Annotated in this window: 67 protein-coding genes; 42 read left to right on the top strand and 25 right to left on the bottom strand. The window is 71.1% G+C overall.

What is annotated here, in order from left to right; genetic code table 11:
- Positions 1-489: 489 nt before the first annotated feature.
- Both ACZ4Z1_RS38610 and ACZ4Z1_RS38605 read left to right on the top strand, forming a co-directional pair.
- Positions 490-1710: a DUF2637 domain-containing protein gene (locus ACZ4Z1_RS38610; RefSeq protein ID WP_468491365.1), complete on the top strand. Its 1221-nt coding sequence runs from the start codon at positions 490-492 to the stop codon at positions 1708-1710.
- Positions 1711-2185: 475 nt separating this feature from the next.
- Positions 2186-2539 (top strand): hypothetical protein, encoded by a 354-nt coding sequence (locus tag ACZ4Z1_RS38605; RefSeq protein WP_468491364.1) that lies wholly within the window; start codon positions 2186-2188, stop codon positions 2537-2539.
- Positions 2540-2778: 239 nt separating this feature from the next.
- Here the strand turns inward: ACZ4Z1_RS38605 and ACZ4Z1_RS38600 are convergent, their stop codons facing one another.
- On the bottom strand, positions 2779-2958 hold the full coding sequence (locus ACZ4Z1_RS38600) for a hypothetical protein (RefSeq protein WP_468491363.1): 180 nt from the start codon (positions 2956-2958) through the stop codon (positions 2779-2781).
- A 267-nt stretch (positions 2959-3225) separates the two neighbouring features.
- Here ACZ4Z1_RS38600 and ACZ4Z1_RS38595 point away from each other — a divergent pair, with 267 nt between their 5' ends.
- Entirely contained in the window at positions 3226-3654 is a 429-nt protein-coding gene (locus ACZ4Z1_RS38595; protein ID WP_468491362.1) for a hypothetical protein, read from the top strand.
- Positions 3651-4370, top strand: a complete 720-nt coding sequence (locus ACZ4Z1_RS38590; protein ID WP_468491361.1) for a hypothetical protein — start codon at positions 3651-3653, stop codon at positions 4368-4370. Before ACZ4Z1_RS38595 ends, ACZ4Z1_RS38590 begins: the two co-directional genes overlap by 4 nt.
- 59 nt (positions 4371-4429) lie before the next feature.
- Here the strand turns inward: ACZ4Z1_RS38590 and ACZ4Z1_RS38585 are convergent, their stop codons facing one another.
- Positions 4430-4792 carry a hypothetical protein gene (locus tag ACZ4Z1_RS38585; protein ID WP_468491360.1) on the bottom strand — a complete coding sequence of 121 codons (363 nt, stop codon included), beginning with the start codon at positions 4790-4792 and terminating at the stop codon, positions 4430-4432.
- A 546-nt stretch (positions 4793-5338) separates the two neighbouring features.
- On the opposite strand from ACZ4Z1_RS38585, the gene ACZ4Z1_RS38580 reads away from it, so the two are divergent.
- Entirely contained in the window at positions 5339-5923 is a 585-nt protein-coding gene (locus ACZ4Z1_RS38580; RefSeq protein WP_468491359.1) for a hypothetical protein, read from the top strand.
- Between the two features lie 166 nt (positions 5924-6089).
- On the opposite strand, the gene ACZ4Z1_RS38575 is transcribed toward ACZ4Z1_RS38580, so the two are convergent.
- Positions 6090-6275, bottom strand: coding sequence for a hypothetical protein (locus ACZ4Z1_RS38575; protein WP_468491358.1), 186 nt, complete (start codon positions 6273-6275; stop codon positions 6090-6092).
- Between the two features lie 292 nt (positions 6276-6567).
- Here ACZ4Z1_RS38575 and ACZ4Z1_RS38570 point away from each other — a divergent pair, with 292 nt between their 5' ends.
- The gene (locus ACZ4Z1_RS38570) at positions 6568-7299 is read left to right on the top strand and encodes a hypothetical protein (protein WP_468491357.1); all 732 of its coding nucleotides are present in this window, start codon (positions 6568-6570) and stop codon (positions 7297-7299) included.
- Positions 7300-7400: 101 nt separating this feature from the next.
- Here ACZ4Z1_RS38570 and ACZ4Z1_RS38565 read toward each other — a convergent pair whose 3' ends face one another.
- From ACZ4Z1_RS38565 to ACZ4Z1_RS38535, 7 genes are all read right to left on the bottom strand, one after another.
- Positions 7401-7565 (bottom strand): hypothetical protein, encoded by a 165-nt coding sequence (locus tag ACZ4Z1_RS38565; protein WP_468491356.1) that lies wholly within the window; start codon positions 7563-7565, stop codon positions 7401-7403.
- Between the two features lie 57 nt (positions 7566-7622).
- Positions 7623-7892 (bottom strand): hypothetical protein, encoded by a 270-nt coding sequence (locus ACZ4Z1_RS38560; protein ID WP_468491355.1) that lies wholly within the window; start codon positions 7890-7892, stop codon positions 7623-7625.
- The gene (locus tag ACZ4Z1_RS38555) at positions 7889-8032 is read right to left on the bottom strand and encodes a hypothetical protein (protein ID WP_468491354.1); all 144 of its coding nucleotides are present in this window, start codon (positions 8030-8032) and stop codon (positions 7889-7891) included. Before ACZ4Z1_RS38555 ends, ACZ4Z1_RS38560 begins: the two co-directional genes overlap by 4 nt.
- Complete coding sequence (locus ACZ4Z1_RS38550) at positions 8029-8217, bottom strand: hypothetical protein (RefSeq protein WP_468491353.1); 189 nt, start codon at positions 8215-8217, stop codon at positions 8029-8031. Before ACZ4Z1_RS38550 ends, ACZ4Z1_RS38555 begins: the two co-directional genes overlap by 4 nt.
- 198 nt (positions 8218-8415) lie before the next feature.
- On the bottom strand, positions 8416-8613 hold the full coding sequence (locus ACZ4Z1_RS38545) for a hypothetical protein (protein ID WP_468491352.1): 198 nt from the start codon (positions 8611-8613) through the stop codon (positions 8416-8418).
- On the bottom strand, positions 8610-9071 hold the full coding sequence (locus tag ACZ4Z1_RS38540) for an ATP-binding protein (protein WP_468491351.1): 462 nt from the start codon (positions 9069-9071) through the stop codon (positions 8610-8612). Before ACZ4Z1_RS38540 ends, ACZ4Z1_RS38545 begins: the two co-directional genes overlap by 4 nt.
- Positions 9068-9463: a hypothetical protein gene (locus ACZ4Z1_RS38535; protein ID WP_468491350.1), complete on the bottom strand. Its 396-nt coding sequence runs from the start codon at positions 9461-9463 to the stop codon at positions 9068-9070. Before ACZ4Z1_RS38535 ends, ACZ4Z1_RS38540 begins: the two co-directional genes overlap by 4 nt.
- A gap of 549 nt (positions 9464-10012) precedes the next feature.
- Between ACZ4Z1_RS38535 and ACZ4Z1_RS38530 the strand changes: the two genes are divergently transcribed.
- The 5 genes from ACZ4Z1_RS38530 (at position 10013) to ACZ4Z1_RS38510 (ending at position 13359) form a co-directional block, all read left to right on the top strand.
- Positions 10013-10846, top strand: coding sequence for a helix-turn-helix domain-containing protein (locus ACZ4Z1_RS38530; RefSeq protein ID WP_468491349.1), 834 nt, complete (start codon positions 10013-10015; stop codon positions 10844-10846).
- Positions 10843-11091 (top strand): DUF397 domain-containing protein, encoded by a 249-nt coding sequence (locus tag ACZ4Z1_RS38525; protein ID WP_468491348.1) that lies wholly within the window; start codon positions 10843-10845, stop codon positions 11089-11091. Before ACZ4Z1_RS38530 ends, ACZ4Z1_RS38525 begins: the two co-directional genes overlap by 4 nt.
- Before the next feature lie 249 nt (positions 11092-11340).
- Positions 11341-11565 carry a DUF397 domain-containing protein gene (locus ACZ4Z1_RS38520; protein WP_468491347.1) on the top strand — a complete coding sequence of 75 codons (225 nt, stop codon included), beginning with the start codon at positions 11341-11343 and terminating at the stop codon, positions 11563-11565.
- A gap of 186 nt (positions 11566-11751) precedes the next feature.
- Entirely contained in the window at positions 11752-12606 is an 855-nt protein-coding gene (locus ACZ4Z1_RS38515) for a hypothetical protein (protein WP_468491346.1), read from the top strand.
- A gap of 27 nt (positions 12607-12633) precedes the next feature.
- Positions 12634-13359 carry a hypothetical protein gene (locus ACZ4Z1_RS38510; protein ID WP_468491345.1) on the top strand — a complete coding sequence of 242 codons (726 nt, stop codon included), beginning with the start codon at positions 12634-12636 and terminating at the stop codon, positions 13357-13359.
- 285 nt (positions 13360-13644) lie between these two features.
- On the opposite strand, the gene ACZ4Z1_RS38505 is transcribed toward ACZ4Z1_RS38510, so the two are convergent.
- From ACZ4Z1_RS38505 to ACZ4Z1_RS38475, 7 genes are all read right to left on the bottom strand, one after another.
- A complete protein-coding gene (locus ACZ4Z1_RS38505; protein WP_468491344.1) occupies positions 13645-14574 on the bottom strand; it encodes a hypothetical protein in 930 nt (309 codons plus the stop codon).
- Entirely contained in the window at positions 14571-15152 is a 582-nt protein-coding gene (locus ACZ4Z1_RS38500; RefSeq protein WP_468491343.1) for a hypothetical protein, read from the bottom strand. The genes ACZ4Z1_RS38505 and ACZ4Z1_RS38500 overlap by 4 nt, the downstream gene beginning before the upstream one ends.
- Before the next feature lie 217 nt (positions 15153-15369).
- Positions 15370-15615, bottom strand: coding sequence for a hypothetical protein (locus ACZ4Z1_RS38495; RefSeq protein ID WP_468491342.1), 246 nt, complete (start codon positions 15613-15615; stop codon positions 15370-15372).
- Positions 15616-15647: 32 nt separating this feature from the next.
- Entirely contained in the window at positions 15648-16124 is a 477-nt protein-coding gene (locus ACZ4Z1_RS38490; protein WP_468491341.1) for a hypothetical protein, read from the bottom strand.
- A gap of 75 nt (positions 16125-16199) precedes the next feature.
- Positions 16200-18215 carry an FtsK/SpoIIIE domain-containing protein gene (locus tag ACZ4Z1_RS38485; RefSeq protein WP_468491340.1) on the bottom strand — a complete coding sequence of 672 codons (2016 nt, stop codon included), beginning with the start codon at positions 18213-18215 and terminating at the stop codon, positions 16200-16202.
- Between the two features lie 162 nt (positions 18216-18377).
- Positions 18378-19148: a hypothetical protein gene (locus tag ACZ4Z1_RS38480; protein ID WP_468491339.1), complete on the bottom strand. Its 771-nt coding sequence runs from the start codon at positions 19146-19148 to the stop codon at positions 18378-18380.
- Positions 19145-19945, bottom strand: a complete 801-nt coding sequence (locus ACZ4Z1_RS38475) for a ParA family protein (protein ID WP_468491338.1) — start codon at positions 19943-19945, stop codon at positions 19145-19147. The genes ACZ4Z1_RS38480 and ACZ4Z1_RS38475 overlap by 4 nt, the downstream gene beginning before the upstream one ends.
- A gap of 200 nt (positions 19946-20145) precedes the next feature.
- Between ACZ4Z1_RS38475 and ACZ4Z1_RS38470 the strand changes: the two genes are divergently transcribed.
- The 7 genes from ACZ4Z1_RS38470 to ACZ4Z1_RS38440 all read left to right on the top strand — a co-directional run bounded on the left by ACZ4Z1_RS38470 (position 20146) and on the right by ACZ4Z1_RS38440 (position 28316).
- Entirely contained in the window at positions 20146-20520 is a 375-nt protein-coding gene (locus ACZ4Z1_RS38470) for a hypothetical protein (protein WP_468491337.1), read from the top strand.
- 11 nt (positions 20521-20531) lie between these two features.
- Positions 20532-20897, top strand: coding sequence for a hypothetical protein (locus ACZ4Z1_RS38465; RefSeq protein WP_468491336.1), 366 nt, complete (start codon positions 20532-20534; stop codon positions 20895-20897).
- 64 nt (positions 20898-20961) lie between these two features.
- Entirely contained in the window at positions 20962-23643 is a 2682-nt protein-coding gene (locus ACZ4Z1_RS38460) for an ATP-binding protein (protein WP_468491335.1), read from the top strand.
- Positions 23640-26171 carry a hypothetical protein gene (locus ACZ4Z1_RS38455; RefSeq protein ID WP_468491334.1) on the top strand — a complete coding sequence of 844 codons (2532 nt, stop codon included), beginning with the start codon at positions 23640-23642 and terminating at the stop codon, positions 26169-26171. Before ACZ4Z1_RS38460 ends, ACZ4Z1_RS38455 begins: the two co-directional genes overlap by 4 nt.
- A complete protein-coding gene (locus ACZ4Z1_RS38450; RefSeq protein WP_468491333.1) occupies positions 26171-26698 on the top strand; it encodes a hypothetical protein in 528 nt (175 codons plus the stop codon). Before ACZ4Z1_RS38455 ends, ACZ4Z1_RS38450 begins: the two co-directional genes overlap by 1 nt.
- On the top strand, positions 26699-27736 hold the full coding sequence (locus ACZ4Z1_RS38445; RefSeq protein ID WP_468491332.1) for a C40 family peptidase: 1038 nt from the start codon (positions 26699-26701) through the stop codon (positions 27734-27736). It abuts the gene before it with no gap.
- Positions 27737-27758: 22 nt separating this feature from the next.
- Complete coding sequence (locus ACZ4Z1_RS38440; RefSeq protein WP_468491331.1) at positions 27759-28316, top strand: bifunctional DNA primase/polymerase; 558 nt, start codon at positions 27759-27761, stop codon at positions 28314-28316.
- Positions 28317-28417: 101 nt separating this feature from the next.
- Here ACZ4Z1_RS38440 and ACZ4Z1_RS38435 read toward each other — a convergent pair whose 3' ends face one another.
- From ACZ4Z1_RS38435 to ACZ4Z1_RS38425, 3 genes are all read right to left on the bottom strand, one after another.
- Positions 28418-28582 carry a hypothetical protein gene (locus ACZ4Z1_RS38435; protein WP_468491330.1) on the bottom strand — a complete coding sequence of 55 codons (165 nt, stop codon included), beginning with the start codon at positions 28580-28582 and terminating at the stop codon, positions 28418-28420.
- Entirely contained in the window at positions 28582-28764 is a 183-nt protein-coding gene (locus tag ACZ4Z1_RS38430; RefSeq protein ID WP_468491329.1) for a hypothetical protein, read from the bottom strand. Before ACZ4Z1_RS38430 ends, ACZ4Z1_RS38435 begins: the two co-directional genes overlap by 1 nt.
- Positions 28765-29020: 256 nt before the next feature.
- Positions 29021-29926 (bottom strand): hypothetical protein, encoded by a 906-nt coding sequence (locus ACZ4Z1_RS38425; protein WP_468491328.1) that lies wholly within the window; start codon positions 29924-29926, stop codon positions 29021-29023.
- A 291-nt stretch (positions 29927-30217) separates the two neighbouring features.
- Here ACZ4Z1_RS38425 and ACZ4Z1_RS38420 point away from each other — a divergent pair, with 291 nt between their 5' ends.
- The 13 genes from ACZ4Z1_RS38420 to ACZ4Z1_RS38360 all read left to right on the top strand — a co-directional run bounded on the left by ACZ4Z1_RS38420 (position 30218) and on the right by ACZ4Z1_RS38360 (position 38194).
- The gene (locus ACZ4Z1_RS38420) at positions 30218-30460 is read left to right on the top strand and encodes a hypothetical protein (RefSeq protein ID WP_468491327.1); all 243 of its coding nucleotides are present in this window, start codon (positions 30218-30220) and stop codon (positions 30458-30460) included.
- Between the two features lie 4 nt (positions 30461-30464).
- A complete protein-coding gene (locus ACZ4Z1_RS38415; RefSeq protein ID WP_468491326.1) occupies positions 30465-30890 on the top strand; it encodes a hypothetical protein in 426 nt (141 codons plus the stop codon).
- A 98-nt stretch (positions 30891-30988) separates the two neighbouring features.
- Entirely contained in the window at positions 30989-31600 is a 612-nt protein-coding gene (locus ACZ4Z1_RS38410) for a hypothetical protein (protein WP_468491325.1), read from the top strand.
- A 5-nt stretch (positions 31601-31605) separates the two neighbouring features.
- On the top strand, positions 31606-32004 hold the full coding sequence (locus tag ACZ4Z1_RS38405) for a hypothetical protein (RefSeq protein ID WP_468491324.1): 399 nt from the start codon (positions 31606-31608) through the stop codon (positions 32002-32004).
- Positions 32005-32063: 59 nt separating this feature from the next.
- On the top strand, positions 32064-32411 hold the full coding sequence (locus tag ACZ4Z1_RS38400) for a hypothetical protein (protein WP_468491323.1): 348 nt from the start codon (positions 32064-32066) through the stop codon (positions 32409-32411).
- Between the two features lie 94 nt (positions 32412-32505).
- Positions 32506-33309 carry a hypothetical protein gene (locus tag ACZ4Z1_RS38395; RefSeq protein ID WP_468491322.1) on the top strand — a complete coding sequence of 268 codons (804 nt, stop codon included), beginning with the start codon at positions 32506-32508 and terminating at the stop codon, positions 33307-33309.
- A gap of 14 nt (positions 33310-33323) precedes the next feature.
- The gene (locus ACZ4Z1_RS38390) at positions 33324-33704 is read left to right on the top strand and encodes a hypothetical protein (protein ID WP_468491321.1); all 381 of its coding nucleotides are present in this window, start codon (positions 33324-33326) and stop codon (positions 33702-33704) included.
- A gap of 98 nt (positions 33705-33802) precedes the next feature.
- Positions 33803-34174, top strand: coding sequence for a hypothetical protein (locus ACZ4Z1_RS38385; RefSeq protein WP_468491320.1), 372 nt, complete (start codon positions 33803-33805; stop codon positions 34172-34174).
- A gap of 40 nt (positions 34175-34214) precedes the next feature.
- Positions 34215-34550 carry a DUF7739 domain-containing protein gene (locus tag ACZ4Z1_RS38380; RefSeq protein ID WP_468491319.1) on the top strand — a complete coding sequence of 112 codons (336 nt, stop codon included), beginning with the start codon at positions 34215-34217 and terminating at the stop codon, positions 34548-34550.
- A gap of 155 nt (positions 34551-34705) precedes the next feature.
- Positions 34706-35098 (top strand): hypothetical protein, encoded by a 393-nt coding sequence (locus tag ACZ4Z1_RS38375; protein WP_468491318.1) that lies wholly within the window; start codon positions 34706-34708, stop codon positions 35096-35098.
- 64 nt (positions 35099-35162) lie between these two features.
- Entirely contained in the window at positions 35163-35771 is a 609-nt protein-coding gene (locus ACZ4Z1_RS38370) for a hypothetical protein (protein WP_468491317.1), read from the top strand.
- A gap of 111 nt (positions 35772-35882) precedes the next feature.
- Positions 35883-37268, top strand: a complete 1386-nt coding sequence (locus ACZ4Z1_RS38365) for a ParB/RepB/Spo0J family partition protein (RefSeq protein WP_468491316.1) — start codon at positions 35883-35885, stop codon at positions 37266-37268.
- A complete protein-coding gene (locus tag ACZ4Z1_RS38360) occupies positions 37265-38194 on the top strand; it encodes a ParA family protein (protein WP_468491315.1) in 930 nt (309 codons plus the stop codon). Before ACZ4Z1_RS38365 ends, ACZ4Z1_RS38360 begins: the two co-directional genes overlap by 4 nt.
- An 18-nt stretch (positions 38195-38212) precedes the next feature.
- Here the strand turns inward: ACZ4Z1_RS38360 and ACZ4Z1_RS38355 are convergent, their stop codons facing one another.
- The 4 genes from ACZ4Z1_RS38355 to ACZ4Z1_RS38340 form a co-directional block, all read right to left on the bottom strand.
- On the bottom strand, positions 38213-38590 hold the full coding sequence (locus tag ACZ4Z1_RS38355; protein ID WP_468491314.1) for a fic family toxin-antitoxin system, toxin component: 378 nt from the start codon (positions 38588-38590) through the stop codon (positions 38213-38215).
- Positions 38590-38808: a hypothetical protein gene (locus ACZ4Z1_RS38350; protein ID WP_468491313.1), complete on the bottom strand. Its 219-nt coding sequence runs from the start codon at positions 38806-38808 to the stop codon at positions 38590-38592. Before ACZ4Z1_RS38350 ends, ACZ4Z1_RS38355 begins: the two co-directional genes overlap by 1 nt.
- 95 nt (positions 38809-38903) lie before the next feature.
- Positions 38904-39848, bottom strand: a complete 945-nt coding sequence (locus ACZ4Z1_RS38345) for an SUMF1/EgtB/PvdO family nonheme iron enzyme (protein WP_468491312.1) — start codon at positions 39846-39848, stop codon at positions 38904-38906.
- A gap of 61 nt (positions 39849-39909) precedes the next feature.
- Entirely contained in the window at positions 39910-40695 is a 786-nt protein-coding gene (locus ACZ4Z1_RS38340) for an aminotransferase class IV family protein (RefSeq protein ID WP_468491311.1), read from the bottom strand.
- Positions 40696-40844: 149 nt separating this feature from the next.
- Between ACZ4Z1_RS38340 and ACZ4Z1_RS38335 the strand changes: the two genes are divergently transcribed.
- Both ACZ4Z1_RS38335 and ACZ4Z1_RS38330 read left to right on the top strand, forming a co-directional pair.
- The gene (locus ACZ4Z1_RS38335) at positions 40845-41147 is read left to right on the top strand and encodes a hypothetical protein (RefSeq protein WP_468491310.1); all 303 of its coding nucleotides are present in this window, start codon (positions 40845-40847) and stop codon (positions 41145-41147) included.
- Positions 41144-41464: a hypothetical protein gene (locus ACZ4Z1_RS38330; RefSeq protein ID WP_468491309.1), complete on the top strand. Its 321-nt coding sequence runs from the start codon at positions 41144-41146 to the stop codon at positions 41462-41464. Before ACZ4Z1_RS38335 ends, ACZ4Z1_RS38330 begins: the two co-directional genes overlap by 4 nt.
- A gap of 218 nt (positions 41465-41682) precedes the next feature.
- On the opposite strand, the gene ACZ4Z1_RS38325 is transcribed toward ACZ4Z1_RS38330, so the two are convergent.
- A complete protein-coding gene (locus ACZ4Z1_RS38325) occupies positions 41683-42393 on the bottom strand; it encodes a hypothetical protein (protein WP_468491308.1) in 711 nt (236 codons plus the stop codon).
- A 231-nt stretch (positions 42394-42624) separates the two neighbouring features.
- Here ACZ4Z1_RS38325 and ACZ4Z1_RS38320 point away from each other — a divergent pair, with 231 nt between their 5' ends.
- From ACZ4Z1_RS38320 to ACZ4Z1_RS38280, 9 genes are all read left to right on the top strand, one after another.
- Positions 42625-42885 (top strand): hypothetical protein, encoded by a 261-nt coding sequence (locus ACZ4Z1_RS38320; RefSeq protein WP_468491307.1) that lies wholly within the window; start codon positions 42625-42627, stop codon positions 42883-42885.
- 161 nt (positions 42886-43046) lie between these two features.
- Entirely contained in the window at positions 43047-47963 is a 4917-nt protein-coding gene (locus tag ACZ4Z1_RS38315; RefSeq protein WP_468491306.1) for a hypothetical protein, read from the top strand.
- A complete protein-coding gene (locus ACZ4Z1_RS38310) occupies positions 47963-48709 on the top strand; it encodes a hypothetical protein (RefSeq protein ID WP_468491305.1) in 747 nt (248 codons plus the stop codon). The genes ACZ4Z1_RS38315 and ACZ4Z1_RS38310 overlap by 1 nt, the downstream gene beginning before the upstream one ends.
- A gap of 183 nt (positions 48710-48892) precedes the next feature.
- Positions 48893-49501 (top strand): hypothetical protein, encoded by a 609-nt coding sequence (locus ACZ4Z1_RS38305; RefSeq protein WP_468491304.1) that lies wholly within the window; start codon positions 48893-48895, stop codon positions 49499-49501.
- Between the two features lie 425 nt (positions 49502-49926).
- Positions 49927-50997, top strand: coding sequence for a DUF6292 family protein (locus tag ACZ4Z1_RS38300; protein WP_468491303.1), 1071 nt, complete (start codon positions 49927-49929; stop codon positions 50995-50997).
- Positions 50994-51266 carry a hypothetical protein gene (locus ACZ4Z1_RS38295; protein WP_468491302.1) on the top strand — a complete coding sequence of 91 codons (273 nt, stop codon included), beginning with the start codon at positions 50994-50996 and terminating at the stop codon, positions 51264-51266. Before ACZ4Z1_RS38300 ends, ACZ4Z1_RS38295 begins: the two co-directional genes overlap by 4 nt.
- 173 nt (positions 51267-51439) lie before the next feature.
- Positions 51440-51649, top strand: coding sequence for a hypothetical protein (locus ACZ4Z1_RS38290; RefSeq protein WP_468491301.1), 210 nt, complete (start codon positions 51440-51442; stop codon positions 51647-51649).
- Positions 51646-52377 (top strand): restriction endonuclease, encoded by a 732-nt coding sequence (locus tag ACZ4Z1_RS38285; protein WP_468491300.1) that lies wholly within the window; start codon positions 51646-51648, stop codon positions 52375-52377. Before ACZ4Z1_RS38290 ends, ACZ4Z1_RS38285 begins: the two co-directional genes overlap by 4 nt.
- 51 nt (positions 52378-52428) lie before the next feature.
- Positions 52429-52872, top strand: a complete 444-nt coding sequence (locus tag ACZ4Z1_RS38280) for a hypothetical protein (protein ID WP_468491299.1) — start codon at positions 52429-52431, stop codon at positions 52870-52872.
- Positions 52873-53036 lie beyond the last annotated feature (164 nt).

The following is a 53036-nucleotide window of genomic DNA, read 5'->3' as shown; positions in this document are numbered from 1 at the left end:
CCGCTAGCGCTCAATTCCTCGCGTTGCGAGGAATACAAAACCCAGGAGCGGAGCGCTAAAGCGCCCCGCTATTCAAACCCCTTTCATTTCGCTTCGCGAAATGCCTTCAAGGATTCCCCTCGCTTCGCGAGGGGAATGGGAAATACAGGGCAAAGGTGTGGCTCAAATCGCTTTTCAAGTCCGGGAATTGATCCGCGTTCAAGTGACGGGCCTTCGGTAGTATTCCTAGGGCTTATTGCGTAGCCGCACTCTCACCTTCCGGAGCGATTTGACTCGTGGGGGGTATTTCTTTTAATGATAGGGCATCGTGAGGCTAGTGCGTGGGAATTCTGAGACTTTTTTCGCCTATCTCGGGTGCGCCCGCTTGCCTTTATGGTGTGAGTTCGATACAGTTTTCTCATCAAGTCCCATGTATCCCATGGGTCATGACGACTACCATGAACACTTAGCCGGTCACGGGATCATGACGGGCTGACAGGAGGAGGCAGGATGGAGAGCATTGAAGCGCCGGCCGCCGACGGTGCTGCGGACGTCCAGGAGGAGACCTCCTCCTGGACGATGCCCAAGGTCACCAAGACCGACTGGATCGCCATGATGGCTATCAGCCTGGGCGCGGCAGCCGTCGGGGCCATCGGCTTGTACATGAGCTTCGGCAACGTCACGGCGCACATGAAAGCCGCCGGCGTCCATCACCCCGCACTCGTACCGCTCGCCGTCGACATCTCCATCCCCGTCTTCGGGCTGGCCTACCTCGTCCTGGTCCGGATGGACATGGAGCTGGCCTGGGTCCGCTGGTTCCCCTACGTCCTGACCGGCGTCACCATCTACCTGAACGTCACCTCAACCACGAACGTGACCGCCCAGGTGGCCCACGCCGCCCTGCCCTCCCTCTGGGTCGCCTTCACCGAGATCATGGCCCACGTCTTCCGCGTGCGCCTGAACGTGGTCAGCGGCAAGCGCCCCGACCGTATCCCCCTGAGCCGATGGCTCTACGAGCCCCTGGCCACCTTCCAGATCCAGCGCCACATGCGGCTATGGGACGTCAAGCGCTACAACCGCGGCCTCGCCCTCCGGGCCCAGCGCCTGCGGACGATCGCCGCCCTGCGCCGCCACTACAACGGCCGCCGCTGGCGCTTCACCGCCCCCCTCGACCTCAAGGTCGAACTGCGCCTCGGCACGCTCACCCCGGAGTCCGTAGCCCACTACAAGGAACACGGCGAACTGCCCGGCATCTCCCCGGCCCCGCGGATCGCCCTCAGCCGCAACGAGGGGCCCGCCCCGGCCCCCGCAGAACCGCCGACCGCTCTTCCGGAGCAGCAGCCCGAACAGCGCGAGCTGCAGAACCCCGACGAACAGACCGCCCTGCCTCTGGGCGCCACCAACGAGCCCGAACCCCTCGGCGACACCCCCCAGCAGGCAGTCCAGCCCACCCTCACCGGATCCGTCCTCCCCACACCCACCTCCGCACCCGCCATCGAAACCAGCGAGGAGCGCCAGGAGCGCCAGGAAGCCGAGTCCGCCCGGGCCCGGCAGGACAACTACCAAAAGGCCGTAGAGGTCGTCATGGAATTCGTCCGGCAGCAGCGGCCGTTCAATGGCACGCAAATCGCCGAAGACGACCGGGTACCCGTGGGAGCACGCAGCGCCCAGCGGTACCTGAAGAAAATGGTGGAGGAAGGTCTCGTGCCCCAAGACCTCATCCTCAAGTAGACCAGAACACCCACTAAAGGCGGTAGGCCAGGCATCCGGATGCCTGGCCTACCGCCTTCCATATACCCATCACCTTTCGTGGCAACGAGCGTTGCCACGAAAATGGAAGCCCGAAAGATCACCTGCCAGAGTGACGGCATGACGGATAACCCACTGCCCGAATCTCCCGACCCAGCCACCCACGAAAGCGAGCACCCGACCGAACTCCACCGAGAACCGAACGACAACGCCGGCCCCACCCGGGCCCCGTCGACGTCGGCACCCACGCCCGAGTACGGCGCCCCCGCCCTTCCAGTCACCGGCCGCCGACCACCCGCCAGACGCACCCGAGCGGCCGACGCCGTACCCGCCCACCCGAACGGGCCCTGCCCCTTCGCTTCGTAGCTGCACTCACGTGTGGCTCGTTGAACACGGCATGTGCTCGAACCCCTCACCACGACGCCGGACACCCGCCGATCTGTACGCCGTGGAATGGATGGAAGACCCGACACCGCTGCCCTGCTGGTACTGCAACACCCCGGTCGAACACGACTGCGCCCCGCTCGTCTTCGTCTACCCCACACCGAACGTGAGCGGTGCCGTATGCGACGGCTGCATGTGCGGGGTACCCGAAGCAGTACGGCAGTACTACGACGTCACGCTGATCAGCAACGCCGCCGTGGCCGAGGAAATCACCCGTCTCATGAGCAGCCCAAGCGGACAGGAACTGGCCGTTGAAAAGGTCATGCCCCTCGCCCTCCGAGCGGCCGAAGTCCGGCGGCTGCTCCCCCGCCGTGTAGCGGCTTACCAGGCAGCCCAGGCGTACCTGATCCCCTCACAGCGGCCATGACCCAGGTCAGGCGAGCCCGGCGCACAAGCCGGGGCCCCTACGCGTCGGCAGCGCTGCCGCTGGTCCGGCCCGCTGCCGAGCCCGCTCGCGGTCAGCCGGCGTGGTAGGCCACCCACCACGAACAGCCTGTGCTTGAGCCAGCCGTCAGGACCGTGTGAGTGCGGCCATGCACGTCCGCACCGACTGGCCCGGTTGGAGCGCATGCGTCTCCGGTACAGCTTCTGACCCGTACCGGCGGCCTACTCACCACCTGCGCCCCGCCGCGCGCGGTTCCGGTCCAGGTACCAACTCACCGGCAGCAGCACCAGGCCGGCCAGCGCGGCAGCCGCAGCGGGCGCCACCACGACCAGGCCCAGGCCGCCGAGCAGCACCAGAGTCAGCGCAGCGCCGGTCAGCGGATATCCGCGCCGCGCCAGCACCGCATACGGAGACAGACCCGGCCGCGGCCCGGCAGACCCCACAGCGAACAGCCAACGCCCCCGACATCGTACGAACCTCACCCCTGCCCCCTCGCTCGAACGGTGCTCCTACTGTGACGGTGCGGTCCCGAGCTGCGCCGTCAATGGCCTGCACACTCACCCCAGCGGGGACCGAACAGCCCCCGGCGAAGCAAAACCACCCTCTCCGTTTGTCAAGAAATCTTGCGCAGTATTGTGTTGAGCAAGAATTCTTGCCAAGGTGGTGTCATGACGCAGAACCTGACACCCGACGAGTCGGGCACACCGGAACCGGTCCACCGGACGCCCGGCCTCCCGCGCCTCCCCGCGCCGATGCGCATCCTCAGCCACCGGGAGATGCGCGCCGTGCACGACAGCGTCCGCACCGCCGCCCGGTGCCACGGCGTCCGCGGCGAGGTCGCCGACGAGATCAGCTGGGACGCCCTGGCGGCCGCCGGCCTCTTCCTCCCGCCGCCCGAGCCGGACCCGCACACGTGCAGCGCGCTGTACCTCCCGCACGAAATCGGGGCGTTCTTGCCCGAGATGCTGGGCCAGTGGCAGCAGTGCGAGGACGAGCCCGGCCACCCCGGCGACGTCCACGACAGCGGTGACACCGAATGGCGCGACGGCCAGCCCGGCGCCGTGCCCGCCCGGGCGCAGCCGGAGGTACGGCCGTGACCTGGACCCACCCCGCCGATACCGACCCGCCCCAGCACGAGGGGTACTGCCGGGGGCTGCTGGACGACGGCAGCAACCCCCAGTACCCCCGTCGCGGCGGGTGGGCCGACCGCGAGTTCACCGACAACCCCGAGGCGCCCGGCGGCACATGGAACGGCCCGGACGCCAACGGCCTGCCGATGCCCCAGGCGCTGCAACCGGCGTGCCGGTGCGGCTGGGTCGGGCGGCCCACCCCCTACGACCCGTCCCGCGCGGGCGCGGCCGGCGACGACGCCCGCCAGTACTGGCAGTACGGACACGCGGCCCCGGCCCTGCGTACGCACGTCCCCGAGGACCACCGCACGCTGGTCGCCGAACTCGCGGAGATTCTGGGAGAACTCACCGCCGAGCGCCCCCGCGCCGCCCTGCACGTCGTCCGCCAACTGCGCGACCTCGCCGACCTCGCCGAACCCCTGGCCGTCGCCCACGCCCTGAGCCACAACGTAACCTGGCCGGCCATCGGCGCCGACCTGCATCAGACCCGCCAGGCCGTAAGCGGCCGCTACCTCCAAAAGCCCTCCCGCGACCTCCAAGAGCGCGTCCGCCGCCTCACCGGCGACGACGTCGCCGCCCTGCTCACCGCCGCCCGCACCACCGCCCCCGGCGCCCACCCCCCGGGCCTGAGCGGATGGAAAGACGCCGTCCGCACCGTCCTGGACGACACCACACCGCCCTGAGCTGACAGGACCGGACCACACAGCAGGACGTGCCCCCCCACCGGTGGAGGGGCACGTCCTCATGCGTCGGCAGCGTCGATTCTGCCGCCGGGCCGTCCCGTCTTCGGCGTCGGCTCACAGCCGGCCGGCGCGGACGTGCTGCGGTGGGCGACGCTCAAGCCAGGCTGGGGCCACCAGTACGCACGGTGCACCGTACCGTCAGTGATCTTGATGTCGACGTGGTAGGCCACCCGGCCGTCCGGATAGTCCAGGCGCGCCCTCACCGGCGCGTACCGGCGCACTTCGCGGCCACCGAGGCGGATGCTGACGTACAGGGCCGGTGTGTCACCGGGAGGCCAGCACCATACCCGCGGCGGCGGCCCGTCCCCCTCCTGCCACGGCGGCGCCTGCTCCGGCTCCTCGACCCGCCCGGGCACAGTCACGAAGCGGCCGGCTTCTTGGCCGCACGCTCCTTGGCGGCCCGCTTACAGGCCGGGCACAGAGGGTTCCCACCCACCCCATAACGGTGCGTAGCGGTGAAACACGTTCGGCACCGCCCCTCTTCGCTCTTGGGGTACACGAGGGGGGCATCGGCGGCCGGCGCAGGGGTGGTCATGGTGTCAGTCCTTTCGTGCAACCTTAAAATAACCGCTTCCCCGCCCGAGGCATTCCCGGCCCCGAACACGCAGGCCCGGGCCCGCAGCCGGCGATCTGTTCCCTCACCCGGACGTAGACGGGACTCGCCCCCTCTACGATGAAGGGGGCAGCGCTCTGAACCGCCCTCCAGGGCCGCCAAGTTGGTGCGGCTGCCCCTCGTCCCCGCGCAGGCGGGGCTGACCCGGATACGACCGTGTCCGCACGCACACCGATCCGCGGTACCCGCTCATGCGGAGCTGTTCGTGCCCGCCTCCCCTGCTGTCCGGCGCAGGGACGGCCCCAGCGTGCCCCGCTGGGGCACTGACCCGAGCCCCCGCACGAGAGGCAGTGCCGTGACCGAGCCCGTCCCCGACCCCGCCGAGCAGACCGCCGCCGCCGTGTCGGCCGCCTACCCCGGGCTGCGCCAGGCCCGCCCGTACAGCACCGGCACCCCCCTGCCCGCCGTGCTCCTGGACACCGACCGGACCGCCCGCTACACCTGGGGCGGCTACGACGTGCACGTCACGGTCGGCCCCGAGGACCACCTCAACCGCGAGGACACACACGACACCTCGCTGCAGCGCGAGGTCCGCGCCCATGCCACGCTCCTGGTGCCCAGGGTCGTGGACGCCCAGGTGCGCGGCCACGTCGAATGGGAGATGCGCAACCCGCGCCCGGAGATCTCCTTCCCGGTGGCGTACAGCGCGGCGGCCGCTGATCTTGACGACCCGCGCCTGGCCAGCGCCGTCCTGGCGACGGTGGCACTGGCACTGGACTACACACGAATCGCCACCGAGCACGCCGGGCCCCACGCCGCAGACGCCGCCGAGGAAGCGCAGTGGGAACGTGAGCGCCCCAAGAACGTCCCCCGGACACGGTGGCAGCAGCAGAAACGGGCGGAACGCGACGCCCGCCGCAGGCAGCCGGAGGCACCGTAAGCCCCCACTGCCCCCACTGCCCCCACTGCCCCCACCGTCGGCGGCGGCAGTGGGGGCACGGCCGGCCAGGAAAACGATGGTGCCGAACTGTCGCCGAGGAACCCCGCCTTCAGCGTCGCCTCACGGTCGGCCACCGAACTCCCGCCTCGCCGGCTTCACGGTGTGATCAGAATGCCCGCGGCAACCGCCGGTTCAGATCTACGATCCACTCCGGGCCACCAACCACCCCGGCCATGGCGTACGACGCGACGATGTCCACCGCCGTCAGCAGCGGCCCGGCACCGGGATGCGCACTCGCCAAATGGTCCGCCGCCTCAGCCATGATCGGCCCGAGCGGATCGGACATGGTCACCGCACGCCCCATCCCCCCGCACACCCGGCAGCGCACGCTCACGATCTCCCACGCCCCCGCCACCACCTCAGCCGCCGACCCCGGCGCCGTTGCCCTCGTCATACCTGCCCAACGGGCACCGCGCCCCGAGGTCACCAGCACAACCAGGCCCGGACGGAACAGAAGCCGACGGCCGCCACCTGTTCGGCAAACCCGCCCACCGGACGTGCGCGGAGCTCGACACTGGAGACGACCGGATACGCGATCAGGCGTGCTCCCCCACCCCCAGGAGGCCGTGATGGCCACTGTCCACATGTCCACCGACGTCCAGCAGCTCCTCGGCCCGGACGGCGTCGCCCAGGCCCGCAAAGAAGGCCAAAGGGCGCAGTGCGCGCTGTGCACGAAATGGATCTCGACCAAGACGGTGAACGTCGTGGTCACCCCCGACCCCAAAGTGCCGGAGACACTTCGGGTGTTCTTCGTGCACCCGAAGTGCGGCGCCTCCCGAGTGACCACCCTCGTCAGCGAAGCCCCGGAGAACCCCACCTCCGACGACTTCCAGATGGCGGTCCTCCCCCCACCCGTGAGCGGCCATCGCCTGCCGGTACTGGCCGCTGAGCAGATGTGCCCGACCTTCGTCAGCCACGAGGCCAACACCGAACTGGTCTCGGTCATGTCGCCGTACCTGCAGGAATGCGGCTTCGCCCTCGTCAGCGACACGAGCAGCGCGCCGCCGCCAGCCGAGCACTGGGCCGCAGTCCTATCCGGACCGGCGACGGACACCAGCTTGCTGTCTGTCGCCGGCGGCCGCGGCGAAGTCCTGTACTCCGGCCCGGTGCATCTGCCGTCCGGCTGGAGCAAAACCGCGCTCGCCTGCGGAACGGTCGCTCTCTACGTCGGCCCCGCTGGCCTCGATCCCGCGAGCCGTGACACCGCCGAGCAGCACCGCCTGCTGGAGCAGGCCGCGCGCGGCGGGCAGCTCCTGGCCGCGCGTATGCCCCTGGTCGACTACGCCGCACTGACAGCACCCGGCGCGCCTTCATGAGTCAGCGGGCCGTCCTGAGTGTGCGGCCTTGCACGAAAAAGCCCGTACGGAACGACTTCCGTACGGGCTTTTTCGGCAGCAGTCCTGGACGGCCGGACCGGTCACCGGCCTCCGAAGGCACGGTGAGCCTCGGCCAAGATCTCCTGCAACCGGCGAGCGGCCGTCGACTCCGGCCCTGCAGTGAGCAGTTCGGCAACCTCCGGTTCCTCGATCTCGATATGGATGCGGCGCTCCCCTTCACACCGGTTCATGTAGACCCGATCCACGCTGATTGCTCCCTTCCGTAACGGCGGCCCGGTAGTCCGGGCGCGGACTGCTGAAATTCAGTGGGCGGCGCAGCTCGGGTAGCGAGAGCCACGCGGGCAGTTGTCGTACACCGTGATGTGCACTTGAAAGGTCGTCCGCTGGCCGCTGGGTGTCGCGGTCGTGAGTTTGTAGGCCCTGGTCTTGGTGGCCGGGTCATAGACGTTGATCTGGTCGACGACCCGGCCTTCGGCCCCAGCCGGGTATCCCGCTTTGCACCCCGTCAGGGTGAGTACGAGACCGGCGAGGGCGACGCAAGCAGCCCACCGCCTGCCCTGCGCGGCGCTCACCGGGACGCCTCCTCGTCGTCCTGGACGACGTCGCCCTCGTCGTCCTGGTCCGGGCCCGGGTACGGTCCGAACGGGCCATACTCGCCAGGGTGAGCCCCGATGGCGCGGGCGCCCTTGGCCCGGTGCACGTGGGCGATCACCGGGCGCTCCGGGACGGGACAGACTCCAGGCGCGCGGCGGCGTTGGTGACGACGTCACACCCCCACTCCAGGGCGGCCAGCCAGCGGACACGGGCACCGGAGGTCCTGGCCTGGTCGAGTCGGCGCAGCGCTTCGCTGATGACGGCGGCGCCAGGTGCCGCGCAGCGGGGGTTCGGGTCGCTCATGGTCTCGTTCTCCTCGTGGTCACGGGTGTGTACGTAGAACGGCCCCGGACGGCTCGGCGAACCGTCCGGGGCCGGGAGCCGATGGCCTGCTCCTGGCGGGCCTGCGGCTGATGGCGGTCCGGTCGCGGGGTCTGGGCTTCCGGCCCGCCGCCCTGCGCCGCCATCCGCAGGGGCTGCGGGGGCGACGGCCAGGGAGCTCTAGGAGTTCTTCGCAGCGGGCGGTGGGGGCCGGGGGGTGAAGTGCGCCGCGTAGGTGCGCGCCCACAGCTCAGCGGGGGTCAGCTCGGCCTCTTCCCCGGGGTGGGTCTCGCGCCGCAGCAGCCGGGCCAGTCCGTCCTTGACGGCCACCAGCAGGATGCGGTCGGCGCTGGTGTACGGGTCGCGGGCCGTGGTCACGATGCCTCCGTGTGCGCGGACGCGCCGATGCGGAAAGTAGCGCGTACCAGCGTGCCGCCGCACAGGAAACCGTGCCCCCAGGTCTCGGCGTGCTGGTCGACGTAGCGCAGTCCGCGGCCGTACTGCTCGGGCGGGGGGAAAAAGCGCGAGGGGCCCCGGTCCAGCACCGCGACGGTGACCTGGTCGCCGGTCACCGAGACGGCTGCCGCGATCTTGTGACTGAACGTGTGGCGCAACGCGTTGTCCACCAGTGCGCTGACCGCCTTCCCGGCGGTGTCCGCGACGGCGGCGGGCAGGCCCCAGCCCCATCGCAGGGTCACGGCGACCTTCAGATAGGCGCGGGCGGCCGGCTCGGGGTCCAACCGGCGGAAAACCCATTTCTCCATCTGTCGCGGCGGCGTGGCGAGGCCCTGCGGCGGGGCCACGGCCAGCTCGGGCCGGGCGGGGTGAGCGCTCACCACTCCCCCTCGTGCACGCGGCGGATGACGGTGCGCAGGGCGTCCGGGTCGGCCAGGCGGCCGGACCCGTCGGGAGCCGGCCCCCACCTGACGTGGTCGGGGTCGTGGCTGGCGACTCCCGGGCGGGGCATGGCCAGCCACCCGCCGGCGCCGATGGCCCGGGCGCGCGGCTCGTGCCACGTCCGGGCGGTGCCGGGCGGCACGAGGAGGTAGGCGCGGGGGCGGCCCTCGCAAAATCCCCACAGGACAGGGGCGCCCGCACGTTCAACTGCGCGCAGCTCACGCAGGACTTCGACGGCCAGGCGGCAGCCGATCCGGATCCCGTCCCACCGGACCCCGGCAGGCAGCACCGCGAGCCCGGAGTTCTGGTGCCACTGGTGCCAGACCGTCATGGGAGAGGGATGAGCGGATGCCAGCCACAGGGCGCCGGCAGTGGTAGGACGCGTCATTGACCCGCCCCCTTGCAGCCGTTCTTGCAGTGGAACACGTCCCAATCGCTGTGCGTGCCCTCGAAGGCGACCCGTGCCGATCCGCTTCGGACCAACTCCACGGCAGCGCGCGAGGCTCCGCAGTCAATGCAGGCGTCCCCCCGCAAGCGTTTGAGGTCCGGAATGCCGCTGATCAGGTCGTACTCACGTACCGGCGGGTGCCGCATCGCGCGCTCCTGTTCACCACACGACTCAAGATCAACTGCATGTGATCGAGTCGCTACACCTTGTGTTGGATTGGTTCTAGAGTGGCCCTCCATCAAGTGCTTCGCAAGTGCTCAGCAAGTGCCGAGCACTTGCTCGTACGCAGTTTCGACGCCAGGGGAGGGATCAGACCCGATGTGTGCAGCGCGTCCGGGGGATACGGCAGACTGGAACTCAGCAAGTGCGCCACGTCAGCGCGGGCGACGGAGGTCAAGGGCGGGGATGGACACAGAACCGAGCAGTCCTACGGTGCACAGGCGCTCACTGGGCAAGGAACTACGGTCGCTCAGGACGGCCGCCGGCAAGGAACTCAAGGATGCGGCGGCCGCGTTGGGCTGCGACCACACGCGCATCAGCAAGATTGAACGCGCGCGTGGCACGGTCGCGGTCCGCGAGGACGACGTCAACCGCCTGTGCGCCCTGTACGGCGTCACCGACGACCGCACCGTGCAACGCCTTCTCACGATGCTCAGCCGCAGCCAGAAACCCGGCTGGTGGGAAGCCTGGACACTGCCGCCCGACCTTGAGGTGTTCATCGGGCTGGAGACCGACGCCACCACCGAACGCGCCTGGGAACCGCTGCTCGTGCCCGGGCTGCTGCAGCGGCCGGAGTACAGCCGGGCAGTGCTCAACTCACCCAGGAGCCACCGGCCGGACGACGTCGAAGACCTGGTGCACCTGCGCGAAGGGCGCCAGCGGCTGCTGCACCGCAGCACCGGCCCCCTGGAGCTGTGGGCGATTCTGGACGAGAACGTGCTGCGCCGCCCCATCGGCGGCCCGGACGTCATGCACGATCAGCTCAGACACCTCCACGACATGGCGGAACTGCCGAACGTCACCGTCCAGGTGGTGCCCCTCTCGCAAGAGGACAACGCCGGACTGGCCGGCGCCTTCACACTCCTCCATTTCGCCGACGACCCCACAGTGGTCTACGTGGACAGCGCGGCCGGGAACCTCTACCTGGAAAAAGAGCGTGACGCCCGCCGGTTCACCAAGACATTCGACCTGCTGACGGCTGCGGCCCTCGACCGCAGAAACTCACGCGCGCTCATCGAACGCGCTGCGAAGGAGATCGGAAAATGACCAGCCCGACCGGCGGCCGCACACCCGCCGCCGACCTCGACCTCGTCCTCGACAACGCCCGCTGGTTCAAGAGCACAGCCTCCAGCGCGAACGGCGGCTGCCTGGAAGTCGCCCACCTGGACGACGGACGCGTGGCTCTGCGCGACAACGAAGACCTGGGCAACCCGCCGTTCATCGTGACCCGGCTCGTCTGGGAATGCTTCATCGACGGGGCGGCCAAGGGGGAATTCAACCTCCCTGCCTGACCGGACAAACGGTGATGGGCCGGCCCGATCGGGCCGGCCCATCACCGTTTGCACGTCCGCTCTACACCGGGGCGCCCGCCCGGCGTACGGTCGCGTGCAACAGCGGCGACGGGCCGGCCGACGCCCCCGCGGCAGGCTGACCGGACAACGACGTCGCCGGGGCAGCCGCTCAGCCGTGGATTCCCGGGACAGCGGAAACCCGACTGCCACCGGCCGTCTGCCGACCACGACGAGCGAGGAGTGAGCCCAATGACCACCCGCGATCTGTCCGCCGGGCAACTCGCCCACGCCACCTGGCGAAAGAGCTCCCACAGTGCGGCCGACAACGAATGCGTTCAGGTCGCCGAGCACGCCGACACGGTAGCCGTACGCGACTCGAAGGACACCAACCGTCGGCCCCTGCTGTTCCCCCGGACCGCATTCACCGCCTTCGTCACGGGTTGCCGGACGGGCCGCTGGAGCACACCGGGCTGACGAAGCCCACACACCCGCAGGGGCCGCCCGACCTGGGCGGCCCCTGCTGCGTTATCCAGTGGTTCGCCGCACCAAGATCCGTCGTGTGTGCGGGAGTTGTGTCGGTGTGCCCGAACCGCTTGCCGACTTTGTCTCACGTGAGACAAAGTTGATGGCAGGTCGAATCCGCCGACGCTGGGAGCCCCCATGGACAGTCCCGTCCCCTGCACCTCGCCCCGCCAGATGCCCGCCCAGGTCTGGGGACTGCTCGCCGACCTCAACCAGGCCGGCGTGCCCCTGCCCCACGACCCCGACCACGCCCTGGTGCACAAGAGCCCTCACCGCAACGCCTACTACCTGGACGTCACGCACGGACCCGTGCGGCTCCGCGCCTGGTGGGACGTTGCCCGCGGCCAGTACACCCTCGGCCGCAGCATCAGCGACTGGGAACGCGTCGCCCTCAACGTCTACGAGACGCCCGTCGTCCCCGCCTCCTGGGGCCGCGTCTTCAGCATCCTGGCCAACCCGCGCTGGCTGCACCCCGAACTCCTCGCACCGAACTATCCCCTGCTGCGCTGGGAGAGCGACGACTGGGGCAGCACCTGGCAGCACCCGGCCACGGCCGCCACCGCCGAAACCCTGCACCAGGAGATCCAGGCGTACGTCCTCGGACACGGCACGGGCGGCCGCACCCTCATGGACGGCCGCCTCGTGCCCGGCCCGGACGACGTCCGTATCCTGCCCGGGCACCTGTGGGACGACGCTCCCGCCCCCGGCTGGAGCGTGCGGTACGCCCCCGCCGGCGACGCGCTCGCCGGAGCTCCCGACACCTTGGGTGACGAGCGCTGGACCGCCGCCCAGGTCGCCGAACACCTCGGCTACACCGGCGAGGCCCGCAAGGCCACGGCCAGCGCCCGCAAGGCGATGGCCCGCGCGGGCGTGAAAGCCGTGCACCAGGTAGGCCCCGACGGACGCCCCCGCACCACCTACCGGGCCGAAGCCGTGCGCGCCGCCGCAGCCGCCCGCCCCGGCCAGGGCAAGCGCACCGACCTCGCCGAATAGCCGCGTCATCGAACACGAGGGGCACCGATGGACACCACCGCAGGCGAGGCCCACAGCACCGTGGAAGAGGCGCTGCTGGAGCTGCGCAGGCACACTGACGCGGTCCTGCGCACCCGTCCGCTGAAGCCGGGACCGGCCCTGTCCCGCGCCGTCCTGGACCTCGTGCAGCTCGCGGCCGCGGCGGCGCGGGCCGCCGTGGCGCCGGAAGAATCCGAGCCCGCTCTCCCGCCCGGCGCAGCGCATTTCGCCACGGTCACCGAGGAGCGCTGGGACAAGCCGCGGCCCAGCGGCGACGACGAGTCCGAGCTGTGGGCCTTCGGCCTCTGGGCCGGGCAGCGCAGGGACTGGTGGGGCGACGACGTCCCGTACTGGGTGGTCGCCGCCGACTGGCTGTCCCTGCAGCACGCCGTCCGCGACCGCCACCACGTGACGCTGGAAGCCTGGGCCTACCTGTCCATGACGTCCGTCGTGCACATGCGGACACCCCAGGCTTTCCAGATCCGCAGCAACGCGGGACGCCCCATGGTGCGCGAAGCGGGCGACCTGATGTGCGAGACACCGTCCACCCGCCGCAAAGCGCGCAGCGCGATGGTGCGCACCGATGACCGAGTCCCGCTCTGCTCTGCCTGCTGGCGCCTGGCCGAGCGCGCCCTGCCCGACCGCGAACCCCTTTCCCCGCAGCGCGTAGCGGCGCTGACCGGGCGCGGCCAGCGCCCCGAGGCAGCCGACAGCGCCGGTGAGGTCCCCGGCTGACCCGTCAGCGCCCCACGCCCCTACGCAGCCCGCCGGGGCCATCCTTCAAAATCGCGCCACGCGGCCGGAGGTGACCGCGCGGAACTTCTTGAAACGCCACCGGATCGAGTCGGCCGCCACGGGCCGCGACAGCCAGGGCCGGGACTGGCCGCTCTACCACCGAGCCGAGGTCGAAGCCGTACACGGGACGGCACAGGGCCCGGAACCTTCGCCCGAGCTCTGAACACAGCAGGTCATGCTGCGGGCCCGTACGGACTTCCGTACGGGCCCGCGGCATGACGCACTTCAGTCCACGAGGGTGGCGCGCTGTTCAGCGCGGGCGGCCTCTGCCGCGGCCGCCTGACGCAGCCAGGCGGCACGGGACAAGCCGGCACGGTCCGCCGCAGCGTCGACGCGGGCCAGCAAATCCTTCTGGAAGGAGATGCTGAACTGCGGGCCGATGGCGGGGCGACCTCGGCGGCCGGGGGCCTGCGGGGCCCACGGGGTGCGGGCGATGGCCTCGGCCACCGCGTGCTCGGTGACCAGGGCCGGATCGAGCAGCGGCGTCACCTGACCCAGATGCTCCAGCGGCGCCAGGTCGTCGGCCTCCAGTGCGTTGGCGGTCATGCCGAGTACGGACTGGCGGGCGGCCAGCTCGGCCCGCTGGGCGTCGAAGTAGCGTGCCAGGGCGGCGGCGGCGCGCTGCCCTGGGGTCAAGGAGCGTGCGGGGGCGGCCAGTTGGTCGACGACCGTGGCAGCGTAGGCGTGCCAGTCGTAGACGTCGACCGTCCGGTCCTGGGTGATGGCGTACTGCTGGTCGCGCTCCGCGCGCTCACGGGCCCTGTCCGCACCGCCCAGGAGCCTCAGCTCGGCCTCGGTCAGGTGGCTGATGTCCACGGGCGGAGCGGCGGCCAGGCGCTGCTCGACGGGGATGACGGGCGGGGCGGGCAGGACGGCCAGGCGCCCGATGCGTACGACGGCGACTTCAAGATGGGTTTCGCTTTCCTCCCAGGGGCTGTCGGGCACCGCGGTGACGGTGCGGTGGGTCCACCACACCTCGTACCAGCGCGCGGCGCTGGCCCGGTCCTGGTGCACGGGATAAACGGTCAGGTCCGCGTGGGTGCGGCCGCCCTCGGCGGGCCAGGTGGCGACGCGGGCGAGCGCCGCACGCAGCGGCCGGACCGGCATGTGGTCATCGAGGCCCTGCACGAACAGGGCGGTGGGCAGCGTCTTCATGCCTGGCCTTCCATCAGGGCGTCGATCTGGGCGACGCGGGCCAGCAGACGCGCGCGCTCCGCCCGCAGGGCCGCCGCGTCCACCGGACGGTCGTCCGCCACGATCTCGTAGGTGCCCTCGTCCTCGACCTGAAGCGCTCCGCGCGGCAGGTCGCGGATCTCCACCACCACGTCATCGCCGGCGTTGATCTCGGGGTAGCGCATACTGCCTCCGCCGGCGGGCAGCCGCCCCTCGACCAGGACGACGCCCCGGGCGAACTGCACCGGTCGGTCGCGGCTCGGACGCACGGCGATCTCCCGTCCGGCGAACTCCGCCCGGTCGCGCCCGACCATGTGGTCGGCCAGCCGTACGCGCACGGTCACCACGTCGCCCTCCTCGCCGTCCGTGCCGAAGATGACCCGCAGCAGCGCCCGGACGCGCAGTTCGTCGCGGGCGTCGAAGCTCCAGGCGCCGTGCACCGGCTTGTTCCACCGGCCGTCCAGCTCCTCCTTGGCGCGGGCGTTGAACTGCGCGTTGTACGGGGCGTGTACCGCAATCTTCCGGCCCCCCTCCACCTGCTCCACTCGTACGTCCGGCATAGCGGTCCCCTCCAACGACGATGTTTTCCAGTATGGAAAATAGCCCCACGGGGGAGATTTTTCAATACTGAAAAATGGGGTGGGCGGCTCGGCGCCCCTGGCGGCCGGAGCCGGACGGACCCTCGCCATCACCGGGCCGGCGGCGACAGCCGAGACCACGACGTGAAGGCCCGTACGGACCAGTCCGTACGGGCCTTCGCCTTGCGTGACGGCGGCTCTACGTATCGCTCACCCGGCCGCGGTGCCGGAAGGCCCGGACCACCCGCACAGGCTGCGTGACCAACAGCGCCACCGCGACGGTCAACCGACCCGGCCAGTGCACCAGCCAAAACCCCTGTGGCCCGTAGCCGCGCAGCGTCCAGTCCGCCCAGCCGTACAGGCGCGCCCAGAGGCGGACGCGGCCGAGCGCGTAGCCCGTCGCCATCAACACGGCACCGGCCCCGAACACAGCAACCACCAGCACGGCGGTTCCCTCCGGTCAGGTCGTTCGGTCAACTACGCCGCGCTGCGGAAGTAGCGGGCGGCGACGTCCACGAAATCGTCATGCGCGCTCACCGCGGCCTCGCGCGCTGCGGTCAGCGCTTCCCGGCTGGAGAACGCCTCGCGCATCGCGTACGTCAACGTGACCATGCGGTCCGCGGCGGCCCGCACGCCCTGGTCCTCAACGAGGGCGCGCAGCGTGACCAGCGGACGAGTGATCATGCGGCGGGTCAAGTGGCTCTCCCCGCGCAGCGCCTCGACCCGAGCCTCGCCGGCACGCTTGAGAACGGCCTCACCGCGGTCCCACATCGCCGTGCGGTGGGCGCTGACAGCACAGGCCAGGGCAGTGATCGCCTCCAGCCGGTCGCGCCGGACCGCTTCTTGGTGGGTGACGCGCACCGCGCGTTCCGCGGCGCGCTCCTGGAAGTGGCCGGTGACGATCGAGCCGAGCAGGGTGCCGATGATCGCCAGGGCGGCAGTGATGAGTGTCATTAACACGGGTTCTCCTCAGCAGATGCTGACCGGCCCGGCCGCAAGCGCACGTCTTGCGGCCGGGCCGATTCTCCGTCAGGCCGCTACCGGGACCTTGCGCACCAGGACGTCATCGACGCCCAGGCGCTGCTCGCCGTCGTCACCGTCGGCCGTCTCGTAGGTGATCTCGATCCACTCCTCGCCCGCGCCGTACTCGTCTTCGTCCTCGCCGAAGTGGAGGTCGGTGACGGTGACGAACTCCCCCTCGATCAGCACCACCTGGTCCACCTCCAGCTCGTAGACGCCGACCTCCTCCTCGGCGGCCTCCGGCAACGCCGGCCCCGCGGCCGCCGGCTCCTCGTCCTCCTCGTCGGCCGCGATGGGCGCCGGCGCCGCCAGCTGGCGCTGCTCCGCCGTCCAGCCCAGTTCGGCCCTGTTGAGGTAGCCGAGGAAGGCCAGCGGGTCGTCCCCGCCGTTGGCGTGCCGTTCGGCCTGGGTGTTCATCCGGGCCACGAGCTGATCCCAGATGGCCTGGTCCTCGGCGTCGAACGCGTCGTCGTCCTCGGGCGTGAGCAGACGCAGCACCTGGATCTGCATCGGCCCGTCGGGGCCGGTGGCGATGCCCCGGCCCTGGACGTTGGGCAGGTCGGTGCCGGTGTGCGCGTCGCCCCACATCATGCGCGCGGCCTCCGGGGTGGCCCGGTCCAGGCTGATGCGGAACCGGAAGCTGTCGCGGGCCAGCCCGGACAGGAACTCGGCGTCCGGCCGCTGGATGCCCTGTACGAGGTGGATGCCGGCGGTGCGGGCCAGGACCGCCATGCGCCGCCACATCGCCAGGCACGGGTGCTCCCTGCCCTTGAGGTCGCTATTCAGCGCCTTTTCAGCGGCCCAGAGTTCCGCGAACTGCTCCTTGGCAATGTAGAACTCATCCAGGATGAACAGCAGGCGCGGGAAATCGCCCTTCTTGGCCTTGCGCTGCTTGATGGCTTCGTAGCGGCCCATCATCTCGTTGTGCGTGCGCCTGATGGCCTCGGCGATGTGCTCCGGGTCGGTAAGAACCGTGACGCCGTCCAGCAGCTCGAAATCGAGGTATTCGGTCATCTTCGGGTCGCACAGCACCACCGGGATGCCCAGCACCCGGGCCGCGACGACGAGGTTGCGGATGAGGACGGTTTTACCGCTACCGGTCGGGCCGATCACCAGAGCGTGCGGATTCTTGCTGCCCAGCTTCCAGCACTGGATCGAATGGTCCTCTGCGACAGCGAAGGGAAGTTCGTTCGGCCGGAACTTGTGCAGCAGCGGGTAGCGCACGTTCGTCGGGAACGGCGGCCTGAGCGTGAAGGTGACGCTGTCGTTCTCCAGGTCCCAGTTATCCCGCCAGTCGCCCGGCAATTTGCTGTCCATGGAAAGCGTGACGCGGTGCCGGAAATTCGCCGACAAGTCACGCGACGTTGTCGGGTATTTGACCTCGATCCGTGTCGGCCTGTCGCCGTCGAAGGCGAGGTCGGCGACATCGGCGGCCGCGCCCATGATCGAGCGCACGACACTTGTCGTCCGCTCGCGCAGCCGGGCCTGCTCCTGGGTGTCGTCCTGGCCGACCGGCGACACGGGCATGTCGCTCTCGACGATGACGCCGGCTGTCGCTGTCGCCTCGACCCGACACAGCAGGCGACGCCGCCGGGTCTCCCATGTCGCCTCGATGCCGGCGCCGAGGCGGGCGGCGACAATCTGTCGCACCGCCGCGCGCGCCTTCTCGTCGCTGTCGGGGAATGTCGCCGGGTAGCTGATCCGGACCTTCTCCGGCAGCCCCTGACTGCGCGCGGTGATCTTGACCATCTTCCGGGCCTGGGTGCCCTCGACCTTCATCACGGGGGCGAGGGCGGCGGCCAGGTCCCGCTGGAGCTGAGTGCGGCGGTGGTGCCACAGGGCGCCGAGGCTGCCGAGGACCGCGACCAGGACCACGGCCCCGAGCAGCGGTGCGCGAAGCTCGGTGTGGCCGGTCAGGGCGGTGGCCGCCCAGCCGACCAGGCCGAGGCCGACGGCGGTCATCAGGATGCTGGGGACCGGGGAGCGGTCCCCGCCGGTATCGGTGGGGCTGGGTGGTGCTGCCATGCTGCTGACCTCCGGTTGGTGACCTCGTGTGATGGCGCGACCCTGCGCGCCCCCCTCACTGGGCTTGACAGCGGGGTGTACGCTGAGACTGAACCGCACGAAGGAGGATCTGAGGACTCAGCGTCCCCCTCCGCTGCCCGCCCACCTCGGCGGGATTTTCCGTCACGCCCCGTCCCCCTCCTCCGGGGCCGGGGCGGTGTTCTTTCCCTTGCTGGTCTTGCGGTTGTGCGCCCGCAGGCGTGCCCCGCGGACCGCTGCGGAGGAGTCCGGTCCGCTCGACAGCCGCCCCTCGACCCGGGGGAAGCGGCGGCCGCGGTTGTAGCGGGCCTCCAGCCGCTCGACCTCCCGGAGGATCACGGAGCGCACGAGAGCGGACTGGTTCGGGTAGCCGTCCGGCCGGTGGGCGGTGTGCTTGATCGCCGCCTTCATCCGCTCCACGAGGCTGGGCGGCAGGGTGTAGGAGAACTGCCGCATCCCCTCCAGGTCCTCCGGTTCGCCACCGCCGGCGGCGGCTTCGGCCGCCGCCGTGTCGCCGGCCCCGGCGACAGCCGCGTCCGTTGCTCCGGTGGCGTCTGTCGCTACCGTGTCGCCGGTGGTGTCTGCGGCTGTCGTGCCGTCTGTCGCTTGTCGCTCTCGTGTCGCCTGTCGCCTTGTCGCCTTGTCGCCGGGGGCGGTGTCGCTTGTCGTCGTGCCGGCTGTCGCCTGTCGCTGTCGCCTGTCGGTCGCCGTGCCGGCTGTCGCCGACGTGTCGCCTGTCGCCGACGTGTCGCCGGTGGCGTCCGGCGCCGCTGTCGCCTGTCGCCCGGCCGTGTCGCCCAGGACGACATCGACCGGGTCCGGCTCCGTCCTGGGCGTAATGCCCGCTGGCTGGCGTCGGTATTTCGTGCCCGTCGGCATATCCGTTTCCCCCTTGCTCTCCTCGCCCGTCATCATGACGCGCGCTCCTGTCCCAGCAATGAATCGTAAATACGCTGGTAGATGTCTCCGACTTCCTTCAAGTCTTCCCCTCCGAATTCACGGCACGGCGTATGATAGCTTTCCAGCGCTTCGGGAACTCTGGGGCTCCGTGGAATGGGCGGTTCCAGCACTTTGCCGCCGAACCGGTTTCTTATTTCACCGAGGACCCTTTGAGAGTCTTCTGTTTCTTCGAAACCGGTCACAATAACACCGGAGATTTTCAGTTCCGGATTACCCTTCTCGGCGATCCGTTGGGCGGTGTAACGCATTTCCTCTGCCCCTTGGGCGCTCCATACGGTGGCCCGCGCGGTAATGAACAGGTGCTCCATTCCGAGGAGTCCGGTTGCGGCCAGCTTTCCCAGGTCCCGCGGCAGGTCGATAATGACGTCGTCCACGAGGTCATCCAATTCTCCGGAAATTCTGGCGCGGCGCAGTGTGCCGATTCCTGCGGTGGTGATATCCACCTCCCGATTCGCCAGGAAACGGTCCGCCGGCGCGACCAGGACCCCGGGCCAGGCGGTGGCCACCAGGACGTCGGCGAGCGGCAGCGGCTGCCGCGCGCCGGACCCGTGGGCCTGCAGCGCGTCCTTGATCCCCACCTGCCGGGAGACCGGCTCCAGGACGGCGGTGGCGTCGCCCTGGGGGTCCAGTCCGATGACCGCCACCCGGCGCGGCTGCCCGCCGTTATGCCGCTGGGTGGCCGCGTAGGCCAGCTCCAGCGCGGTCGTGGTGCAGCCGCTGCCGCCCTTGCCCTTCCCTACACCGATCCACATGCCCTATGCCCACAATCTCCCCCTTTGTCGTTTCCGGATGGCAAATCCCATGGGACATGGTAGGGCTCGCCTGCTGACCTGCAGAGACCGCATATCTGGCCACCTAATACCGCTTCGAAAACTGCGCCGCACACCCTATGCTGGTCAAGTCCCATGGGTTACATGGGTTTTCAACTTCACCTCACAGGAAGGGCACCACCGTGAAGATCCGCGTTCGCGAACACCTGCGCCACCTGCGGCTGCTGACGCCCGTACGGCTGACCCACCGCCTGCGCGTGCGTCAACTGCGCACCGGCCACCAGCTCCACGCCCTGACCGGCGCCGCGGTCCTCGGCGCCGGCGGCACCCAGCTCGCCGCCTTCGGCACCAACGGCCTGGAGGAGTTCCTGAAAGGCGACGCCCTCCAGGTCGGCATCCTGATCGCCGGTCTCGTCGTCATCTTCAGCGCCAAGAAGAAGGACGCGCCCGGCGCCCTGGTCGTCGGCGGCATCGGCCTGTTCGGCCTGGCGATCATGGGCCTGTCCGGCAAGGGCTTCGACATCGGCGAGTTCCTGTCCGGCTGGATCTGGCACTAGGAGCCGCCGCCATGCAGATGCACACCGATGACGAGATCTACGCGGTCGACGACATCTTCCTGGGCCCGCCGCGCGCCTCTTTCCCGTTCCGCGTCCGCTACCGCGCCTACTTCATCGGCGCAGCGCTCTTCGCCCTGATCCTCGTCCTGGAGATCTGGACGGGCGTCATCGGCCCCTGGAACGCCGTCTACGGCCTGCTGGCGACCATCTGGCTCACCATGCAGATCATGGAGCGCGTCGACCACGAGCACACCGCGAAAGCGGTGTTCACCTCCTTCGCGCACGAAGTGGCGGCACCGCGCGGCACGGCTCGCACCACCGGCCGCAGCCGCCTGTCCCTGACCGGCGTACGTCACCGCGCACGCCGCACCCGCTGAACCGCCCCTGCGTCGCCCGGCCCCGCCGGGCAGCACGCCTGCCCAACACCGCACAAGGGGAACCGTGAAGAAGAGCAAGAAGACCCAGGAGCAGCGCGGCCTGCTGGCCCGCCTCCTCACCACCAGCCGCCCCACCACCGATGCCGCCTACCGCAGCGGCCTGCAGCTCACCGACGTCATCGGCAACCTCGCCGTCAGCCGGTCCGGCACCGTCACCGCCTGGTACGTCGCCGGGCCCCAGCGCTGGTCTTTCCTGTCCGACGCCGACCGCAACCAGCTCCTGCTGGCGCACGCCCAGCGCCTGGCCGAACTCAACGGCCGCCGCATCCACCTGCGCATCACCCACCGCCCCTACCCGGTCGCGCGGTGGGCCCGGGCGCTGCACGACAGCGTGATCGACCCCCTGGCCGGATGGGACCGCTACCTGGAGGAAGAGCAGCGCAAGGTCGGGAGGCTGCCGCTGGACGACAAGGTCGTCTACTACGGCGTCACCGTCGGCCGGCTCTCCGGCCTGGGCAAGAAGACGCACCGATGGTTCGCGGCGAGCCAGCGGGAGGTCGACGCCCTGGGCCGCGACCTGCAGTCCATCACCGCGACGATGCGGTCGGCCGGCATGACGGCCGCACCCGCCGACCCCGAGGACATGCACTGGCTGCTGACCCGCAGCCTGGGCCTGGGCCTGCCCGCCCCGCTGGACGTCCCGCCGCAGCCCGACGACCAGTGGTACCCCGAGGACCTGGCGGAGTTCACCGAGGCCGCCGAGTGGGCCTCCCCTGAGCCGTATACCCCGCACATCGTGGTGACCGGCACCCGCGGCGAGCCCGTCACCCGCTACGTTTCCGTGCTCAGCGTCGGCCGCATGTCCCTGGCCCCCATCCCGGAATCGGGCGCCTCGCCCTGGCTCCAGCGCCTGGACCGGCTCCCGTTCCCCTACGAGGTCAGCGCCACCTTCGACGTGCGCGACGGCGACGTCGTCAACAAGGAGATGCGCGACCAGCTCGACCGCATCCACCACCAGGTGCGCCACCACCAGGAGCACGGCGTGGACATCCCCCACCAGCTCGCCCGCCAGCGCCAGCAGGGCCTGGACACCGAGGACGAGGTCAAGAGCGCCGGTTTCGCGGGGGTGTCCACCCGGACCCACGGCTGGGTCCGGATCGCCGTGGCCGGCACCACCCCCGAGCAGACCCACGACCGCGTCAGCCGCGTGCAGCAGCTCTACAAGGGCCAGATGCTCATCCACCGCCCCGCCGACCAGTACAAGCTGGCCCGGGAGTTCATCCCGTGCGAGCCGATCGCCAACGACGCCTACAAGCGCCGGCTGCCGGTGACCACGCTCGCCGGAGCCCTGCCCGCCGCATCCGCCCTGGTCGGCGACCGCATCGGCCCGAACCTCGGCTACACCAGCGGCGCCAGCCGCCGCGCCGTGATGTGGCACCCCTGGCGCTCCACCGAGGTCGCCGAACGCTCCGGCCTGACCGTCCTGGTCAGCACCCTCGGCGGCGGTAAATCGACACTCGCCGGGAAGATCGTCTACGACTCCTCCCGGATGGGCGTGCCGTTCACCGTGCTCGACCCATCCGGACCCCTGACGCGGCTGTGCAAGCTGCCCGAACTGCGGCCGTTCGCGCGCGAAATCGACCTGATGAGCGCCGAGCCCGGCACCCTCAACCCCTACCGGGTCATCCCCGAGCCGCGCGCCGACCACTTCGACCCCGCACTGTTCCAGGACAAGCCCGACCCCAAGCACGCCGCCGACGCCGCCTACCGCACCGCCCTGCAGGCCGCACGGGCCCAGCGCCGCACGCTGGCCGTGGACGTCCTGCGCGGCCTGCTGGACGTCTCCGTGCGCGCCTCCGAAGCGACCAACAAGGCGCTGCTCATGGCCTCGGCGCGCGCGGACACCTCCATCCACAGCAGCCCGTACGCCATCATCAACGTCCTGGAGAAGCTGGACGGATCGCTGGACGAGCACGGCAAGCACTTGGCCGAGCTGCTGCGCGGCGCGGCCGAACTGCCCCAGGGGCAGCTCATCTTCCCGCCGGTCGACGCCGGGGACGACCACTACCTGACCGCGCACCAGCGCCTGGTCGTGATGTCGCTGCGGGGCCTGTCCCTGCCGACGGCCGGAGTGCCCGCGAACGAGTGGACGCTGGAGGAGCAGTACTCCATGCCGCTGCTGTACCTGGCCGGGTGGTACGCCCAGCGCTCCATCTACGACCGCCCCATGCACGAGCGCAAAGGCCTGCTGCTGGACGAGGCGTGGGCGCTGCTCAACGTCTCCAGCGGGCGCGCCCTGGTGAAGAAGACCGGCCGCGACTCCCGCAAGCACAACACGCGGGCCCTGGTCTCCAGTCAGGACGCCGGCGAGCTGCTGGCGGCCGACCTGGGCAACTGGATCGACAGCGTCTTCATCGGCCGGACCACCGGCGAGGAGGCCCAGCGCGCCGCCCTGCGGCTGATCGGCATCGAGCCGGGCGGCGGCTACGAGCGGGTGCTGGCCGGGCTGTCCGCCCCGCGCCGCAGCAACGGCACCGAAATGCGCGCCGACTACCTCGACCGCGAATTCATCTTCAGCGACGGCATCGGCGGCACCGAGCGCATCACCGTCGACCTGCGCCACCGGCCCAGCCTCTTCCAGGCCCTGAACACCACCGCGGCCCCGCTCGCCCAGCGCGCCCGGACCAACCCCTGGACCGACAAGGGTGTGCAGGGCCTGGTCCAGCAGAACGGCGGTGCCCGATGACCAGCCGCCCCTTCCGCGCCCCCGGGGCCCGGCTGCTGCGCGGCCGGCGGCCCCGGCGTACCTGGGCGCTGGCCCTGCTGCTCGCCGTTCTCGGCGCGCTGCTGGTCGGCCCCTCCGCCCACGCCGCGCCGCCCGACGAGTGCGACAAGGTCCAGGGTCCGCTGGCCGAGTACTGCCAGCGCGACGACAGCACCGAGGCCCCGAAGCAGCCGCCGTCCCTGGACGACCCGGCGGGCCTGACCCCGAACTGCAAGAACGCGCCGAAGCCGGCCATGCCGGGCAGCGGCCCGGCGGCCTGGGCCGACATGCCGCCCACGAAGCCGCTGGCCCCCGTCGACCCGAAGTCGCCGCAGGCCCGCGCGCACCTGTACGAGCAGTACGGCCTGAGCGGTTTCAGGTGGTCGACCTACGATCTGGGCTGCTCCGGGACCGGCGTCGGCGAGATGATCAGCGCCGCGAGCTCCGGGTACGAGACCAAGGTTGCCAACTGGCTCTACAGCGTGTCGACTTGGTGGACGTCGCTGGCGATCAACCTGCAGCAGCAGGCCATCGGCGACGGCTACCTGAACAAGCTCAACGTCGTCTTCGGCGACGCGACCAAGGCCGTGGCGGAGGCTGTCTACCGGCCGTGGATCTCTATTTCCCTGCTGGTCCTGGGCCTGGGCATCGTCTATCAGGCCCGGCGCAAGAACCTGCCCGACGCGATGAAATCCGCGGTCTGGGCGCTGCTGGTCATGACGGTGACCTCCGTTGCCTTCAACTGGCCCCAGGAGGCGGGCAAGCTGGCTGACACGGCCGTGACCGAGACGGTAGGCCGTATTCAGCAGGGGGTGGCCGGGGACGCCGGCAACGGCTCGAACCCTGCCACCAGCCAGGGCAACCTGATCTCCTCCGCCATCCTGTACGAGGGCTGGGCTGCGGGAGTCTTCGGTGACAGCAAGTCCCCCACCGCCCGCAAGTACGGCACCGACCTGTTCGACGCGCAGGCGCTGACCTGGGCAGAGTCCAAGCTGCCGCCCAAGGAGCGCGCGACGGTCATCAACGCCAAGGCGAAGAAGTTCGAAACGCTCGCCGCCAAGATCAAGTCTGAGGACCCCACCGCGTACGCGCACCTGACCGGCGCCGAGGACGGCCGGCTGGGCACCGCGATGAACACCGCCATGGGCGCCATTCCCACTAACTCGTACTCGTTCATGTCGTCCATCGTGATCGTCTGTGCGCGTCTGATCCTGAAAATGGTGGTGGTGTTCCTGCCCGCCATCGCGGCGCTGGCCATCCACCGCCAGCTCAGCGGCATCCTGCGCACTGTCGGCAAGAGCGGGGCGGCGGCCGTGATCAACGCCCCCGTCTTCGTGCTCGCCGCATCCGTCGACACCCTGCTGATCCGGGTCCTGCTGAGCGAGGACAACCACCTGCCCTCGTGGTTCGCGGTCGTCCTGATCTGGATCATCACCGTCATGCTCTGGGCGATGAGCAAGCCGTTCCGCAAGATCAGTTCCATGGTCTCGCCCAACTCGGACTGGTTCGGCGGCGGTGTCGGCATCCTCGGCAAGGGCAAGGCCCTCGCCTTCGGGGCCGCCCTCGGCTACGCCAAGGGCAAGGTCAACGCCCGCCAGATCGGCCGCATGATCAACCCGAGGGGCAGCAGCGGCACCAGGGGCGGCGGCGGCCTGCTGGGCCGGGGCCGCGGGCGCGGCGCGGAAGACCGCGGCGGCGACGAGCATCTGCCCGGCGGCATCGACCACGACGACGAGGCCGAGACCCGCCGGTACGTGCGGCGCGAGGGCGAGCCGTGGAGCGAGGAGACCGAGTACCAGCCCGGCCCGGTCACCACCGACCACGACGGCGACGACACCGGCTACTGGGCACCGGACCACGCCGACCGCCCCGGCAGCGCCGTGGTGCCCTACCAGGGCGACCCCCAGCAGCCCGCCGTCGGCGAGGCCGCCCCGGAGGCCCGCGCCGCCTGGCCGCCCATGCACCGCGCCGACCCCGCCGACCTCGCCAGGGGCGCCGCCGTGCAGGAGCAGGTACGCCAGCGCCAGGCCGAGGAGGAGGAGCGCCAGGCCGACGAGGCGCGCCGCGCCGAGGCCGCGCGGCAGGCCGCCGAGGCACAGCAGCGCTTCGAGGAGCAGCAGCGCCGGCGCGAGGCCGAGGAGCACGAGGCCGCCGAACGCCGGGCGCAGCGCGCCCGGGAGGCGGAAATGCTCGCCGCCATCGCCCGCGCCGCCGGTGCGGGCGCCGCCGCCGGCCTCGCCGGCGTCGGGCGCACCGCCCCGCCGCCGCCCCGCGCCCCGCGCAGTTCCGCGCCCCGGCCGGAGCAGCAGGCGCGCGACGAGGCCGGTCCGGGCGCGCCTGCGCCTGCGCCTCCGCCGACGTTCGACGGGGACCGCCCGATCCCGGTCGCCCCGGAGTTCACCGAGGCCGACGGCAGCCGCACGTTCGTCATCTACTCCCCGAGCAGCGGCTACAGCACCCACCACGACGACGGTCCGCGTGACAGCGGCAGCACCCCCGAGGACATCTGATGCGCGACCAGATCCGAACCGTGCTGCGCTGGCCGCTGTACAGCCCGCGCCGGCTGTTCGCCGTCCTGGCGGCCGCCGTCGCGCTGCTGGTCCTCGTCAACGCCTGCAACGAGCAGAAGCGGCCCGCCGACCCCAAGCCGGCCGCGCCCGCGAGCACGCCGCCGCGCACCAGCACCCCGTCGCCGTCCGTCAGTGCGTCCCCCAGCGCCTCGCCGGACATGGCGGCCGCCCTGGACACCGCGCGGGCCTTCGTGACCGCCTGGGCCTCCCACAAGCCGTTCGCTGCGTGGCTGGCCGGGGTGCAGCCCCAGGCCACCCCCCGCCTGGCCCAGAAGCTCGCCACGGTCGATCCCAGCCGCATCAAGGCGACCAAGGCCATCAGCGCGACGGTCACCGACACCGGGGGCGGAGAGCTGACCTCTGCCGCCGTGCAGACCAACGCCGGACCGGTGTCCGTCGGCCTGATGTGGGACGGCGCACGCTGGTGGGTCCGCGACATCCAGCCCGGCGCGCAGGCGGTGGGGTAGATGAGCGTCGCCGTGGGGGCGGCGGCCTCGCCGCTGGGACGGAGGCTGGCCGTATCGACAGCCGCCCTCGTCCTGGTCGGCGCGGGCGCCGTCCTGTCCCTGGGCAGCCTGGCCATGACCCCGACCGCCACCGCGATGACCGGCGTCAGCTGCCCCGTGGACGGGGTGGCCGTCGGCGACGGCGACGGCGCCACCGGGCTGACCGCCGAGCAGATCAAGAACGCTCAGGCGATCATCGCCGCCGGACAGCAGATGCAGATCCCCGTCCGCGGCCAGATCGTCGCCATCACTGCGGCCCTGCAGGAATCCGGGCTGCGCAACCTCCCGCACGGGGACCGCGATTCGCTCGGCCTGTTCCAGATGCGCCCCTCTCAGGGCTGGGGCACCCGTGAGCAGATACTCAACCCCACCTGGGCCGCGCGGAAGTTCTATTCGATGCTGCTGAAAGTGCGCGGCTGGCAGGGCATGACCATCAACGACGCCGCCCAGGCCGTCGAACGCAGCGGTTACCCCGACGCCTACGGCAAGCACGAGCGCAAGGCTGTGCAGATCGTCACGGCCATCGGCGGCAGCACCGCGGGTGTCACCCCGGCCGACACCGCCGGCTGCACTCCTGTGGTCGACACCCCCACCGGGGCGACCGGCACCGCACTGCGCTCGATGCTGGACCAGGTCGGCAAGCCCTACGTGTGGGGTGCGACCGGGCCCGACGCCTTCGACTGCTCCGGCCTGATCGTCTGGGGCTGGCGCCAGGCCGGATACGAGCTGTCGGTCCGGACCTCCCAGCAGATGTACAACGTGGCCACCCCGGTGCCGGCAGGCCAGGAAAAGCCCGGTGACCTGATCTTCACCGAGATGGACCAGCAGGCCGGCGTGTCCGGTCCCGCGCACGTCCTGGTCGTCGTCCGGCCCGGCCTCGCCGTGGAGGCCCCGCGTACCGGCGTGCCCGTCCGCACCCGCAAGTACGACGCGGCGAAGGAGCGCATGCGGTTCGGCCGCCTGCCGAAATCCGCCCTGACCCCCAAGTCAACCGCCTGACCGGCCCGAACCGGGAGCACCCGTGAACGATCACCACCAGCAGTTGCTCGACGCCGCACTGAACACCGCGACCCGGGGCTGGCCCGTCATCCCGCTTCAGCCCGGCGGCAAAGGCCCGGCCCAGCTCGTCGGCGCCCCGACGGACGCCGACGGTCGCCCCGACTGGGAGAAGAGCGCCACCACCGACCACGACCTCATCCGCCGTATCTGGAAGCACGACAGCTACAACGTGGGCCTGGCCACCGGACGCACCGACCGGCTCTCGGGCCTCGCCGTCCTCGACATCGGCGACGGGAAGGCCTTCCAGGCCCTGTGCGCCGAGCATGACCAGCTCGTGCCGCACACCCGCACCGTGCGCACCGCAGCGGGCCGCACCCATCTGTACTTCACCGCGCCCGTCGGCGTCCGCCTGCCCAGCGGCACCGGACCGCTGCCGTCCCCGATCACCGTGCACGCTGCCGGCGGGTACGTCGTCGCGGCCGGCAGCGTCATCGGCGGCCGTTCCTACGCGACCGTGGGCCCGGCCCTGCTCTACCCGCTGCCCGGCTGGCTCCAGCACCTGCTGATCCCCCGCCGCTGACCACCAGCACGCGCAAAGCGCCCGACCGTACGCGGTCGGGCGCTTGCTGTAGGGGCGGTGGCTCGCCATCGGCAGATGGTGCACTTCCGCGCCCCAGGGGCTCAGCTGCTGCTACCTCCCCTCTCGGCTTCCGCCCCAGCCGCGGCGCTGGCGTGCGGACGCGCGTCCTGGTCGGCTTCGGCGGCCCGCTGCCAGGAGTCCTGCTCCCGCGCGGTGCGGTAGTCCTCGGCGCACTGCTCGATCAGCGGCCGGTCGCTGCCGCCCATCAGGCACGGTCCGGGCAGGCCGGGGCCGGGCAGGGCTGCACCGAGCTGAGCTGGGCGCCGGCGTCGGTGTACGCCGTTTCCACGTAGCCGCCAGCGCCGTAGCAGGTGCCGCACGCGGGCTCGGGGGACGAGGACACGGGCTGGGTGTCGGCGTCGGTGGACGCCTGGGTACGATCCGTCACAGGACCGCCTCCTATGCACGTAGGGGCTGTGTCTCAGGCCCCGGGCCGGTGCTCCAACACCGCCCGGGGCCGTTCGCGTTGGTACGCGAGGGGTGAGGGCCGACGGCCCTCACCAACAAGAAAACTGTATAGCAACTACTTCACGACTGGCAAGGGGGTCCGCCCTCCGGTGTGCCGTGCACCGGCCCCGCCCCGGGCCGCCTCCTTCGCCGCACGCACCCGTGCACCCGTGCAGCCGCGCGGCCGCAGGCAGGCATCACCCGGAGCCGCGGCCGCCACCGGCCGCCGGCCCCGCCCCCCGACCCGGCACGCGGCCGGCCAGCACCTCCTGGACCGCCCGCAGCGTCTCGCGGTCGGCCTCCTCCAGGCGCGCCAGGAGGTTCCACCTGCGGACGTCGTCCACCAGCTCTTCGATGGCCCGGTCCGCACGCTGGCGCAGGGGTTCCGGGTGCAGCGCCTCGACCTCGACCGCCGCCCGGGGATCGAGCCCTTCGGCCGCGCACTCCTGCACGAAGCGCTTGAAATTCACGTCGCCCGGGTTCGCCTCGTGCGCGACGAGCCGGCCGCTTCGGCAGTCGGCCGGCGTGACCGCGAGCTGCCGTAAGTCCAGGTCGATGCCCCCGCTGTAGCGCTCCATCCGCTGCGCGATCGAACGCGGAATCGAGCGGCCGGCCGCGTCCCAGTCGCCGGCGTACAGCACGCTCACCGGCTTCCCGATGCGCTCGTAGGCGCGTACCGCCTCGTGGATGAACGTTTTCGAGGACTGGCCCCGGCACGAGTACAGGCCCACACCCCAGGCCGAGGTGACCGGGTGCAGCACGCCCGCCACCGAGTCGGATTCGCACCAGACCTCGACCCGCCGGGCCTGGGAGGCCCACAGGTCCCTGCGGAACGTCTCGGCCGTCCGGGCCAGGGCATCCTGCGCCGACTCGTACAGCGTCTCCTGGCGCACCAGGCGCGTCCCGTCGGTGATCCACTCCCACGGCAGCATCCCGCGCTCACGCATGAGCCCCAGTTCGCGCACCGGCACCGCGTAGTTCCGCCGCGACCGGCCGGTGTCCTTGTCCCACAGCCGCCCCAGGCCGAGGTAGTACACGTGCCTGACCGAACACGGCTGGCACGCCTCCACCAGCGCGTACAGATCCGCGCGCAGGGCCTCCATCTGGGCTTTCGTCCGCCGCGGCCGTTTTACGGTGCTAGCGCGGTAACTCATCCCTCCAGTGAACACCCGGCCCCTGTACGGGCGTTGGGCTTCGGAGAGGAGGGCGGCCCCGGCGCGGCCGCACAGTGTGGGCTCGCCCCCGACACGACCCGTTCGGGGTGTTGACAAGTGTTTAGTGGCTGAACACTATGGAGGGAGTCGGGCACTCGCCCGGCCGGAAACACCCAGGGGCGCGGCCCCGCTTCCCAACGATGACCGCGCCCCGGCTCCAACAGGAGGACTTCATTGTCCATGAACACTCCACACGCCGCACCGCCCCCCGCCGTCGACCCGGACCTCGTATCCGACGCTGCGTGCACGCTCGTAGAGCTGAGCACCGTGCCCGACGACGTCACGCTGCAGTCCCGGGCGGCCATCCAACTGCCGCAGGTGCTCACGCAGTTGCGGCAGACTACGGTCAGCGACGCCGGATCGGACGCCGACTGGCTGGACGTCTGGCGCGGCTTCGGCGTGGTAATCGAGAGGACTCGCTGACCCCATGACGAACGCCCCGAGCAGCAACTCGGCCCCGACCCACCACGCCCACGCCGTCCTGACCACGGGCGGGATGTGGCAGGCCGAGGTCGATGAGCTGCCCGAGGTGCGCGACGCGCACCGCAGTCTCTCCCAGCTCGAAACGCGTGTGCGCAAGGCCATCGTCCAGGCGCACGGCGGACCTGAGTCCGCCCTGCGCCTGGACTTCACCACCAGCACCGGAGACGCGGGCCTCGACGGCCAGATCGCCGAGGCCCGCGAGCTCCGGCGCCAGGCCCTGGAGATGACCGAGCGCGCCCGCGCGGCGGCCGTGCCGCTGGCCCAGCAGCTCGTACGCCGACACGGCGTCTCGGTGCGCGACGCCGGCACCCTGCTGGGCTACTCCGGCGGCGCCATCTCCGCTATGACCAAGGCACCCACCACCAGCTGACCGACCGTCCGACGGGGGACACCCGCCCGCCTCACCAGCGAGCGCCCCGGCCGGGCCCGACCCCACCGCACACCCTGCCCAACACCAGGGAGCACCACATGCCCGACACCCTCATCGCACCCCCCTCGTGGGTCGGCGACCTCAACACCAGCCTGGAAGCCCTCCGGGCGGGCGCGGAGCGCGCCCGTACGGCGGCCGACGCCGCGACCACCGCCGCCGAATGCCTGTCCCGCGACGCCGCGAACACCGACACCGGCGATTCGGTCATGCGCGCCACCGTGGAATGCGAAGGCGACGAACGCCGGCACCTGCCCTCTGTTCTGCGGCAGGTGGCCTACGTGCACCACCGGATGGCCCTGGAGCTGTCCCGCATCTGGCACCGCGCCGCCCGTGCCTACGCCTACGGCCTCGCCCAGGCCCTCGATGAACTGCACCACGGCCAGAGCCCCGACCGGGCCCACATCCGCGAGGACGTCGCGGTGCCCGCCCCGCCGGCGGACGACCGGATGCTCACCTTCAGCTACGAGGCCGCCTACGAGCGGGAACTGGCCCTGACCCGGGCCGAGACCGAATCCGCCGACCCGGCCCACAGCGCCCCGCCGCTGTGCTGGTCGGAGTCGGCGGCGGCCTGGTCCGCCTACGCCGACAAACTCTCGGCCGCCGTCTGGTACGCCCTGCTCGACCGCTACCTGCCCGCCGACGGGCGGTGACCCGGATGTCCACCGAGACCGCCCTGGCCAGCATCGACTGCTGGATGACCCAGCTCAACCAGCTCCACGCGGCCCGCGCCATCGAGCACCTGCTCAACGCCCGCCAGCCCGTCCTGGTCCTCCACTGGGAGATCAGCGGGGACGGCAGCGTGCGCGGCCGCCTCGCCCTGCCCGAGCAGAGCAGGCAGCAGGCGATCAGGGCCGTGCGCGCCGTACACCGCACACACGGCGGCACCGTCATCAGCCGCACCGGACGCGGCGGCGGACGCGAACTGGCCGCCCGGCTGCCCAACAAACTGCTCAGCATCGAGCTGTGGGCCTACACCGAGCCCCCGGCCGACGCCCCCGCCCAGCGGGACCTGCCGCGCACCGCGCACACCGCGCCCGTCCGCAAGCGCCCCTGACCCGCGCCTGACCCGAGGGGCGGGCACCCGCGGTGCCCGCCCCGCCGAAGGGGAATCCCATGCACATCTTCTTCCGGCGCGGGCAGCACGCCTGCGCCCCCACCGACCCGGCCCGGCTCAGCCTGTACCTGATGGACCGGCGCGAGCAGCAGGTCAGCGCCGACGCCTTGCCCCCGGCGCGGCCGGTCCCGCCGCTGCAGATGCAGCAGGACCTGGTGACGGCCATCGAGCAGACCCTCAGCAGCCACCGCACCACGCTGATCGTCCTCGAATCGGCCCTCACGCAGCCCGTGGCCGAGGCCCTGGCCCAGTCCCTGGTGCAGGCCACCGCGCTGCAGCAGGAAGTCCTCCAGGAGCTGTACACGGCCGTCCTGGCGGCCACCGACCCGCCCGACAACCAGCTCTGAGCCGACCCGATGACTCCCGGGCGGGGTGTCTGCCCAACAACCGCCGCCCCGCCCGGGTCCACCCGCCGCACATCACCTCACGGAGGACACCGCCGTGCGACACCAGCCAAGCCCGCCCCTCTCAACCGCCGTCCAGCTCACGGAGGACCTGCCCGTATCGGATGCCCTCCACGACGCCGGGGCCTTCGCCCGGCGCCGTGCCCAGGAGCTGCGCCAGGCCGAGATCCGCCGCCAGCACCGGCGCGGCATCCCCAGCCTCCTCGCCGCCGCCGGCCTCGGCTGCCTGCTGGCCCTCCTCGTCCCCGCCCCGCCGCACAGCACCGGCCCGCTGGCCGTCCTGCTCGCGCTGGGCCTTCCCGCAGCCGTCGCCCACCGCGCCTACCGCACCGGCCCGGAGGTACGCCGCTGGCGCGCCGCCTGCGCCGGTGAACATCTCACGGCGTGCCTGCTGCACTCACTGACCCGGCACGGCTGGGCCCTGCTGCACGACCGCCGCGGCGACAGCCGAAACCGCCGCCTGCACCACCTGGCCCTGCTGCCCGACGGCTCCGCCGGTCTCTACATCAGCACCCTGGCCGTCCGCGCCCGCCGCTCCCACGTCCGCCTGCACGGCGACACGCTGTGCTGCGCGGGCGACTTCCACGCCACGGCCGTCCACGACACCCAGCGCGAGGCCCGGTACGCCGCCGGCGTCCTGGGCGTCCCCGTCGCCGCAGTCATCGCCGTGCACGACGCGCAGGTGCCCGGCGGCCGCATCCGCGGGGACGGCATCACCATCGTCTCCCCCGCCGCCCTGGTCGCCGAGCTGGCCTCCACGCGCTACCGGCAGGCCCCCGAGGCCGCCGCCCGGCTCGCCCGGCGGGCCCGCTCCGCCCTGCCCCGCTACACCGCTCAGTGACCCCGGAGACCGCCATGGACCACCACACCGACGCCGACGCCGCGCTGCACATCGCCCATAGCCGACACCTCGGCCTGGACGCCGGACCGGCAGCCCCCCACCGGCACGCAGCCGCCGACGGGACACCCGGCGACCACACCGGCCTGCGCGAACTGTCCTCCGGCGACGCCGACCTGGACGACTGCACCCGCCTGCTGCACGGCACCGTCCGGGCCCTGGCGCAGAGCGACACCGATCCCGCCCTGCCCGGCCTGCCCGCCCTGCTGCACCAGGTCGTGGCCGCCCTGGAGACCAGCGCCCACCGCCTGCAGGACCGCGACCCCGACACCGCCGCCGCCCGCCGGGACCTGTCCCTGCACATGCGCCTGCGGATCCGCCGCGCCGCCGGCGGCTGACGGCCCCCGGCCGGGCCCGGCACTGCCCCGCGCAGGACCGGGCCCGGTCAAGGGCCGGGCAGCCGCCCCGCTCTCCCCGGAACCGGCAGGAGACCGCCGTGGACGAATCCACCCCGCAGACCATCGCCAGCCTCAAGCGTGAATTCCACTGGTACGCAGCCCGGCTGGCCCGGGCCGAGCGCACCGCGGACGACGTCCGCACCGTCACCGAATGCTGGGCCAGCCTCCAGGAGCGGCGCGCCGCCCTGTTCAGCATCACCGGCACCCTCGTAGAGCTCGCCGCCGCCCACGACGCGGCCGGCGACCGGGCGGCCAGCCGCGCCCTGCGGGAGCACCACGAGCTGTACACCGAGCTGCACCAGGCCGCCGAAGCGGCCGTATCCGCCTACCGGCCCACCGTCACCGCCATTGAAAACGGCCAGGCCCGGGCCCGCTGCGGACGCCTGGGCGACCCCCCGGCCCACCAGTGACCTCCCACCACCCACCGACCCCACGGAAGGCCCCGGCACCATGAGCGCCCACATCGTCATCAGCCACGGCAGCGACTTCTTCGGCGAAGATCATCTCCCCGTCCGCCGGCTCCGCGAACTCGCGGAACACCTGCGCGCCGTACTGCCCGCCTGCGACCACCCGCCCCTGACCCAGCTCCTGGAGACCGCCGGCACCACCGAGCACACCATCAGCGCCGACCAGGCCGCCCTGCTCGCCGTCCTGCTGCGCCGCGCGGCCGCCAGCAGGCACCTCCCGAAGCCGTACACCGCCGTGGCCGCCCGCCTGGGAACCGCCGCTTCCACCGCGGCCGCCAGCCCCGACCCCTGGACCTGGCGCGCCTCCGCAGCAAGCTGACGACCCAGCACCGGCACGAGGCCCGGAGCCGCCGCAATCGGCTCCGGGCCTCGCCCCTGCTCATAGCCTTCCGCCACCCGGCCAAACACCGGCCCGCCGCTGCGCCGGGCCGGTGGGACACTGCCCTGCACGACGCCGTACGGAAGGCCCTGCTGATGAGCGACGAGACCACCAGCACCCATACCTCCTCCACCGCCGCTGCCGTACGACGGCACCGGCTCACCCGGGAGGCACGCGAGGCAGACGCCCGGATGACAGCCGTCCTGTCCGACCCCGAAGTGCAGCGGCTGCGCCAGGCCATCGAAGAGGAGGAACACCTCCTCGGCCGCGAACTGCGCGCCCGCTACCAGCCGCTGGCGGACCGCTGGGACCGGGCAGTGCACGACGGCGACACCGACGTCATGCGCCGCATCTGCTCCGGCAAGCACGGCCGGTACGGCCGTATCTGCGTACTGGACCACGGGCACGAGACCACCGGGCCTCACTGGGGCCTGACAGCGGACGGACGGCCGGTGGCCTGGCTGGGCACCGCACCCGACGACGACTGAAAACACCGGCCCCACCCGACTCCCCGGTCTCCCCCTGCCCGCCGGCGGACGGCATACTGCCCCGGTGACTGATGGCCTGCAGATCCTCGGCGGCGACTGGTACCTGGCCGTGCCCCCGCCCGCCGTCCCCGTACCCGCGGCCCACGTGCCCGACCTCCCCGGCCGCCGTGCCATCGAGACCTGCCCCGGCACCGGCATCATCACCGGCCTGCGCATCTACGCCACCGAGGACACCGAGGTCTGCACGGTCGTCACAGAGCTGGACTACTGGCGCGCCCGGGTCGCCCCCGGCGGCCCGGTGCCCACCCGCCGCGTGCCCGTCAGCCGGCTGCACGTCGAACACCGCCTGCCGTACGAGCCACCGGAGCCCGGCGAGCAGCCCGCCGCCAACGACCAGTTCAGCGTCTTCCGCCGCATCGCCCCCGCACCCGACTCCCCCGCCGCCCGCACGCCCGTCCCGGCCCGCGACGTCCGCAACCTCCACGGCCGGCGGATCGTCCAGGTCGCGCCCACCGGGTTCGCCTGGGACCTGCGCGCCGTCAGCGAGCCCTACGATCAGGACGGCGAAGTCACTGCGAACATCACCAGCGCCCACGACTACTACCGGTGGGTCATCACCGGCGAGCCGCCCGAGGTGACCCCGCTGGGCCTCTACCTGCTGTGGGCGGAGTAGCCACCTGCCGTATCCGCCGGCCCCGCCTCGTCGCGTAAGCGAGGCCATCGCCGACCTCGGGCTAGGGTTCTGCCGGGAAACAGCCGACCAGGACACCAGGAGGAGGGGCACATGGCTCGCCAAGGAGCCGGCTCATCGCGCGGCCGCCAGCCACAGAAGAAGGCGGACACAACGGCCGCCCCGGAGGCGGCGGCGCAGCCGCCGGACCACGACGGCGACGCAGACCGGACCCCCTTCCGCAACCGCATCGAGGGCGAACGATTCCTCGCCGAGGTAGCGAAGATCGCGCCCAACCCTCGTAACGTGCGCGAAGAGTGGGAGTGGGAGGACGACCCCGACTTCGACGACCTGGTCAGCAACATCGAACAGCTTGGCCAGCTCCAGGACCCCACAGTCATCAGCCGGGCCCTCTTTCGCAAGACGTTCCCCGAAGACGACGCCAAGCTGCCGAAGGACGCCGAGTGGGTCATCGGCACCGGAGAACGCCGCTACCGGGCAGCCGTCCGGCTCAAGCAGAAGGCACTGCCGGTCGTCCTGGCACCCAGCACGCTCGTCAAGCGGATGGACGAAGTCCTCTGGAGCGAGAACCAGGCCCGCAAGGGCCTCGACCCGATCCAGGAAGGCGTCCTGTTCCTGCGGCTGCGTGACGGACGCCCCGGCAAGCCCTCTATGAAGCTGGAGCAGATCGCCGAAGAACTCGGCAGCCGCGGCAGCAAGAAGCTCAGCACCGGCGAGATCTCCAAGAAGATCCAGCTCGCCAAGCGGCTGCCGGACGGCCCCGTACGCCGCGCCGTCCGCACCCGCCAGCTCGGCGTCGAACCGGCGTACACCCTGCTCACGAAGCTCAAAACGCCCGACCGGGTAGCTGAGGGCTTCGCCCTCATCGAGGGCCAGGGAGTCACCGCGGACAGGGCCGTGGAACTCCTGGCCCCCGCCCCCCAGCAGAAGGCCAGCAAGGACAAGCCCGATGCTGCGCCCGCCCCCCGGAAGACTGGTAAGGGCAAGCCTGACGAGAGCGGCCTCACCACCGATCCGGCCATCCCGGGCCAGAACAGCGGGCCGAGCGAGCAGGCTGACGGATCGCAACTTTCGGCGACGAAAACCGGCGAGGACGCCCGCCGGGCCGCACTGGTAGCGGTCCTGAGCTCCCGTACGTACCAAGAGCCTCACGACGCCGTCACCCAGCGGCTGGCCCGGGCACTGGTGATGCACGCGCCCGACCGCGCCTGCAGCCTCGCCCTCGAAGCACTGGAGCAGGCCCCGGTGACGCTCCCCGAAGGACCCTGGCAAGGCGCCGACCTGCTCCGGGTGGCCGACGCCGTGGCTCTGGCCTGCGCTGAGCAGCGGCTGTGGCACCTGGCCGAAGCGGACTCGCCCGCCGACGCCTGGGGCCCGTCGGATACGGCCTACATCCGATGCCTCATCTCCGAAGGCGGCTACACCCCCACCGCGGAAGAGAACGGCTTCATCAGCCACGTCACCGAGGTGCAGCAGTGACCCGCAGAAGCAAGAACTTGCGACGCTACCCGGACGGCCCCGTGGCCTTCGGCACCGCCAACGAGGGGGGCGGCACCGGCAAAAGCACCGACGCCGTGAACCTGGCGGTAGAGATCGCCCGGACAGGTAGAAAGACCTGGCTCATCGACGGCGACCCCACGATGGTCGCCTCTTCCTACCTCGGCTACGGCGTGACGAACAAGAAGTTCCACCCCGAGCGCGTCAAGCGGGTCGAACAGGAACTGAGCCGCAAGACGAGCATCTACGAAGTGGTGCTGGGGGAGGCCCAGCTCACCGAGGCCCTGGTCCCTGCGCGAACGCGCATCCGGCAGCCCGAGCACGACGACGACCCGCGCGCCGACGACGACGACCACTTCGAGGTGATCCCCAACCTGCACCTCGTTCTGGGCTCCCGGTCCATGTCGCAGGCGTCATCCGCGATCAACGACATCACCAAGGACGCGGACGATTTCTGGCTCCGCCGGGCCGTGGAAGCCCTGCCGAAGGGCACGGTGGATGTCATCGTGGTGGACTTCCGAGGCGCCGTGGACACCCTTGAGATCTCCTACCTCGCCGGTCTCGACTATGTGATCGGCTGCATCCGCCCGGACCCCAAGGCTGATGACACCCTGACCAGCCTGGAGACGTTCATCCAGCGCGGGCAACGCCGTTTCGAGTTCGCCGGCGGGTGCGCCGCGATGGAATACGTCCTGTTCAACGGCTACGTCACCAACCGTGGCAAGTTCTACGTGGACAAGTGGGAACAAACCGAAGAGTTCTACGGAAAGCGGGCCCTACCGTACATCCATGACAGCGTCCAGTTCCTGGAGGCCATGGAGTGCCAGGAACCCGTCCTGTACTACTGCGGCGAAAACTCCCAGCAGGCAAAGGACTTCGAAAAGGTCGTCAAGAAGCTGCCGCTCTGAATTTTCGGCGCCGAAAATTCAGGACCCCGACCAGGCCAGCAGGTGCTCGGCCACGGCGCGCACGTCCAGCCCCGCATCCACCCGCGCGGCCAGGTTCACGGCCGTATGCGAGTCCACCGTGACCGTCTGCCCGCTGGCCCGCAGGTAGGCGTACGCCACCGCGGCCGCGAAGAGCTGATTGGAGTGCTCCAGCGCCGGCACCCGGACCAGACTGTGCAGCAGGGCCGCCGCGCGGTGGTGAACCTCGGTGTAAACGAGTGTGCCCATCACCTCGTGCCGGTGACGTGCCACCGCAGCGGCGAGCGCTCCGAAATCAGTGACGTCCGGGTCGGCCTGGAGGTACGTCTGCGCGACGCTCAGCAGCCACGCCTCGTCAATGGTCAGGATGAAGGACATCAGGCCGCGTGCCCGCTGGCCGGGCCGCCGAAGCGCTCCGCGAACGCGGCACCGTGCTCGCTGATGAATTCGGCCGCGGCCCGGTCGAAGGTCGCGCGGACGACGTCGGCCGTCAGCAGCTCCTGAGCCACCTGCTCAGCGGGCACATGCTGCCCGGCGGCCTGCCGCTGCAGCTCCTCGTAGACCTCGTCGCTGACCTCAATGCGGATTTCCGGCATACCCCGACGGTAGCCGGACCCAGCAGGCCGGGGGAGGGGAGTACTGCAAAAGCAAGGGCCCGACCGGCATCCGGTCGGGCCCTCACGCGCCACAGCTACTTCACCGATGGCGTCGGCATCCCGTCCACCGCTACACACCGGAAACCGGTGTCATCGTCGTCCATCGTCAACGAAGCGTCGTTGTACGACGACGGCTCCCCCCGAAACAGCGGCGTGGTCCAGGCACCGCCCTTCAGCTCGTAGCGGCCGACGGTGGTCTGCGTCGATGTCCATTCCCATACGTTGCCGACCATGTCATACGCGCCGAACGGGCTGACGCCGCTGTGGTAGCAGCTGACAGGGGTGGTGGTGTTGATATTGGATTCCCTGACGTTCGCCTTCGCCGGCGTCCGCTGGTTGCCCCACGGCCAGGCGTGGCCTGCGGTGCCGCGGGCCGCTTTCTCCCACTGGAGCGCAGTGGGCAGCACCTTGCCCGCCCACTGGGCGTAGGCGGACGCACCCTGGTGGGAGACCCACACCACCGGGTGATCGTAGAGGGCACGCGGACACCGCCCGCCTTCCCAGTGCCGGGGCACGGTGTGCCCGGTCGCCGCGCAGAACCGCGCGTAGTCCGCGTTCGTAACCGGGTGCGCGTCGATCCAGTAGGCGTCCGCCCACTCCGGCTCGCCCTCCGAGCCCGCCAGGAATACGCCCGCCGGGACGTACGCCATCAGCTTCCCGTCGCGGGGATGCCGTACGTACTCGCCGACCGGCTGGGGCGGCAGCGCACTGTCCTCAACCACCACCTGGTGCGGCATGGCCGGACTGCTGTCCAGCAGCCCGACGAAGCGCGCGCACACGTCGCGCTCTGCCGTCGCCAGCAGCCGGTCCAGGCCCGCCTGGTTGATCAGCCTAGGGACCACCGCAGTGCCGCCGCTCTCCCAGTTGGTCACCATCCGGTCAGAGACCTGGAGCAGCTTCCCGAAGTCGACCAGGGACGCCCGCATGGCCAGACGTAACGCCCGCGTCTCCCGCCCCGTCCACTGCGTTACGACCGGCACAGCCCCTCCCCTGCTCTGCTGCTGGCATACACCTTGGTCAACTTCAACTCCCGCCCTACGGTTACAGCTTCGCGCCCGGGATCTCGGCATAGCGCCGTTGCAGTTCGCTAATCACCGGGTCATCTGCGGGGAGCTCCTGACCGTCCACGGCCGTGATCGGCCGCACGCCGATCGACGTGTTGGTCGCGAAGGCCGCGCGCATCTGCGGCAGGTCATCGAGCGTCACCGGCTTTGTGACCGTCTGAGGGTGCACGTCCTGGAGCAGGCGCATGGTAACTCCCGGCAGCACGGGGGCCTCCGGCCAGACCACGGTCCCGTCCCCGGCCACGAAGCCCGCGTTCCAGGTGCCGCCCTCCGAGATCCGCCCGTCCGCCTCGACGAACAGCGCGTCGCCAAACCCCGCGCGCTGGGCCTGCCGGCGTGCCCGGAGCTGGCCGAACAGGGCAATGTGCTTGATCTCGGGGGCCTCTCGGCTGAACGGCACGGTGCGCACCGTCATCGCGGGCGGCGGCATGGCGCCGGCGGGCCGAACCGTCACCAGGACGCCGGGATGCGCATCCTCTCCTGGGTGGCCCATCTCCAGCGCGGGATCGAAGACGGTCACCCGCACGACGCACGGGGCACCGTCCTGCCCGTCCAGGGCCTGCCGCGCGTACGTGCGGACCTGGTCGATGTCCAGGTCCGTATCGAAGACTGCCCGGCAGTCGCTCTGCAGGCGCTCCAGGTGCAGGGCCAGGCCCCGGATGCGCTGGCCGTCGGCTCGCATACTCGTGAAATGGCCGTAGGGCACGAGGGCGAGGGCCTGCAGGTCGGTCGAAGTGGCGGGAATGCCGTTCAGGTAAGCCATGGCCTCAGTCTGGCACTCAAGCACACAGGTCAGGGCCGGAATTTCGGTGCAATTTCGGTGCTGTGGCAGGGATACTGCCTACCGCCCGGACCGTGATCGCGACAGCCTGGAGAAGCACACCGGACCACTCACTTCTCCTGGGATCACTCATGCCTGACTGGGATTTGATCGGCCTCTCAGACCGGCCTGGCCATCCGCGCCGGCAGTCGATGGAGGACGACCGTACCCACGCTCCGGCCTGGCTGATCAGGAATGCACCGGCCTATGACACGCGGCGCGGATGCATTGGTGAGGTGATGGCGATCGGCTCGCCGCGTGGAGACGAGCGCCAGCGTGACCGCGCCTGGCTGCGTCCGTTGGGCGGGGGCTGCGAATGGAACCCGCTGATCGCCGACCTGTCGCCTGCTGACCCGCCTTACCCGCCCCTGCACGACGAAAGCGACCTTCGATGAGACCGCCTCAGCTCGAATCCGCGGACTACCGCCCGGCGGACCTGGACCGCCTGCGGGCCGCCCAGGCGCACCTCCTGGCGGAGCTGCACACCGCCGTCCAGACCGCGACCGAGGCCGGCGACCCTGCCGACGCCCGCTACCAGGTGAGCCGCGCGGAGACCGTCACTGACCGCCTCTACCGGGCGCTGCGCCCGCTGCGCCAGGCCATCGCCGACGCGGACGCCGTCGCCCTAGCCCACCACGCCGAGCGCGTGTCCGCACACGGCACCACGGGCCTGGACGACTTACTGGACGCCGTCCCGCACCACTCCCACTGACCGCCGGGCGCCCCATGAGGGCGGGCGCCCGGTCCCAGCGGCGGGACACCAATCCAGTGTTCCGCCGCCCACGCGGGGGTGCCGTCGTGTCTGCCCAACACTCACCCGACCCACCCCCGCCACCGGATGCCCCCGGCCACAGGTCTGCCCAACACCCTCTGACTGTGGCCGGGGGTCCGGTGCCCCCACGAGAAGGCCCCCGGATGAGCCCCGCGCGGTCAGGACACAGCACCTTCGTGCAGGCCGTCCAGGCGCCCCAGGGCCAGCCGCAGCACCCCCGCCGCGCTCTCCCCGCCCAGCCTCGCCACCGCCACAACCTGTTCCCCGACCCAGACGGCCGTCGCCGCATCGGCTACCTGCAGCCAGCACCGGTATGCGTGCCGTACGGCGGTCCGGTACGCCTGCCCGTCCCGCTCCACCCAGCCGCGGGCCGCCTCCAGATACGCCTCGGCGGCATCCGGCGCGTCCCCGGACAGCATCAGCACGTACCCGTGCAACTCCGCCGCCTGCAGCGCCCAGGGGTGATCCACACCCCGCTCGTCGGCGGCCTCGGTGCGCAGTTCCTCCGCGAGGCGGGCCGCGACCGCGAACCGCCCCGCCTCGCACGCCGCAGTGATGACCCGCGTACGGGCCCGGTACTCCTCCGGCACCCCCTGAGCCACCGGGTCAGCCGCCTCCCGCTGCGCGGTCCTCGCGTCCTCGACCCGCCCGTCGGAATGGACCAGCAGATGCCACACCGACCCGTCCGGGTCCGTCGCCGCCACCTTCAACGGCCGCGCCGGCTCCGCCATTTCGGCCACCACCCGCAGCGCCGCCACCCGCGCCTGCTCCGGCATCCGCCCACCCTCCGGCGGCGCCAGGCGCGCCCCGTCGACCCAGGCGACGCCATCGGCCCCCACCCTGACCCTCACCACTTCATGAACAGCCACCCGAGCCCCCTTAGTTGCCGTTTACACCCAGCTTTGCCGCTCTGTGCGGCCTCCATTGAACACGCGGGCGCGCGCCGCCCCGTTACCCCCACTTGTTGCGCAACGTGACGTTCCCTCAAAAAAACGCTGACGACACGCACCCCCGCGCTTCCATGATCGGGCACGCACAGCTAGGGTCAGTAGTTACTTCAGTGCCTGATCAGTACTTGAGAGCACAGGGATGGGGACCAGATGAAGGCCACAGCAGCGAGCCACAACAGCAAACGGGTGACAGCCGACCTGCCGCCGCAGGATTTCGCTCATTTGGACCGAGCGCGCAAGGTCAACCGCGCTTCCACGTCCGAAGTCACGCGCGCGCTTCTCCGTTTGCAGGCTGAGGACCCTTCTCTGGCCGCACGCCTCACTCAGGAGCTGACCAAGCTTCGCATCGAAGCCATCGAGTCACAGCAGGTCCTTAGCACATACCACCACCAGGATGCCACCGCCGCATGAGCCCATAAAAACCACTGGGCCCCCGGCACCACCCGGAGACCCAGCAGCAAAGCTGACCGCACACCCCTGACGACTCTCGTCGTCTGCCCCACCAGCAAGCAAGGCGCTTGACCGCTGCGAACGGTCGGGTGCGTGTCTGCCCAACACCCCCGAGGATACCCATGTACCTCCCCGCTGCCGAGACGGCGGCCTCATTTGTCCGCATTATCACCGCACTGGAGTCCTGCGGATCACGATCCGCATACCTAAGAACACACAAGGCGAAATTCCAGTGCCCGGCTCACGAGGACCGGGAGCCGAGTCTGGCGGTCGACTACAAGCCGGCCGACCGGAAGACGGTCATCTACTGCCACACCGGGTGTCACACCGAGGACGTGGTTGCCGCCCTGGGCCTGACGCTGGCTGACCTGTACGACGACCCGATGCCCGAGGAGAAGAAGGCCCGGCGCATCAGCATCCCGCGCGCCCGCCGCACCTCCAAGGCCACCACCAAGGGCAAGCCCGCCGCGAAGACGACGAAGAAGAAGCAGCGGCCCGAGTGCAGCGGCCGCTACACCGAGGTCGCTCGGTACGCCTACGTCTCCGCGGACGGTGAGCTGGTCGGCACCAAGATTAGGCGGGAATGCTCGGGATGCCCGGTATGCCGCGCCGACGGCGTCAAGCCGGGAAAGCGCATCTCCTGGGAGCGTCCGGCGGAGGACGGAGTGGGCACCGAGCGCCGGATGCCGGAGAACCCGCCCCTGTACCGCACGCCCGAGCTGGCCGACGCCCCGAAGGGGTCGACGGTCTACCTGTGCGAGGGCGAGAAGGCGGTGGAAGCAGCCGAGGCGTACGGGCTGCTGGCCACCACCAAGCCGGGTTCCGCCTCGACCCGCTGGAATCCGGGCCACACGCCGTTGCTCGCCGGTCAGCACGTGGTCATCCTGGCCGACCGGGACGCCGCTGGCTACAAGGCCGCCTACGACGCCCGTGACGCGCTGCTCGCCGACGCCGTTTCGGTAACCGTGCTGCAGACGCCGCTGGAGACCAAGGGGGCCGACCTCGCCGACCACCGCCAGGCGGGCCTGGCTCTCGATGACCTGATCCCCGTGCCCGAGCCGGACGAGGACACCGAGCAGGCCGCCGGTGACGAAGGCGGCGCCCAAGTGCTCACGCACCCCACCGCGGCCGCCGCGGCGAAGGAGACCGCCGCCCCCCGGCTGTACGAGGGCGAGCCGATCCCCGGCGACGACGGACGGCCCAACCGCCGCGACGTCTACGCCATCCGGCACGGCGAGATCGTCAAGGTGACCCGCAAGCCGGTCGGCGAAGACCCCGACGGTGTCATGCAGTTCGACGTCAGCTTCGACACCATCCTGGGCTGCTTCGCGCAGATCGTGCGGGTGGAGACCCGCGACCTGGGCGACGCCAAGACGCACAAGCCCGCTGCCGTCCCCGGGCGCGAGGACGACGAGGACCAGGCCCTGGTCGACGTCGCCGACACCCCGCCCACCACACACTACGTACTGCAGCTCGTGCACCCCAAGCGCCTCGACCGGCCCGCCCTGATGCGCGTCAGCCGCAAAGCCTTTGATGACGGCTCGTGGCTGCATGACCTGCCCTGGCCGGACGTCTACACCCGTCCGCCCACCCGCAGCAACACCGCCCAGCTCGCCGCCGCGGTGCGCGCGGTATCGCCGGACGCGGTACGTGTCCCGGTCTACGCCGCGACCGGCTGGCGGCGCACTGAGGCCGGATGGATGTACGTGCACGCGGACGGCGGGATCACCGCGGGCGGACATGTCCCGCTGCGCACCCGGTTCCCCGGCCGCCTGGCCCTGATGGGGCTGCCGGCACCCACCACCGACACCGCCCTCGTCTGCGAAGCCGCGATCACCAGCACGAACATCCCGAACCTGCTGCCCGCCTTCGCGGTCGTGCCCATGATGGGCTTGCTCTTCCGTGCGCCGTTCGGCAGAACCCCCAGCTCCATCTGCCTCTATGGCCTGCCCGGGTCGGGAAAGACCAGCGTCGCCACCACCGTGTTGCGGCACGTCGCTCCGGAACTGCACCGCACCGAGAGCCTGCTGTCGATCAGTGATACCGGCTCCACCCAACTCGGTGCCACCGAAGTGCTCTACCGGATGAAAGACACCTTGATCCTGGGCGACGACAGTGCGCCCGACAAGAGCGTCAAAGACGCCTCAGTACGCACCTCGCGCCTCGGCCGCACCCAGTACAACGGTGAGGGACGCGTACGCCTGCGGCAGGTCGACGGAGAATCGGACCTTGACGAGCAGCGCGGCCCGCGCGGCTCTCTCATCCAGACCTCCGAAGTCCTGGCTTCGACGGAGTCGGCCCAGCAGCGGATGCTCACCCTCCAGCTGGACCGCGCGGAGATCGACATCAGCATGTTGGCCACGCTGTCAGACCCGGCCATTGCACACGACTGCTCGCTGTTGATGGCCAGCTACATTCAGTGGATCGCCGCCGACTACGAGACGCACTGCCGGACCGTGCGCAGACTGGCCGCCGACTACGCCCTCTACCTTCGCCCCTATGCAGGCGACCGCCCCGCCGAACACCTTGGGCAGTTCGCCAGTGGCTGGCACATGCTGCTGCGCTACTTGCTGGAGATCGGCGCGGCCAGTCCGGAAGACGTCGCCACGACGTGGAACACGGTATGGGAGGGATTGCTGACTGCCTGCGACCGGGAACAGACACTGCTGGAGAACGTGATGATGCACCGAAGGCTGCTCAGCTACCTGAACACCGCATTTAGCACGCATCGCGCCTACCTGACCGGCCCTGACGGCAACTGCCCGGCCGACCGGCAAACTGCCCTGCGCTACGGCTGGCACGTCACCGACGACTCCGCCAACGACCCGGCCCACCCCACCGGAACACCGACCCTGCGCGCCGGAGGAGTCCAAATCGGGGTGGTGACGATCGAGACCAACCAGGACGGCAGCCAAGAGGAACGCCTGTGGATCGATCACGAGGCCGCCACCAGCGTGGTACTGCGCATCGCCAATGAGCTGGAGACCGCTTTCACCGCGACCCCGACCGTATTGACCGATGCCCTGCGACAGGCAGGCGTGATCAGGGTTGAGTACGAGAAGACGAAGGGGGGACGCGGTCGATGGGTCAAGCCGCGCCACCCAATGCCCGGCCATGGCCGGCGCCGGGTGTGGGACATGCCCGCCACCGCGCTGACCGACCCCGACGGCGGGGACACCCCCGGCCAGCCCGCAGGCCCCGACCGGCCGACCCCGCCGCCGGCTCCGCAGGCCGACCCGCTCTTCGACCTGTCCGCGCTGACCACCCCCACCCCAGCCGCTGCACCGGACCCGGCACCCGCCCCGACACGTGCCACGCCCGTACCGGCTCCGGCACCACAGCCCGAGGCCGAGGCACAGCCGGTGGCCACTGCACCCGCACCGTCCACGGTGACCGCTGAGCCTCTCCGTCCCGAACCCGCCGCGAGCGACGCCGTCCCGTCCTCGGCAGAGCCTGCGGACGGGCAGCTCGATGCCGACGACTTGGAAGAGGAGGCATTCGCACCGCAGCACCAGGACGAGGCCCCGGGGCGTGTGACCACGCCGTGGCGGGCTGCCGTTGCCGTCGCCGACGCTGACGGCCTGCTGCACTTCCCCGACGGCACCACGGAGCCGCTGCCGCCACTGGAGGAGCTGCACGCCGGGCGCTTCGCCCAGCTCACCGAAGATCTGGGTCTGGGCCACGGCGGCGGTGCGCGCGGCTCCGGCCGCAGCGCCGCCTGGCGCCCGGACGACGGGCAGATCTACATCACCCAGGCCCTGGCCGAGGCCCTGGACCTGCCGATCCCGGGTGACGATCCCGCCGACGAGCGCAAGGCGTTCCTCAAGCAGCACGAGGACCACCCGTTCCTGGCCCGCGCCCGTGCCGAGGGATGGACCGTCCGGCAGTGGGGGACCCCGCTGCGCATCTACCGCGAGGTGGAAGGCCGCACCACCAACATCAGCGCCCAGTTGGTGATCGTCCCGCACGTGATCTTCTTCGGTGACCGGTTCCTGCAGGACGATCCCGTGCCTGCGGTGCTCGCCCGGCGCGTGCAGCAGCTCGCCGACACCGTCGGCATCACCTACCGGCGCTCTCCCGGCAGCACCGGCCACGAGCTGCTGAAGGCACTTCGCCCCGAGCGCGGCGGCGGCAAGGCCGCCCCGATGGAGCGGGTACAGCTGCCCGAGGCGCTGCTGACCCGCCGCAACGTGTACGTCGCGCAGCTGTGGGACCGCCAGCCCACCCCGGAGGAGCGCAAGCGGCGCTATGTGCTGGCGTACGACGCCCGCGCCTCCTACCTGTCGGTGTGCGGCTCGCTGTCCGTCGGGCGCGGCGCGTACACCCACGTGGCCGGGGAGGACTTCACGTTCGACCCGAAGGTGCCCACCTTCGCCCTGGCCCGGCGACTGCCCTTCGAGCACTGGGGCACCTTCGACCCGTTCGGGCCGCAGCCCAAGGACGGCGTTCCGCCGGCCGATGACGAACTGCGGTGGTACTGGACGCCCACCCTCGACTACGCGCGCAAGGACCTGGGACTGGACCTCGACATCCGCGAGGCGTACGTGTGGCACCGTCACTACCGGATGCTGGAGCCCTGGTACGAGCAGTTGCGCGCCGCCCGCAAGCAGCTCAGCGCCGACACCGACGAGACCGTTGCCGCCACCGTCAAGGACGTCTACACGCACTCGCTGGGCCTGTTCAACAGCCGCCTGCTGCGCGGCACCGACGGCGCCCCCGATGCGATCACGTTCCGGCCGGACGTCCAGCAGGCCGCCATGGCCGCCCAGCAGGCCAACCTCACCCGCAACATCCTGCGCGTGGGCAAGCAGACGGGTCTGTGGCCGATCGCGGTGAAAACGGACTGCCTGTACTACGTCGTGGACGACCCCTGTTTCGAGACGGCCGTCCCCGGCCTCAAGCTGGAATCGCAGAACCTGGGCGCTTTCAAGCCCGAGGGGGCGGCGCTGGCTGAAGACATCTTCCAGCACCTCAAGTCCCGGCAGGGCTGGTTCCCCACCGGTGACGCCTTCACCGCAGCCGAGGACTGGAGCATCTGATGGGAATCAAGAATCCGGGTGTGGTTCTGTGGGGGGCCTTCATCGGCAAGGCGTTCCCGCGCTCGGTACGGGAGCAGGCCGACCTGATCGGCGGGGTGGACGAGGCCGCCCGGCTGGCCGGGGTGACGCCCCGTACGGTCAAAGACTGGATTCGGGCCGAGGACCGGGCCGTGCCCAGGACGGCCGCCGATGCGGTGCGCACCTACGGTGGTGTGGACCAGGCGGCCCGCGCCGCCGGGGTCAAGCCACGCACCGTCCAGGGCTGGCTGCGGGCCGAGCGGCGCGGCGAGCCGATCGGGGCCCGCAAGGCCGCGCACATCGCGAAGCTGACCGATGCGGCCGCCGACAAGCACCGGGCCGAGCGGTTGCCCAAGGGCAATCAGGCCAGGCTCGCGGACGCCGTCCTCGCCTCCCCGACCGCCCGTCAAAACGCGATGAACGGGCGCCGGGCGAAGCGGATGTCGACCGAGGGGGCTCACCTGTCGATCAACGCGAAGGTGTCGGTGGACACCGGAAAGCGCAAGGACACCCGCTGGCGCGAGGTCAACATCAACTTCCGGGGGGACGTGATGTCCGGGTCCACTGACGCCTTCCTCAGCGGCAACGACGAGGCCACCACGAACGCGCTGAACAAGGCGTTCAATGACCACTACGCCATCCGCACCGGCTGGCAGTTCGAGGAGATCCGCTCGTTCCAGATCGACGGGTTCTGTACGGGGCCCGGTGACATCTTCCCCCATGGATGACGGGCCTGTCTGACCTGCGATGGGGCGGCTGCCTGAACGGGCGGCCGCCCCATCGTGCTGGCCGACCCAGCTCGATCCGGTTCACAAACCGCCCCCGTCAGGGTTCCCTGACGGCTACATTGCCGTCAGGGAACCCTGACGATCGTTCCGGCCGCAGGGATCGGACACGACGAGGAGCTGGGCATGGGCTGGATTCACCAGGACGACGACGCTGACCGCGATATCAAGGACAGCGACACTCACCACGAAGGCTTCGTGGTCGCCGTCCTGCCGGGCGGCACCAACGCCCCCGCGGACAACTGGGAAGACGGCGAGGCGGCCGATGCGCGCGGTTTGCCGTGGGCGTGGAGCCTGAAGTACGACGGCGCCGACGGGCGGCCCCGCGCGGTCGGCATCCGGGCCACGTGCCTCTGCGGATGGGAAGGGCCACGCCGCCCGGCCGACTTCGATTACCCCGAAGCGGACGAACCGGCGCTGTACGCGCAGTGGCTGCATCACGCCGAAGTCGCCCTCATGAACACCCTCCCGGAACACCTTCAGCGGCTGATCGGTGAACTGGAGGAAGCCGTGACCGGTCTCACGGCACCCGCCTGGACAGGCCAGGACTTCCGCCCTCTGGCAGCCCTCCACGCCGCAACCATGCTGCGCATCGACGCCGAGCGGTGGCAGAACAACGCCGCACGGGCCGCCAGGAACAGCGGCTACTCCTGGGAAGAGATCGCCCGCGCGCTGGGCACGAGCAAGCAATCCGCATGGGAGCGTTTCCACTCAATTCGCTTCATCCGTAAGTGATCCGCATACGCGGCATCCCTGGACGTGCGAGATGGATCGCACGCTGGCACACGTACCGTCGTCCGCCGGGGGACACGCAGCCCTCGGCGGTCACGGCATTGACGGGCCCGCCTTACCCGGCTGGCGAACCCGCCCTGCGCGCTTGGCCTTCGGCCGTACGCAAAGGGCCGGCGCCCTCAGTCTGCGCGAACGCAGGTGGCACGGGCACCGGCCGACCCGATACACCGCGGGTCACAGGAGACCCGCCGCGAATCTGGCCCCAGTCTACGGGCCCGCGGCCCGCCCCGGGGCGACACTCCGGAGCCCGCCGGCGTTGCCCCTGGTGACTCTCTACCGATACAGTTTTTTCACACTGCTGTGCGCGCCCATCCCGAGTCACCCGGTGACGGCGCGCCCGGCACCCTGCCCGCCACCAGGAGCACCCGATGATCCGCGCCGGACGCCGCCACCTCGTGCGCACCCTGGCCGACCTCGCCGCCGAGCGGGGCGTGTCCAGACGCACCTACCTCAACCGCAAGGACTACCGCGCCGACGGCTTCCCTGCGCCGGTCAGCTCGCCGGACGCACAGACGATCCTGTTCGACGCCGAGCAGACCGACGCCTACTACGCCGGCGACCCCGTCCCCGCCCTGCCCGACCAGGACGACGACGCCGACCTGCTGGACCGGCACGAGGCCGCGGCCGCGCTGGCCCGCCCGGTCTCGCCCCGCTCCTGGGACGTCTACAAGAAGGAGCCGGCCCTGGCCGAGCACATGGTCAAGGTCGGGGGAGTGGAGCACTGGCCCCGGGGCATCGTGCGCGCCTGGGACCAGGCGCGCCCCGGCCCCGGCACCGGCGCCGGCGGACGTCCCAAGCGCTCCGGCGACCAGGTCCCGCGCGAGGAGATGTCCGCGCGCGTCAAGGCCCTGCTGGACGCCGATCCGGCCATCACCGCCGCCACCGCCGCCGACCGGCTGGGCGTTCACGAGTGGACCGCGCAGTACGCGCTCAGCGCTGCCCGCGCGGACCGCATCGCCGACCGCCTGGACGACGAGCCGGACCTGACACCGCAGGAGGCCGCCGCCGGCCTCGGCTACCCGGCCGCCGCCGTACGGCGCGCCCTCGCCCTCGTCCCCGCGCAGCAGCGCGCCCGCGAGGCCACCCCGTACCTGAACAGCGTGGCCGAGGCCCTGGCCGCGGTCGGCATCCCCGTGACCGACGGGCCGCACCTCCTGACCCTCGACGCCTCCGCGGTCGCCGCCACCCTGGTCCTGGGGGCCGGGGCACCCGTACCGGCGCTGGTGTGGGACGAGCGCTACGGCTGGTACACCTCCACCAGCCGCCGCCACCCCGTCCCCGGCCAGGCCGCCGGACAGCCGCCCGCCGGCGACGGCATCCGCTACCTCGGCGCCCGGACGACGCCCGAGCCGGACGACGTCCTGGCCGCGCTGCGCGACCGCCGCAAGAGCACCCGCAAGCCGCGGGCCACCCGGCACTCAGGGAGAATCACGCGGTGACTACACCCACTTCCTCCCAGCCCCACCGCGACCGCGCCCTGGGGCGCGGCGTAGCCCAGGTCATCCCCTCCCCGACACCGCCCGCGACCCCCGCCGGCCGGGCCGCCGCCGCGCTCGCCGCGCTGGAGACCGTCCCCGTGCACGTCGGCGTCCTGCAGGCCGCCGTGGCGCTCCTGGACGACGTCGCCCACACCAGCGCGGACGACGCCGTCCAGGCCGCCGCACGGGCCACCGCCGACCGCCTGCGCACCGCGATGTCCGCCGACTGACCGCACGGCGCACGCGCCGCGCGACAAGCCGGCACTGCAGTATTCGGCCACTGCGATGCCTTTGTGCCAACTGCCGGAAAACTCGCACTCTCCTCCCCGCAGCCCCGCTACACAAGGAAGTCTGGGCGGTTTTCTGCCGCTCGTGATGCCGACTGCGGGGGAGAGCTGGACGGTTGCTGACCATCAACCTGGCGCTGCTGCTGGCCGTCATCGTCATTGTGCGGCTGCGCCGCCGCACGCAGTCGCGCAGCCGCTTCGATGAAAAGGTGACCGTCGTCATCGTCCTGGCGCTGGGTGTGCTGATCGCGCCCACTCCGGTAGGCCAGGGCATCCTGCACGCGCTGGGGCAGCTCGCCAGCGGTATTACCCAGGCCGGCCGATGAGCCCCCGCGCACGGAAACGGCGGCCGCCGGCGTCCAGGCGCCCGACGGCGCGTCGGCGCCCCCGTCGGCCGGCCAGGCGACGGCAGCACGCCCAGGACCGGCTGATCGGCCTCCTGGTGGCCGCCGTCGCATTCCTCACCCTGGCAGTGGCCGCCGTCCACTGGCTGCTGGCCCACTGGTGGGCCCTGGCCGCCGTCGCCGCGCTGGCGGTACTCACCGGCGGCGGGTGGCTCTACCGCCAGCAGCACCGGGCACGGTGGGACGCGGTCCGCGCGCAGGGCCTGCGCTACGGCCTGGCCCAGCTCGACGCCCTGCACCACTCGCGCTTCGAGGACGCGGTCCGCGAACTGATGCGCCGGGACGGCTGCCGCGACGCAATCCGCGTCGGAGGCGGCGGAGACCTCGGCGCCGACGTGAAAGCCACCGACCCCTACGGACGGCGCTGGGTGATCCAGTGCAAACACCGCCGCAACGGCGCGGCCGGGTCCGCGGTCGGCACACCGGACCTGCAGGTCCTCAACGGCACCGCCCGCCAGGTCCACGGCGCCGACATCGCGGTCATCGTGACGAACGGCCGGGTGAGCAGACCGGCCGTCACCTTCGCCAAGCAACAGCGCCTGCACGTCGTCGACCGCCACACCCTCGGCGTGTGGGCGGCCGGCTCGCGGCCCCTGTGGGAACTGCTGCGCGCCCTGCCCCCGCCCCGCAGGCCGTCCGCCTCCCTGTGAGCCGCCCCGCCCCTCCGCCCCGTCCCAGTCCACTTCGTGAGGAACGTGCCCGTGCCCGACAACGCGCAGCAAGTCCCAGGCCCCTGGCTGTACTCCAGCGGCACCTGGACCCGCCTGGAAAACGACCCTGTCCCTGTCGAGCGAGGCAACAGCTACGAGGAAGCCCGCAAAGCCGCTGGCTTCGTGCCGTGGTTCGGCGCCGGCAAGCTCTACAACACCCCGCTCATCCTGGATGTCCACTTCCGGTCGCACCCCCACCCGCAGCCACACTTTCTGATCGATCTGGACGGCACCGAATACGGGCAGTCGATGTACGCCGCCGACCTGCCGGACGCCCTCGCCCTGACGCAGCAGCTCGCCCCGGCCCTCCAGGCCCTCACCGTCACCGACCAAGTCGCCTACGCCGACTCCGAATCCCTGTCCGTCCTCGGCGACGTCCTGGACAAGCTGCACGGCCGCACCCGGGCCAAGAACGGACAGATCGCCCGTCGCTGACCACCCCGCCAGCCCCTGCCCCCTCGTCACCGACGAGCGGCGGCAGGCATGAGCACAGACGCGGGGGGGGGGGGGGGGGGGGGGGGGGGGGGGGGGGGGGGGGGGGGGGGGGGTGGGGGGGGGGGTGGGGGGTTGGGGGGGGGGGGGGGGGGGGGGGGGGGGTG

It is taken from the genome of Streptomyces sp. NPDC030165, assembly GCF_055573595.1.
The sequence above is the reverse complement of the archived record's forward strand: the minus strand, read 5'-3'. Positions and strand labels throughout refer to the sequence as shown.

Excerpts from the sequence above, each read along its gene's own strand:
- ACZ4Z1_RS38485 (WP_468491340.1), bottom strand. The coding sequence starts at position 18,215 with ATGGCAGCACCACCCAGCCCCACCGATACCGGCGGGGACCGCTCCCCG.
- ACZ4Z1_RS38595 (WP_468491362.1), top strand. The coding sequence starts at position 3,226 with ATGACGCAGAACCTGACACCCGACGAGTCGGGCACACCGGAACCGGTC.
- ACZ4Z1_RS38415 (WP_468491326.1), top strand. The coding sequence starts at position 30,465 with ATGACGAACGCCCCGAGCAGCAACTCGGCCCCGACCCACCACGCCCAC.
- ACZ4Z1_RS38535 (WP_468491350.1), bottom strand. The coding sequence starts at position 9,463 with ATGACGGTCTGGCACCAGTGGCACCAGAACTCCGGGCTCGCGGTGCTG.
- ACZ4Z1_RS38455 (WP_468491334.1), top strand. The coding sequence starts at position 23,640 with ATGACCAGCCGCCCCTTCCGCGCCCCCGGGGCCCGGCTGCTGCGCGGC.
- ACZ4Z1_RS38445 (WP_468491332.1), top strand. The coding sequence starts at position 26,699 with ATGAGCGTCGCCGTGGGGGCGGCGGCCTCGCCGCTGGGACGGAGGCTG.
- ACZ4Z1_RS38335 (WP_468491310.1), top strand. The coding sequence starts at position 40,845 with ATGCCTGACTGGGATTTGATCGGCCTCTCAGACCGGCCTGGCCATCCG.
- ACZ4Z1_RS38405 (WP_468491324.1), top strand. The coding sequence starts at position 31,606 with ATGTCCACCGAGACCGCCCTGGCCAGCATCGACTGCTGGATGACCCAG.
- ACZ4Z1_RS38550 (WP_468491353.1), bottom strand. The coding sequence starts at position 8,217 with ATGAGCGACCCGAACCCCCGCTGCGCGGCACCTGGCGCCGCCGTCATC.
- ACZ4Z1_RS38490 (WP_468491341.1), bottom strand. The coding sequence starts at position 16,124 with ATGACACTCATCACTGCCGCCCTGGCGATCATCGGCACCCTGCTCGGC.
- ACZ4Z1_RS38300 (WP_468491303.1), top strand. The coding sequence starts at position 49,927 with ATGATCCGCGCCGGACGCCGCCACCTCGTGCGCACCCTGGCCGACCTC.
- ACZ4Z1_RS38400 (WP_468491323.1), top strand. The coding sequence starts at position 32,064 with ATGCACATCTTCTTCCGGCGCGGGCAGCACGCCTGCGCCCCCACCGAC.
- ACZ4Z1_RS38480 (WP_468491339.1), bottom strand. The coding sequence starts at position 19,148 with ATGATGACGGGCGAGGAGAGCAAGGGGGAAACGGATATGCCGACGGGC.
- ACZ4Z1_RS38435 (WP_468491330.1), bottom strand. The coding sequence starts at position 28,582 with ATGGGCGGCAGCGACCGGCCGCTGATCGAGCAGTGCGCCGAGGACTAC.
- ACZ4Z1_RS38500 (WP_468491343.1), bottom strand. The coding sequence starts at position 15,152 with ATGCCGGACGTACGAGTGGAGCAGGTGGAGGGGGGCCGGAAGATTGCG.
- ACZ4Z1_RS38610 (WP_468491365.1), top strand. The coding sequence starts at position 490 with ATGGAGAGCATTGAAGCGCCGGCCGCCGACGGTGCTGCGGACGTCCAG.
- ACZ4Z1_RS38340 (WP_468491311.1), bottom strand. The coding sequence starts at position 40,695 with ATGGCTTACCTGAACGGCATTCCCGCCACTTCGACCGACCTGCAGGCC.
- ACZ4Z1_RS38450 (WP_468491333.1), top strand. The coding sequence starts at position 26,171 with ATGCGCGACCAGATCCGAACCGTGCTGCGCTGGCCGCTGTACAGCCCG.
- ACZ4Z1_RS38605 (WP_468491364.1), top strand. The coding sequence starts at position 2,186 with ATGGAAGACCCGACACCGCTGCCCTGCTGGTACTGCAACACCCCGGTC.
- ACZ4Z1_RS38305 (WP_468491304.1), top strand. The coding sequence starts at position 48,893 with ATGGGCTGGATTCACCAGGACGACGACGCTGACCGCGATATCAAGGAC.
- ACZ4Z1_RS38410 (WP_468491325.1), top strand. The coding sequence starts at position 30,989 with ATGCCCGACACCCTCATCGCACCCCCCTCGTGGGTCGGCGACCTCAAC.
- ACZ4Z1_RS38515 (WP_468491346.1), top strand. The coding sequence starts at position 11,752 with ATGGACAGTCCCGTCCCCTGCACCTCGCCCCGCCAGATGCCCGCCCAG.
- ACZ4Z1_RS38520 (WP_468491347.1), top strand. The coding sequence starts at position 11,341 with ATGACCACCCGCGATCTGTCCGCCGGGCAACTCGCCCACGCCACCTGG.
- ACZ4Z1_RS38320 (WP_468491307.1), top strand. The coding sequence starts at position 42,625 with ATGAAGGCCACAGCAGCGAGCCACAACAGCAAACGGGTGACAGCCGAC.
- ACZ4Z1_RS38315 (WP_468491306.1), top strand. The coding sequence starts at position 43,047 with ATGTACCTCCCCGCTGCCGAGACGGCGGCCTCATTTGTCCGCATTATC.
- ACZ4Z1_RS38525 (WP_468491348.1), top strand. The coding sequence starts at position 10,843 with ATGACCAGCCCGACCGGCGGCCGCACACCCGCCGCCGACCTCGACCTC.
- ACZ4Z1_RS38350 (WP_468491313.1), bottom strand. The coding sequence starts at position 38,808 with ATGCCGGAAATCCGCATTGAGGTCAGCGACGAGGTCTACGAGGAGCTG.
- ACZ4Z1_RS38505 (WP_468491344.1), bottom strand. The coding sequence starts at position 14,574 with ATGAAGACGCTGCCCACCGCCCTGTTCGTGCAGGGCCTCGATGACCAC.
- ACZ4Z1_RS38510 (WP_468491345.1), top strand. The coding sequence starts at position 12,634 with ATGGACACCACCGCAGGCGAGGCCCACAGCACCGTGGAAGAGGCGCTG.
- ACZ4Z1_RS38475 (WP_468491338.1), bottom strand. The coding sequence starts at position 19,945 with ATGTGGATCGGTGTAGGGAAGGGCAAGGGCGGCAGCGGCTGCACCACG.
- ACZ4Z1_RS38310 (WP_468491305.1), top strand. The coding sequence starts at position 47,963 with ATGGGAATCAAGAATCCGGGTGTGGTTCTGTGGGGGGCCTTCATCGGC.
- ACZ4Z1_RS38425 (WP_468491328.1), bottom strand. The coding sequence starts at position 29,926 with ATGGAGGCCCTGCGCGCGGATCTGTACGCGCTGGTGGAGGCGTGCCAG.
- ACZ4Z1_RS38355 (WP_468491314.1), bottom strand. The coding sequence starts at position 38,590 with ATGTCCTTCATCCTGACCATTGACGAGGCGTGGCTGCTGAGCGTCGCG.
- ACZ4Z1_RS38380 (WP_468491319.1), top strand. The coding sequence starts at position 34,215 with ATGAGCGCCCACATCGTCATCAGCCACGGCAGCGACTTCTTCGGCGAA.
- ACZ4Z1_RS38465 (WP_468491336.1), top strand. The coding sequence starts at position 20,532 with ATGCAGATGCACACCGATGACGAGATCTACGCGGTCGACGACATCTTC.
- ACZ4Z1_RS38375 (WP_468491318.1), top strand. The coding sequence starts at position 34,706 with ATGAGCGACGAGACCACCAGCACCCATACCTCCTCCACCGCCGCTGCC.
- ACZ4Z1_RS38390 (WP_468491321.1), top strand. The coding sequence starts at position 33,324 with ATGGACCACCACACCGACGCCGACGCCGCGCTGCACATCGCCCATAGC.
- ACZ4Z1_RS38420 (WP_468491327.1), top strand. The coding sequence starts at position 30,218 with ATGAACACTCCACACGCCGCACCGCCCCCCGCCGTCGACCCGGACCTC.
- ACZ4Z1_RS38570 (WP_468491357.1), top strand. The coding sequence starts at position 6,568 with ATGTCCACCGACGTCCAGCAGCTCCTCGGCCCGGACGGCGTCGCCCAG.
- ACZ4Z1_RS38285 (WP_468491300.1), top strand. The coding sequence starts at position 51,646 with ATGAGCCCCCGCGCACGGAAACGGCGGCCGCCGGCGTCCAGGCGCCCG.
- ACZ4Z1_RS38365 (WP_468491316.1), top strand. The coding sequence starts at position 35,883 with ATGGCTCGCCAAGGAGCCGGCTCATCGCGCGGCCGCCAGCCACAGAAG.
- ACZ4Z1_RS38330 (WP_468491309.1), top strand. The coding sequence starts at position 41,144 with ATGAGACCGCCTCAGCTCGAATCCGCGGACTACCGCCCGGCGGACCTG.